The following is a 45,037-nucleotide window of genomic DNA, read 5'->3' as shown; positions in this document are numbered from 1 at the left end:
ACATAAAAGCCCGGCGCTTTCTCTGTCACTGTTTGCTCGACCTGGCTGCCACTGCCCGGTGACAGTGCTAAGGTTCCGCCCTAGCTTTTTGCATTCTCCAAGGAAGCCTTTATGCCGGACGCCTCGTCCCTCAACCCTGGTTTCATGGTGGTTCACGGTAACCGCCTGGACGAGTTGCGCAGCCTGGTGGTCAGCTGGATGCGGCGTTATCCCCTGGCGCCCCTGGAAAATGAAATTGCCCTGGTACAGAGCAACGGTATCGCCCAATGGCTGAAACTGGCCCTGGCCGAAGACCCCGAAGTGGATGACGGCGGTGGCTGCGGTATTGCCGCTGCCATTGATGTGCAATTGCCGGGCAGTTTCATGTGGCAGTTGTACCGCCTGGTCCTGGGGCGAGACGAAATCCCGCCCAAATCCCTGCTGGATAAAGCTCCCCTGACCTGGCGGCTGATGCGCCTGTTGCCGGAGTTGATCGATGAGCCGCATTTCGAACCCCTGCAACGCTTCCTGACTCACGACAGTGACCTGCGCAAGCGCTATCAATTGGCCGAGCGTCTGGCCGATCTGTTCGACCAATACCAGGTATATCGAGCCGACTGGCTGGAGGATTGGGCCGCCGGCCGCCACCAACTGCGCAATGGTCGTGGTGAAACCAAGGCCCTGACGCCTGCCAACTGCTGGCAGGCCGAGCTATGGCGCGCGCTGCTGTTGGATGTCGGCACCGAGGGGATGGCCCAGAGTCGCGCAGGCGTTCACCAGCGCTTTATCGAGCGGATCAACCAACTGGAGGTGGCGCCCAGTGGCTTGCCGTCCCGAGTGATCGTTTTCGGTATCTCTTCGCTGCCGGCCCAGGCCCTGGAGGCACTGGCCGGGTTGGCCCGTTTCAGTCAGGTGCTGCTGTGTGTGCACAACCCTTGTCGCCATCACTGGGCCGATATCGTTGCCGACAAGGACCTGCTGCGCCACCAATACAAACGCCAGGCGCGCAAGGCCGGCATGCCTCAGGCCCTGGATCCGCAAACCCTGCACCAGCACGCCCACCCGCTGCTGGCCGCCTGGGGCAAGCAAGGCCGTGACTACATCAACCTGCTGGACAGCTATGACGATCCCAACAGCTATCGCAGCGCTTTTCGCGATGGCCGGATCGATCTGTTCAGTGACAGCCAGCCGGCCAGCATGCTCCAGCAATTGCAGGACGACATTCTCGAACTGCGCCCGCTGAACGAAACACGTGAGTTGTGGCCGCAGGTCGATATCCAGCACGATCAATCGATCCGCTTTCACATTGCCCACAGCGCCCAGCGAGAAGTGGAAATCCTTCACGACCAGCTCCTGGCGCGCTTCAGTGCAGAGCCCGATCTGCGGCCCCGGGATGTGATCGTCATGGTCCCGGACATCGACAGCTACGCCCCGCATATCCGCGCCGTGTTCGGCCAGCTGGAGCGGGATGACCGGCGCTTCATTCCCTTTACCCTCACTGACCAGAGCCAGCGTGGCCGTGACCCGCTGCTGATCGCCGTCGAACATCTATTGAAGCTGCCGGACAGTCGTTTTCCGGTCAGTGAGATTCTCGACCTGCTGGACGTTCCAGCCCTGCGTGCGCGTTTTGGCGTCGACGAAGCCGACCTGCCGACCCTGCACCGCTGGATTGAAGGTGCCGGCATCCGTTGGGGAATGAATGCCGAGCAGCGCGCAGAACTGGGGCTGCCCCCGGAACTGGAGCAGAACAGCTGGCGTTTCGGCTTGCGGCGCATGCTCCTGGGTTATGCCGTCGGCCGCTCCGACGCCTGTGACGGTATCGAGCCTTATGACGAGATCGGTGGCCTGGATGCGGCGCTGATCGGTCCCCTGGTCGCTCTTCTTGACGCCCTGCAGTTCACCTACCAGCAACTCACCCAGCCGGCGGTTCCAGCGGAGTGGGGCGAGCGCCTGCACAACCTGCTGGAACAGTTCTTCCTTGCCAGCAACGAGCACGATGATTACCTGCTGGGACAGCTCGACGACCTGCGGGAAAACTGGCTGGAAACCTGCGAGTCTGTGGGCCTGCAAGATCAGTTGCCGCTGACGGTGGTCCGCGAAGCCTGGCTGGCCGGCCTGGACCAGGGGCGCCTGTCCCAGCGTTTCCTCGCCGGAGCGGTGAACTTCTGCACCCTGATGCCGATGCGCGCCATTCCCTTCAAGCTGGTGTGCCTGCTGGGCATGAACGATGGCGATTACCCCAGGGCGCAGCCGCCTCTGGACTTCGACCTGATGGGCAGCGACTACCGCCCCGGCGACCGATCACGGCGCGAAGACGACCGTTACCTGCTGCTTGAAGCCCTGCTCTCGGCTCGTGACCAACTTTATGTCAGTTGGGTTGGCCGCAGCATTCGCGACAACAGCGAGCGCCCGGCCTCGGTCCTGATCGGCCAGTTGCGCGATCATCTGGCCAGCGGCTGGCGACTGCCCGATGAGCAGGACTCCCTGCTGGAGGCCCTGACCCAGGAGCATCCCCTGCAACCCTTCAGTGCTCGCTATTTCCACGACAGCGACACGCTGTTCAGCTACGCCCGGGAGTGGCAAGTGCTGCATCAGGTCCGAGAGGAACTGGGCGCAGTCGAACGCCTGGAACCCTATGTCCAGGACGAGCCCCTGAGCCTTGCCCAGTTGCAGGATTTCCTGCGCAACCCGGTGCGGCATTTCTTCAGCCAAAGGCTCAAGGTGTTCTTTGAAGCCATGGAAGCACCGCTGGCCGATGAAGAGCCCTTCGTGCTCGATGCCCTGCAGCGCTACAGCCTCAGCGACAGCCTGCTGGAAGCGGCGCTGGGCGACGCAGCGCAGCCCGAGCAAGCCTTGCAGGCCCAGGCCCGGAGGCTGCAAGCCAGTGGCCTGTTGCCCATGGCCGGTTTTGGCGAATGCCTGCAGCGCGAACTGCTGGAGCCCCTGCCGGACCTGTTGCAGCGTTATCGGCAACTGCTCGACCTGTGGCCGACCCCGGTAACCAGTGCGCTGCCGGTGAGCCTGGAACTGCAAGGCGTGCGCCTGGAAGGTTGGCTCAGCAGCCTGCACCAGCGAGCTGATGGCGGGTTGTTGGCTGTGAGCGCCATCCCCAACGGCATCGGCTCGACCAAGACCCGTAAATGGCATCGGCTGATCAAGCCTTGGGTCAATCATCTGCTGGCCTGCGCCAGTGGTTACTCCTTGACCACCGCGCTGGTGGCCAGCGATGACAGCCTGTTGTTGCCGCCGCTGGAGCAGGAGGTGGCCCGGCAGATTCTCGGCAACCTGCTGCAGGCCTGGCAGGCCGGCATGCGCCAGCCGCTGCCGGTGGCGATCAAGACCGCCTTCGCCTGGCTGGGCCAGAGCGACCCGGACAAAGCCGCGGCCGCTGCACGCAAGACCTACGATGGCGACGGCCAGAACAGCGAGGGCGAACGCCGGCAAAGCCCGGCCCTGGCCCGCCAATTCGCCGACTACAACGCACTGATCGCCGATGAAACCTTCAGCGGTTGGGCCGAGACCCTTTATCGACCCCTGTTGAATGCTCCCTGGCGTTCGGCGCTCGGCGAGGAGGCAGGCGCATGACTGCACAAGCTCCCCTGGCCCTGGCATTTCCTCTGCGCGGCAGCCAGTTGATCGAGGCCAGTGCCGGTACCGGCAAGACTTTCACCATCTCCGCGCTCTACTTGCGCCTGGTGCTGGGCCATGGCGGCGAGGCGGCGGGTTTCGGGCGTGAATTGCTGCCGCCGCAGATACTGGTGGTGACCTTTACCGATGCCGCCACCAAGGAATTGCGCGAGCGCATTCGCACGCGCCTGGCGGAAGCCGCGCGCTTCTTTCGCGATGAAACCAGCGCCCCCGATGGCCTGATCGCCGAGTTGCGTGAGCAATACCCCGTCGAGCAGTGGGCCGCCTGTGCCAATCGCCTGGACATCGCCGCGCAATGGATGGATGAGGCCGCGGTCTCGACCATCCACAGTTGGTGCCAGCGCATGTTGCGCGAACATGCGTTCGACAGCGGCAGCCTGTTCACCCAGACCCTGGAAACCGATCACAGCGACCTGCTGGGCCAGGTTCTGCGCGATTACTGGCGGCTGTTCTGCTACCCGATGCAGGGGGATGCCCTGAACTGGGTGCGCAGCCATTGGGTCGGGCCGGCCGAACTCATGCCCCGAGTGCGGGCAATGTTCGGCAACGAGCGTCGGGACCCACCCGAGCAGACGCCGAGCGAGTTGATCGAAGCCTGCCTGCAAGAACGTCGTGAAGCCTTGGTGCAGATCAAGGCGCCCTGGCGCGAGTGGGCCGCGCAACTGCGGGAGATCTGCCTGCAAGGCGTGGCCTGCAAGAGCGTCGACGGGCGCAAGATGCAGGCCCGGTTCTTCGAGCCCTGGTTCGAAAAGATCAGTGCCTGGGCCGAGGACGAATCCGTCGAGCAACTGGACATCGGCACCGGCTTCACCCGCTTGACCCCCGAAGGCATGAGCGAGGCCTGGAAAGGCGCGGCCCCCGATCACCCCGGGCTCGACGCCATGGCCGGGCTCAAGGCCAGCCTCGATGCCTTGCCCAGCCCGGATGCGGCGGTCCTGCAACACGCCGCGCAATGGGTGGGGGCACGTTTCGAAGAGGAGAAGCGGCGGCGCGCCGAGATGGGCTTCGACGACATGCTGCTGCGCCTGGACAGCGCCCTGCAAAGCGATGGCGGCGAGCGCCTGGCGACCCTGATCCGCGAGCAGTTCCCGGTGGCCCTGATCGACGAATTCCAGGACACCGACCCGGTGCAGTACCGGATCTTCGAAAGCATCTACCGGATCGAGGCCAACGACCCCGAGACCGGCCTGTTCCTGATCGGCGATCCCAAGCAGGCGATCTACGCCTTCCGTGGCGCCGATATCTACACCTACCTGCGGGCACGCCAGGCCACCATCGGGCGCCTGCACACCCTGGGCACCAACTTCCGTTCCAGCCAGGCGATGGTCAGCGCGGTCAACCATGTGTTCCTGCAAGCCGAACAGCGGCCGCAGGGACAGGGAGCCTTCCTGTTTCGCGAAGCGGATGGCGAGAACCCGGTGCCATTCCTGGCGGTGGCCGCCCAGGGGCGCAAGGAGCAATTGCTGGTCGACGGCCAGCCGGTGCCGGCACTTAACTTCTGGCAATTGCCTTCGGAGCAGCCACTGTCCGGGGCCCAGTATCGCCAGCATCAGGCGGCGGCTTGCGCCACGGCGATTGTCGGCCTGCTCAATGGCGGCCAGCAGGGGCGCAGTGGGTTTGTCCGTGAGCAGCAAGCGCTGAAAGGCTTGCTGCCGGCGGATATCGCGATCCTGGTGCGCGATGGCAAGGAGGCCCAGGCCGTGCGCGGCGAGCTGGCGGCCCGCGGGGTGCGCAGTGTGTACCTGTCGGACAAGGACTCGGTGTTCGCCGCCCAGGAAGCCCGGGATGTTCTGGTGTGGCTCAAGGCTTGCGCCGAGCCGGACGTGGAGCGGCCGCTGCGCGCGGCCCTGGCGTCCCTGACCCTGAACCTGCCGCTGCTGGAGCTGGAGCGGCTCAACCAGGATGAACTGGCCTGGGAAGCGCGGGTCATGCAGTTCCGTGGCTACCGGGCGATCTGGCGCAGCCAGGGCGTGCTGCCGATGTTGCGGCGCCTGCTGCATGACTTCCAGCTGCCCCAGGCGCTGATGGCCCGCAGTGATGGCGAGCGGGTGCTGACCAACCTTCTGCACTTGTCCGAGTTGCTGCAACAAAGCGCCGCCGAACTCGACGGCGAGCAGGCCCTGATCCGCCATCTGGCCGAGCACCTGGCGCTGTCCGGGCAGGCGGGGGAGGAGCAGATCCTGCGCCTGGAAAGCGATGAGCAACTGGTCAAGGTGGTGACCATCCACAAGTCCAAGGGCCTGGAATACCCCTTGGTGTTCCTGCCCTTCATCTGTTCCACCAAGCCGGTGGATGGCAGCCGCTTGCCGCTGCATTACCACGATGCTGCCGGCAAGCCCCAGGTCAGCCTGCGGCCCACCCCGGAGCTGATTGCCCTGGCCGATGAAGAGCGCCTGGCGGAAGACCTGCGGCTGCTCTATGTGGCCCTGACCCGGGCCCAGCATGCCTGCTGGCTGGGGGTGGCCGATCTCAAGCGGGGCAATCACAGCAGCTCGGTATTGCACCTTTCGGCCCTGGGTTACCTGCTGGGCGGCGGCGATGTCCTGGGCGAATCCAGCGCCTTGTTGCGCTGGCTGCTGGACCTGCAGCAGGGCTGCGCTGCGATTGGCGTGTCCGAGTTGCCCGTCGTCGATGACCAGCGCTATCAGCCACCGCGCAACGAGGCCACTCTGCTGGCGCCGCTGACGCCCAGCCGCCGCGCCGCGGAAAACTGGTGGATTGCCTCCTACAGTGCCTTGCGCATCAGCGACATCCTGGGGGCGGGCAGCACCGAGGCGCCGGAAAATCCCCAGGCGCAGAAACTCTTCGACGACGAACGCCTGGACCCCGAAGCTCCTCGGGAAACCCTGGCCAGCGGCGGCGATATCCACCGCTTCCCCCGCGGCCCGAACCCCGGGACCTTCCTTCATGGCCTGCTGGAGTGGGCTGGGGAGGAGGGTTTTGCCGCTGCCCCCGAGGCGATCGAGGACGCCGTGGCCCGGCGCTGCAATCGCCGCGGCTGGCAAGGCTGGATCCCGACCCTGAGCGACTGGCTGCAGCACCTGCTGCAAGCGCCCTTGCCCCTGGGCGAGGGCCAGGCACCGGTGGTGCTCGGGCAGTTGACCCAGTACCGGGTCGAGATGGAGTTCTGGTTCGCCAGCCACAAGGTCGATGTGCTCAAGCTCGATGAGCGGGTACGCCAGCAAACCCATCAGGGCGCGCCCCGAGTCACTGCCGAGCCGGTATTGCTCAACGGCATGTTCAAGGGCTTTATCGACCTGACCTTCGAGCACCAGGGCCGCTATTACGTGGCCGACTACAAATCCAACTGGCTGGGCGCGGACGACGCGGCCTACACCGAGCAGGCCATGGAACAATCGATTCTCGACAACCGTTACGACCTGCAATACGTGCTGTACCTGCTGGCCCTGCACCGGCAATTGAAGGCCCGGCTGGCGGACTACGACTACGATCGCCATGTGGGCGGCGCCCTGTACCTGTTCCTGCGGGGCACCCGTGCCGCCAGCCAGGGGGCCTACTTCGCCCGGCCGCCTCGACAGTTGATCGAGCAACTGGACCGCATGTTCCAGGGCCAGCCCGAGCCACCCAAGGCCGAGGCCGCCTGGGAGCAGGGAGTGCTGCTATGACCCAGGACCTGTTCGATGCACTGGACCAGGCGCCGCAACCGGCCTTCGACCTGGTGCCCCTGAGCCGCGCCGACGACTTGCTGCTGTTGCTTGAGCGCTGGGTCGAACGCGGCTGGCTGCGTTCCCTGGACCGGGCCTTTGTCGGCTTCCTGCATGAGCTGGACCCGGGCTGTGATCCGCTGGTACTGATGGCCGCGGCCCTGACCAGCCATCAGCTGGGGCACGGGCATGTCTGCCTGGACCTGTTCGAAACCCTCAAGGAGCCGGACTTCGCCCTGTCGCTGCCGCCCGAAGGCGACGCACAAAACGGCGCACCGGCGCTGCCGTCCCAGGTGTTGATGGGGCTTGAAGGGGCGCACTGGTGCAAGGTCCTGGCCGGCAGCCGCCTGGTGGCCCTGGCGGCGGATCATGCCGAGTCTTCCCGGCAGCGGCCGCTGGTGCTGTCTGGCAAGCGCCTGTACCTGCGCCGCTACTGGGCCTATGAGCGGCGTATCGACAACGCCTTGCGCCAGCGCCTGGCCTTGGCCGAGGCCACGCCGGAAAACCTCGCGGCGCGCCTCGACGGGCTGTTCGGCCCGGCCAAGGCGGCGGGGCCCGTCGACTGGCAGAAACTCGCCTGTGCCCTGGCCACCCGGGGCGCCTTCAGCATCATCACCGGCGGCCCCGGCACCGGCAAGACCACCACCGTGGTGCGCCTGCTGGCCTTGCTCCAGGGCCCGGCGGTGGAAGCACGCAAGCCGCTGCGCATTCGCCTGGCGGCGCCTACCGGCAAGGCCGCGGCGCGCCTGACCGAGTCCATCAGCTTGCAGGTGCGTTCCCTGGCGGTGCCCGATGAGGTGCGGGAAATGATCCCCAGCGAGGTGACCACCGTGCACCGCTTGCTGGGCAATCGCCCGGGCACCCGGCATTTCCGCCATCACGCCGGCAACCGCTTGCCCCTGGATGTCCTGGTGGTGGACGAAGCCTCGATGATCGACCTGGAAATGATGGCCAACCTGCTGGACGCCTTGCCCATCCATGCACGCCTGGTGTTGCTGGGGGACAAGGACCAGCTGGCCTCGGTGGAAGCCGGCGCCGTGCTCGGCGACCTGTGCCGTGACGCCGAGGCCGGTTGGTACAACCCGCAGACCCGGGCCTGGCTGGAGGCGGTCAGTGGCGAGCACCTGGGAACCAGCGGCCTGCAGGAAGACAGCGCCCACCAGCATCCCCTGGCGCAGCAGGTGGTGATGCTGCGCCATTCCCGGCGTTTCGGCGAAGGCAGCGGCATCGGCCAGCTGGCGCGTTGGGTCAACCAGCAGCAGGCCGATGAAGCCCGGCGCCTGCTGGCGGCTCGCAGCCATGCCGACCTGTATGGCCTGAGCCTCAAGGGCGAGCAGGATCGGGCCCTGGAGCGGCTGCTGCTGGAGGGCCATGGCGAGGGGCCGCAAGGCTACCGCCACTACCTGAATGTACTGCGCAGCCAGCGCCCGCCGCCAGGTACGCCTCTGGAGGATCGGCGCTGGACCGACTGGGCGCGCCATGTCTTGCAGGCCTTTGATCGCTTCCAATTGCTGTGCGCGGTGCGCAAGGGCCCCTGGGGTGTCGAAGGCCTGAACCTGCGGATCACCCAGGCGCTGTTCAAGGCCCGGCTGATCGACAGCGACCAGCAATGGTACGAGGGCCGCCCGGTGCTGATGACCCGCAACGATTACGGCCTGGGCCTGATGAACGGTGATATCGGCATCACCCTGAAACTGCCTGAGCAGGAAGGCTCGGAGGCGGGGCGTCAGGTGCTGCGCGTCGCCTTTCCGCGCAACGATGGCCAGGGCGGGGTGCGGTTGGTGCTGCCAAGCCGGCTCAATGACGTGGAAACCGTTTACGCCATGACTGTGCATAAGTCCCAGGGCTCGGAGTTCGCCCACACCGCGTTGATCCTGCCCGACGCTTTGAACCCGGTGCTGACCAAGGAGCTGATCTACACCGGTATCACCCGGGCCAAGGACTGGTTCAGCCTGATCGAGCCCCGTGCCGGAGTGTTCGAAGAGGCTGTTCGGCGCAAGGTCAAGCGTCTGAGCGGGTTGATGCTGGAGTTGGACTGACGCCCATGTTTCCGGCTTTTCTCAGGCATCGTGCTCGGGCGCTGGTCTCGCTGCATTTTCCCGGGCTGTGCTATCGTTGCGGCATCATTTCCGTGAAAATCAAAGAGAATCCCTGCATGGACGTGGCTGTCTTGAGGACAGAGCGCATTTTGGGGTGGAGACAGTGTGTGCTGTCGACCATTCTCTGCCTGTTCAGCCTGTTGGCCATCGCGCAGTCGGAGCCACCGGCGTCCGCGAGCCTGGCCGAGCAACGGGCCAAGGCTGTAACCCAAGTGGTGCTGGGCATTCTCAGCTACGCTCGCTGGCCCGTGGAGCCTGCGCAACTGCGTCTGTGCGTGGTTGGCCCCACCGAATACACCGATGACCTGCTCAAGGGCGCGACCCAGGCCACCGGCCGCCCGGTGCTGGTGCGGCGTCTGCTGGCCAACAACCCGTCGTTGGCCAGTGAGTGCGATTCGGTCTATGTCGGCAAATTGTCCAATGATGAGCGTACCCGGCTGTTCAACTCGCTGATCGGGCAACCGGTGCTGAGCATCAGCGAGGGGGGCGACCAGTGCACCGTGGGCAGCCTGTTCTGCCTGCGGGTCGGCGACAGCCAGGTGTCGTTCGAGGTCAACCTGGATTCCGTGGCGCGCAGTGGGGTGAAGATTCATCCCAGCGTGCTGCAGCTTTCCCGTCGTCGTCCGGCGGCCCCATGAAACTGTTCAAGCCCAACGCCCGCCCTACACTGCGGTCGGTCATCGGTCGCGGCCACCTGATCGTCGCTCTGCTGGCGATCTCCATGGCCAGCCTGTCCCTGACCTTTCTCGGGGTGTTGGCCCTGCGCGTGTACGCCGATCACAACCTGCACCTGATCGCCCGCTCCATCAGCTACACCGTGGAAGCTGCAGTGGTGTTCAACGACAGTGTGGTGGCCACCGAGGCCCTGGCCCTGATCGCCTCCACCGAAGAGGTGGCCGACGCCAAGGTGTATGACAGCCAGGGCCAGTTGCTGGCCAGCTGGCAGCGCCCGGAAAGCGGCTTTCTGACCAATCTGGAAATGCACGTCGCCAGCGCCTTTCTGGAAAAGCCCATCAGCCTGCCGATCCTGCACCAGGGGCGGGAAATCGGCACCATCAATGTCACCGGCCATGGCGGCAGCCTGTTGCGGTTTCTCCTCAGTGGCCTGGTGGGCATCGTGCTGTGCATCGCCCTCAGCGCCTGGTTGGCGCTGTACCTGGCGCGCCGCCAGCTGCGGGGCATCACCGGACCGTTGCGCAGCCTCGCCGATGTGGCGCACGCGGCCCGGCGCGAACGGGCCTTCGATCAGCGGGTGCCGCCTGCGGAAATCGCCGAACTGGACAACCTGGGCAACGACTTCAACGCCCTGCTCGATGAGCTGGAGGCCTGGCAGACCCATCTGCAAAGCGAGAATGAAACCCTGGCCCACCAGGCCAGCCACGACAGCCTGACCGGCCTGCCCAACCGGGCGTTCTTCGAAGGCCGACTGATCCGTGCCCTGCGTAGCGCCAACAAGCTCAACGAGCGCATGGCGGTGCTGTTTCTCGACAGCGACCGGTTCAAGGAGATCAACGATAACTTCGGCCACGCCGCTGGCGATGCGGTGCTGGTGGCTGTGGCCACGCGGATTCGCGCGCAGTTGCGCGAGGACGACCTGGTGGCGCGCCTGGGCGGGGACGAATTTGCCGTGCTGCTGACCCCGCTGCACCGGGTCGAGGATGCCCAGCGCATCGCCGACAAGATCATCAGCAGCATGGAAGTACCGATTCAACTGCCCGGCAGCCTGTCGATCCTGACATCGCTGAGTATCGGTATTGCCGTGTACCCGGATCATGGTGCGACACCGGGCAGTCTGTTGAATGCCGCCGACGCGGCCATGTACCAAGCCAAGCGCGGTTCGCGAGGCGGGCAACACACAGTGGGGGCGGAGCTCCCTATCGTTCAGGTTCAAAACAGGAGCTAATTCCCTTGTTCTCGATGACGCAACGTTCGGTTCGACTGTTCAGCACTCTGGTGTTCATGGCCCTGCTGGCCCTGGCCGGCTGTCAGAGCGTGCCGCCCAAAGGTCTGACCCCGAAACAGATCGCGGTACTGAAACAGGAGGGCTTCGAACTGACGGATGAAGGCTGGGCCTTTGGCCTGTCGGGCAAGGTGCTGTTTGGCAGCGATGTGGAAACCCTGAACCAGGCCAGTACCGAGATCGTCCAGCGCATCGGCAAGGCGCTGCTCAGCGTCGATATCCAGAAGGTCCGGGTCGACGGTCACACCGACGCGTCGGGCAAGGAGGCCTACAACGTGCAACTGTCCGTGCGCCGGGCCAAGAGCGTGGTCAAGGTGTTGACCCAGGTTGGCATGCGTGAAGAAAACATCCAGCTGCGCGGCCTGGGCAGCAGCGAGCCGGTGGCCTCCAACAGCACCGTGGCCGGGCGTACCGAGAACCGTCGGGTGTCGATCGTGGTGATCGCCGACTGATCGACGACCTGCCGGGTTGCGGCTGCAGCCTTGCGGCCGCTAAGGGTCAGGGGGCGGCGAAGCGCATGCTGCGACTCTCGCCCATGAGCAGCGGCCGATTCTGCTCGGTCACCTCGCGGATGTAATCCCATAACAGGGTGATCCGCTTCAACTTCCTGAGATCCTCCCGGCAGTACATCCAGAATTGCCGGGTCAGGTTGATTTCCTTGGGCAGCACTGGCAGCAGGCGCGGGTCCTGGGCCGCCAGGAAGCACGGCAGGATCGCCAGCGAGCGGCCCTGCTGCGCTGCCACGTACTGGGCAATCACGCTGGTGCTGCGCAGGTTGGCGCTGGCACCGGGCACCACATTGGCCAGGTACAGCAGCTCGGAACTGAAGGCCAGGTCATCCACATAGCTGATGAATTGATGCTCGCTCAGGTCGCCGGGGCGGCGGATCGGCGGGTGGCGATCGAGGTATTCCTGGGTGGCGTACAGCTGCAGGCGGTAGTCGCACAGCTTGCAGCACACATAGGGGCCGTGCTCCGGGCGTTCCAGGGCGATGACGATATCCGCCTCGCGCTTGGACAGGCTGATGAAGTGCGGCAGCGGCAGGATATCCACCGAGATTGCCGGGTAGGCGTCGAGGAAGTGGCTGAGTTGCGGGGTGATGAAGAAGGTGCCGAAGCCCTCGGTGCAGCCCATGCGCACATGGCCGGACAACGCTACTCCGGAGCCCGAGACCTGCTCGCACGCCATGTGCAGGGTGCTTTCGATGGACTCCGCATAACCCAGCAGGCGCTGGCCCTCGGCGGTGAGGACAAAGCCGTTGGTGCGGGACTTTTCGAACAGCAAGGTGCCCAGGGCGGTTTCCAGGGACCCGATGCGCCGCGATACCGTGGTGTAGTCCACCGCCAGGCGCTTGGCCGCGCTGCTGGCCTTGCGAGTGCGCGCCACTTCGAGGAAAAACTTCAGGTCGTCCCAGTTCAGGGTGCTTAGCGAGGTGATGTTTTTTTGCATGATGGACCGGATTTTATGTGCGTTCTTATTAGAAGTTTGCACATCTATACTCCAAAAACCGTCCGATACCAACTCGCGACAGCCCCTCTTTCAAGGCGCTTGCCCGCCTTGGTTTCCCTGCATAAGAACTCAAGAAGTCAGGAGACCCCATGAACGCATCCCTCAAGCCCGACGGCACCACCCTGCAACAGGTCAAACTGCTGATCGACGGTGAATGGGTCCAGTCCCAGAGCCAGGAATGGCACGACATCGTCAACCCGGCGACCCAGGAAGTGCTGGCCAAGGTGCCCTTTGCCACTGCCGCTGAAGTCGACGCCGCGATCGCCGCTGCCCAGCGCGCCTTCCAGACCTGGAAACTGACCCCGATCGGCGCGCGGATGCGCATCATGCTCAAGCTCCAGGCCCTGATCCGCGAGCACTCCAAACGCATTGCCGTGGTCCTCAGCGCCGAGCAGGGCAAGACCATCGCCGACGCCGAGGGCGACATCTTCCGCGGCCTGGAAGTGGTGGAGCATGCCTGCTCCATCGGCACCCTGCAGATGGGCGAATTCGCCGAAAACGTCGCCGGCGGCGTGGACACTTACACCCTGCGCCAGCCGATTGGCGTGTGCGCCGGGATCACCCCGTTCAATTTCCCGGCAATGATTCCGCTGTGGATGTTCCCGATGGCCATCGCCTGCGGCAACACTTTCGTCCTCAAGCCTTCCGAGCAGGACCCGCTGTCCACCATGCTGCTGGTGGAGCTGGCGGTGGAGGCCGGGGTGCCGGCCGGTGTGCTCAACGTGGTGCACGGCGGCAAGGACGTGGTGGATGCGCTGTGCACCCACAAGGACATCAAGGCGGTGTCCTTCGTCGGTTCGACTGCGGTCGGCACCCACGTCTATGACCTGGCGGGCAAGCACGGCAAGCGCGTGCAATCGATGATGGGCGCGAAGAACCACGCCGTGGTGCTGCCCGACGCCAACCGCGAACAGACCCTCAATGCCCTGGTGGGCGCCGGCTTCGGCGCTGCCGGTCAGCGTTGCATGGCCACCTCGGTGGTGGTGCTGGTGGGGGCGGCGAAACAATGGTTGCCGGATCTCAAGGCCCTGGCGCAGAAACTCAAGGTCAACGCCGGCAGCGAGCCGGGCACCGATGTCGGCCCGGTGGTCTCCAAGCGTGCCAAGGCGCGGATTCTGGAGCTGATCGAAAGCGGCGTGAAAGAAGGCGCCAAGCTGGAGCTCGATGGCCGCGACATCAAGGTTCCGGGCTACGAGCAGGGCAACTTCATCGGCCCGACCCTGTTCTCCGGGGTGACCACCGACATGCAGATCTACACCCAGGAAATCTTCGGCCCGGTGCTGGTGGTGCTGGAGGTCGACACCCTGGATCAGGCCATTGCCCTGGTCAATGCCAACCCCTTCGGCAACGGCACCGGCCTGTTCACCCAGAGCGGGGCGGCGGCGCGCAAGTTCCAGAGCGAAATCGACGTCGGCCAGGTGGGCATCAACATCCCGATTCCGGTGCCGGTGCCGTTCTTCAGCTTCACCGGTTCCCGTGGTTCCAAGCTCGGCGACCTGGGCCCCTACGGCAAGCAAGTGGTGCAGTTCTACACTCAGACCAAGACCGTCACCAGCCGCTGGTTCGACGATGACAGCGTCAATGACGGTGTGAACACCACCATCAGCCTGCGTTGAGGAGCCTGACATGAACATTGCATTTATCGGCCTGGGCAACATGGGCGCGCCCATGGCCCGCAACCTGATCAAGGCCGGCCATCAGTTGAACCTGTTCGATCTCAACCAGAGCGTGCTGGCCGAGCTGGCGCAACTGGGCGGGCGTATCAGTGCTTCGCCCAAGGCCGCCGCCGAAGGCGCCGAACTGGTGATCACCATGCTCCCCGCTGCGGCCCATGTGCGCAGCGTCTGGCTGGGCGAGGATGGGGTGCTGGCGGGTATTGGCCGCGGCGTTCCGGCGGTGGATTGCAGCACCATCGACCCACAGACCGCCCGTGAAGTGGCCGCAGCCGCCGCCAAGCAGGGCGTGGCCATGGCCGATGCACCGGTATCCGGTGGCACCGGCGGTGCCCAGGCCGGGACCCTGACCTTCATGGTCGGCGCCAGCGCCGAACTGTTCGCCACCCTGCAACCGGTGCTGGCGCAGATGGGCCGCAACATCGTGCACTGCGGTGAAGTGGGCACCGGGCAGATCGCCAAGATCTGCAACAACTTGCTGCTGGGGATTTCGATGATCGGCGTCAGCGAGGCCATGGCCCTGGGGGATGCCCTGGGCATCGACACCCAAGTGCTGGCGGGGATCATCAACAGCTCCACCGGTCGGTGCTGGAGTTCCGACACCTACAACCCGTGGCCGGGCGTGATTGAAACCGCCCCGGCGTCCCGCGGCTACACCGGCGGCTTTGGTGCCGAGCTGATGCTCAAGGACCTGGGGCTGGCCACCGAAGCTGCGCGCCAGGCCCACCAGCCGGTAGTGCTCGGTGCCGTGGCCCAGCAGCTGTACCAGGCCATGAGCCAGCGTGGGGAAGGTGGCAAGGATTTCTCGGCCATCGTCAACAGCTACCGCAAGCCGCAGTAAGGCGTCGCTTGTCGGGAGGGGGCGCTGGCGGGTTTGCGCGTCATTGAATGCAGCCCCTTCAGCCGGGGCATTTGCGGGAACCTGCGTCGGGCAGGTTCCCGCTTTTTTTTGCCAGGCTCAGTTCGGCCGGCTGGCAACGGTGCTGGAGGGAGGGTTGAGGCGGGTGTCGAGGCCGAAGCGTTCCTGGATCACCACCTGGTACAGCCCCTTGGCCAGCAGCGGATTGATCAGGATATTCCAGCTGTGCCGGGAAACCGACGAGGGCACCAGCACGAAAGGGTGGTCCGCCAGCAACTGATCGGCGAACTTCTGCTGGCCGGCGCTGGGAATCCCCGGCACCAGCCAGTTGGGGTTGGGAATATGGTTTTCATCGACTCGGTAGATGGCGGTCGGGTCCTGGATCAGGGCGCCGGTGAGTACATGGGGCACGCTGTCCAGGGCGGCAAAACCCTTGTGCACCGCCACTTCCAGAATCGCCGTGGCCGGGTCGGCGCTGGCGTACACCGCCTTCACGCCCTTGGAGTTCCAGCGGCCGCCACACAGTTCGGCGCCAATGCCGCTGTCCCAGCTGTCGGCGTGCCGGGCGGCGTCCAGCCGCCAGAAGTGAAGGGTGCTGCTGCCCGGCACACTGATCACTGATAGACCCCGTATTCCAGGCGGGTGAGGAACTCGTCCACCAGTTCGAAACCGATGGGGTTGGTCAGCAGGTCCACCGGTTTGTGGCCGTCCAGGCCCATCACCGGCTTGGCCATCCACTCCTGGGCCTCTTCACTGCTGCCGAAGATGTCCTCGGCCTTGGCCAGCACCTGGGCGAAGCGCACCGCACGGGCGCTCTGTTCCGGGTTCAGCGGCTCGTCCGGGGTTTTCAGGCGCCGGTGCAGGGTGCGTTCGGAAAGGCCGATGATCTTGGCCAGGACCTGTTCGTCCTTGAGCATGGGCACCGAGGAGACGAACTTGATGATCGCCGTCAGCGGGATGCCCTCCTCGGTCAGGCGATAGATCGAGATACGATCGTCAAAGCGTGCCCGGCCACCCAGAAGGATGTCCGAGGACTGCTCTTTCAATACCAGTTTGCCTCGCCGCTTGGGAACGAGGCCGGTGCCTGTCAGCGCGACCATGAGTGCTGCTCCTGCCTTTTGCCATTTGGCAGTGATTATATAGACATTTGGCAAAAGGCGCTGGCTTGAATCGCAACACGGCCAGGGGAGCCCGGCTGGCGCGGGCTCCCGGTATCGAGGGAGGGCTCAGGCGAAGACGAAGTACTTGCGCACGGTTTCCACCACTTCCCAGGTGCCTTTCATCCCGGGCTCCACCACGAAGATATCGCCGGCGCGCAGGTGGATGGGGTCGCGGCCGTCCGGGGTGATCACGCAGTAGCCTTCCTGGAAATGGCAGTACTCCCACTTTTCATAGGCCACCCGCCATTTGCCCGGGGTGCAGATCCAGGTGCCCATGATCTTGCTGCCATCCTCGCTGGTGTAGGCGTTGAGGTTGACGGTGTGCGGATCGCCCTGGAGTTTTTCCCACTTGCAGGCGTCGAGCACCGGCAGCGGATGAGTGTCGCGAAGAACGGTGATGGGTTGGGACATGCTGTGCTCCTAGCAGGCAGAGAACTGAAGCCGCACCCTATAGCGCCTGGCGGGCAGGGGGTTGTCTGTACTCGACCTCGGGGTATCCAGAAGCGCAGCGCCGGCCCCGAGTCGAGGTGGCTGGGCGCAGGGCCGGGAAGAGGCGTGGCGGTTGCAAGATTCATTCGGCAAACAGGGCTTTGTTAGCAGTAATTGCGAAATATCCGCGGCTGCTCGAGTTATTTCGCAAGAATCTTTACCGGTTTCGCTCGTATCATTCAGCTCGGAGTGACCTAAGAGCCGCACGAATGGAAAATACACCACGCTGGTGGGATATCAGCCCGCCGTTGAGTACCGCAACCCCGACCTGGCCGGGAGATACGCCGTTCCAGGAGGAGCGCGTCTGGCAGTTCGGCCCCGAGTGCCCGGTGAATGTCGGGCGGGTGACCCTGTCGCCCCACACCGGTGCCCATGTCGATGCGCCCCTGCATTACCGGCCGGACGGCCTGCCCATCGGTGAAGTGCCGCTGGATGTCTACATGGGCCCGTGCCGGGTCCTGCACTGCCTGGACAGCGGTGCTCTGGTGCAGCCCGAGGCGTTGCTCGGGCGCCTCGAAAACTTGCCTGCGCGAGTGTTGCTGCGTACTTATCCACAGGCTCCGCTGAGTGCCTGGGACCCGGACTTTACTGCCGTTGCTCCAGCCACTGTCGAGCTGCTGGCCAGCCTCGGCGTGCGCCTGATCGGCATCGACACCCCGTCCCTCGACCCCCAGCAGTCCAAGACCATGGACGCCCACAACACCGTGGCCCGCCATGGCATGGCGATCCTCGAAGGCGTGGTTCTCGATGAGGTTGCCGAAGGCGACTACGAACTGATTGCCCTGCCACTGCGCTTCGCTCACCTGGACGCCAGTCCGGTGCGGGCGATCCTGCGCCCCCTGGCCGATTCATTCCTACAATAAATACACAGCTGGCCCTTCGCGCCGTTGTGCATCCCGATCCGGGCTGCGCAGCCAGCGATGGGCAACCGCTGCCTGAGGCGAGGAGCCCACGCGATGAGCCAATGTCCCTTTTCAAGCAATCCGCCGGCTGAGTGGCATAACGCCGAGCTGAATTTTTCCGACTCCATGAGCTACGGCGACTACCTGGACCTGGGGCGCATCCTCAGCGCCCAGCATCCCCTGTCGCCGGACCACAACGAGATGCTCTTCATCATCCAGCACCAGACCTCGGAGCTATGGATGAAGCTGATGCTGCACGAGCTCAAGGCGGCCCGCGAGCATGTGCGCCAGGGCCAGTTGCCGCCGGCGTTCAAGATGCTGGCGCGGGTTTCGCGGATTTTCGATCAACTGGTGCACGCCTGGGCGGTGCTGGCCACCATGACGCCGTCCGAGTACAAGTCGATCCGGCCTTACCTGGGCCAGTCCTCGGGCTTCCAGTCGTTCCAGTATCGGGAGATCGAATTCATCCTCGGCAACAAGAGCGCGGCCCTGCTGCGGCCCCATGCCCATCGTCCCGAACTGTTGCAATCGCTGGAAGCGTCGATTGCCACCCCGTCCATGTATGACGAGGCGATTGCCCTGATGGCCCGCAGCGGCTTGAGCATCGACCCTGCGCGCCTGGCACTGGACAGCACCACCACGACTCAGCATGACCCGTCGGTGGAAGCGGCCTGGCGCGAGGTCTACGCCAACCCTTCGGCCTATTGGGACCTGTACCAGTTGGCGGAGAAGTTCATCGACCTGGAAGATTCCTTCCGCCAGTGGCGCTTTCGCCATGTGACCACGGTGGAGCGCATCATCGGCTTCCAGCCCGGCACCGGCGGCACCGAAGGCGTGGGCTACCTGCGCAAGATGCTCGACACTGTGCTGTTTCCCGAACTGTGGCGAGTGCGCTCCTCGCTCTGACCCGAAAACGCCCCGCCTGCCGGGGCGTTTTCATGTGCCTGCCGGTGACTGACTCCCAGAGTGCGGCCGCTGCCGCAGACTGCGATCGGCAGCGCAGCAGACGCGTTCTTGAGGTCTGGAAGGTCCTCCGGACCTTATCGCAGCCTGCGGCAGCGGCTACAGAGGTCGTTAGAGAGCAGCGGGCGCTGGCGGCAGTTGCGCTCGGGGGATAAGGTGGCCGCCTTCGGTGCACCATTTTTACTCTCTAAGGCAGACCACATGTCCCGGACCTTCGAGCTTGAAACCCTCAAGATGCGGCTCAGCGATCCTGAGTTCCGCCCTCTGGACCTGCACCAGCGCATCCAGCGCGCCTTGCGCGGGCTGATCCTCGACGGCGCCCTGGGCCCCGGCGTGAAGCTGCCGGCGACCCGGGCCCTGGCCAAGTCGCTGGCGGTATCGCGCGACACCGTGGAAAACGCCTATGTGCAGTTGCAGCGCGACGGTTTTGTCCTGCGGCGCAAAGGCTCGGGGAGCTATGTCTGCGAAACCATCGGTGCCCAATTGCGTGGCCCGTCCCGCCGGCGCCAGCTCCAGCAAGGGTTGCCGGCCCACAGCCCGGAACCGGGAGCGGGCCTGAGCCGGCGCGGCGCGGCACTGTTGGCGCGGGGTGGGGTCAGCGATCAGCAGGCGGTCACGGCCTTCGCTACCGGTTTGCCGGAAACCCGCAGCTTCCCGCTGGAGGTCTGGGAGCGCCTGCAACGCCAGGCATTGAAGGATTACCGTGCCAGCGTGCTGCTGCATGGCGATCCCCAGGGCGCGCTGCCCCTGCGCAAGGCGATTGCCGCCTACCTCAACCTGGAACGCGGGGCCAAGGTGCAGCCCGAGCAGATCCTGGTGCTGAGCAGCACTCGCCAGGCGCTGTTCCTGTGTGCGCAACTGCTGGTGGACGCCGGCAAGCCGATCCTGATGGAGAACCCAGGCTACTTCGGCGCGCGCAAGGCCTTCGAGGCGGCCGAGGCGCGGATCGTGCCCATTGATGTGGATGGCCAGGGCATCCGCACCGACCTGTTGCGAGCCGACCGCAGCGGCGCCCGCTGTGTCTATGTGACGCCCTCGCACCAGTACCCTACGGGTGCCACCCTGTCCCTGGAGCGCCGCCTGGAGCTGACCTGCTGGGCCGCCGAGCACGACCGATGGATCATCGAGGACGACTACGACAGCGAGTTCCACTACGAGGGCCTGCCCACCGCCTGCGTCCAGGGCCTGGACCCGTTTCGGCGCACCCTGTACATCGGCACCTTCAGCAAGACTCTCTATCCGGGCCTGCGCATGGGCTACATGATCCTGCCTGCCGAACTGGTGGGGGCCTTCAGCAGTGCCCGCAGCATCATGGACGGGCACACGCCGCAGATCCTCCAGCTGACCCTGGCGCGGTTCATGGAGGAGGGGCACTACAACGCCCATGTACGGGCCATGCGCAAGCTCTACGCCGGGCGCCGGCAGGCCATGCTCGAGGCCATAGGCCGGCACTTGCCGGGCATTGCCAGGGCCTTGCCGCCACCCGGCGGATTGCAGGTCCCGTGTCTTCTGGAACCCGGCTGGAGCGAGGAGCTGACCCAGCAACGTGCGGCCAGGGCTGGCATCCAGTTGCCGGGGCTCAGCCGGCTTTATGCGGGCGAGCAGAAGCAGCAGGGCTGGCTATTGGGCTATGCGTCCCTGAGCGCCCATGAGATCGAGGCGGCGATGGCGCGTCTGGCCCAGGCCCTGGGAAAGCCCTAGCCAGCGGCCTTTTTCCAGCGCCGGCGGTCAGGGTTTGGCGCGTTCCAGTGCCAGGGCGCTGCGCGGGCCCAGGATCAACAGGTGCACGGTCAGCCCGGCAACCAGCCCCCAGAAGGCACCACCGATCCCCAGCAGAGTGACGTTGGCGGCAGTGGCAAGGAAGGTGATCAGCGCGGTTTCCCGGGTGGCCGTATCGGCCATGGCGTTGGCCAGGCTGCCGCCGATTGCCCCCAGCAATGCCAGGCCGGCCAGGGTGGTGATAAAGGCCTTGGGCAAGACCATGAACAGGGTCGCCAGGGTGACCCCGAAGGTCCCCACCAGGATGTAGAAAACGCCGCAGGCGATACCGGCGATATAGCGTTTGCCCGGGTCCGGGTGGGCATCCTCGCCGGTACAGATCGCCGCGGTGATCGCCGCCACGTTGAATGCGTGAGCGCCGAACGGCGCCATGATCAGCGAGCCCAACCCTGTGACCGTGAGCAGCGGGTTGGCGCTGGTCTGGAAGCCGTCATTGCGCAACACCAGCATGCCCGGCATGTACTGGCCGGTCAGGGTGATGACGAACAGTGGCAGGGCCACGCCGAGCAAGGCTGACACGGAGAACTGTGGCGCAGTGAACAGGGGAGCGGCGAAGCTCAGGTGCACGCTGGCGAAGTCGACCCGCTCCTGGACGATCAGCAACGCCAGGCCGATGAACAGGATGCCCACCACGGCAAAGCGTGAAGTGAAGCGCCGCAGCACCGCATAGGACAGTACCAGCACGATCACCAGCAGTGGATCGGCACTCGCGCCGCCAAAGGCGTTGATCCCGAACTGCAGCAGGATGCCTGCCAGCAAGCCAGCCGCGATGCCCTTGGGAATCAGGCGCACCAGCTTGTCGAAAGCCCCGGACCCGCCCAGGACGATGAACCCCAGGGCGCAAATCAGGTAGGCGCCGATCACCTCGGCATAGGGCGTGAAGGGCATCACCGTGGCCAAGAAGGCCGCCCCGGGGGTAGACCAGGCGGTAATGATCGGCGCCTTGTAGCGCAGGCTCAGCCACATGCCGGAGAGGCCCACGCCCAGGGACACGGCCCAGACCCAGGAGGTGGTCTGGGCGGGTGTCAGCCGGGCCAGTTCAGCGGCCTGGAACACCAGGATGAAAGTCCCGCCATAGTTCACCAGCACTGAGATCAGTGCCGCCACGGTGGGAGAGAAGATATCGGCCGGTCTAAGGCCTGTCGCGGTTCTGTTCATAAGCCACTCTCCGTCGAGGAACAGGCTCCCTGGCCCAAGCGCCGGGAGAGGCCCGATTCTAGGTAACGGATGGACTATCGTTTCGAGCCACATTCTTGTTTGCTGGCAGACCACTTTGGCGGCGCCGACAAAAAAGCCCGGCCTTGGATAAGGCCGGGCTCGGGTGTGTGGCGTGAACCTGTGGGCTTAGCGCAGGGCGGGTTGCGAAGCTTTCTTCGCCCGGCTCAGCAGGTAGAAGCCCCAGATCACCAGGACCCACACCGGGATCGCGTACACCGAGGCACGGATGCCGGGGATCATCCACATCACGCCGACGATCATCACCATGAAGGCCAGGCACAGGTAGTTGCTCAGCGGTGACCAGAAGGCCTTGAACGAAGGCACCACGCCCTGCTCGGCCATGGCCTTGCGAAAGCGCAGGTGGGTCAGGCTGATCAGCGCCCAGTTGATCATCAATGCGGCCACCACCAGGGCGAACAGCAACTCCAGCGCTTCATGGGGCGCCAGGTAGTTGACCAGCACGCAGAGCAGGGTGATCAGCGCGGAGATGCCCAGGGCCAGGATCGGCACGCCCTGCTTGTTGAGCTTCATCAGCGCCTTGGGTGCGTCACCCTGTTCGGCCAGGCCATAGAGCATGCGGCTGTTGCAGTACACGCCGCTGTTGTACACCGACAGCGCCGCAGTCAGGACCACGAAGTTGAGGATCTGCGCTGCGGCATCACTGCCGATCAGCGAGAAGATCTTCACGAACGGGCTGCTGCTGTAGGCGTCGCCGCCAGCGTTGAGGCTCACCAGCAGTTCGTCCCACGGGTACAGCGACAGCAGCACCGCCAGGGCGCCGACGTAGAAGATCAGCACCCGGTAGACCACCTGGTTGATGGCCTTGGGAATGACCTTGCGCGGTTCGGCGGCTTCGGCGGCAGTGATGCCTACCAGTTCCAGGCCGCCGAAGGAGAACATGATGAAGGCCATGGCCATCAGCAGGCCGGTTCCGCCGTTGGGGAAGAAACCGCCGTGGGACCACAGGTTGCTCACCGACGCCTGGCTACCGCCGCTGCCGCTGAACAGCATGTAGCAGCCGAGGACGATCATGCCGACGATGGCCACCACCTTGATGATGGCGAACCAGAACTCGGCTTCACCGAAGAACTTCACGTTCATCATGTTGATCAGGTTGACCAGCACGAAGAACACCGCGGCGCTGACCCAGGTGGGGATTTCCGGCCACCAGAACTGCACGTACTTGCCCACTGCGGTGAGCTCGGCCATGCCCACCAGGACATACAGCACCCAGTAGTTCCAGCCGGCGAGAAAGCCGAAGTAGCCGCCCCAGTACTTGTGCGCGAAGTGGCTGAAGGAACCGGCCACCGGCTCCTCGACAATCATTTCCCCCAGTTGGCGCATGATCAGGAAGGCAATGAACCCGGCAATCGCGTAGCCCAGGATCATCGAAGGTCCGGCGGATTTGAGAACCCCGGCCGAGCCGAGGAACAGTCCGGTGCCGATCGCCCCGCCCAGGGCGATCAGCTGAATATGGCGGTTCTTCAAGCCACGCTTGAGTTCACCCTGCTTCAAGGTTTGATCCACTAATGTGCGCTCTCTTCTAGTTGTTATCAGGATCGATCGGGGTCGATCACGGCGAATGCTGACGGGATCAGATATTACTCTCGGTGAACCGCTCGTAATACAGCTGAACGCGGTTAAGTTGCTGTTCTTGCAGCCAGATCCGGATCGAGTCGACCATTGGCGGCGGCCCGCACACATACATGTCGGTGTCCTGGTCGCGCAGTTCGCTGCTGTCGAAGTGTTCGCTGATGTAGCCGCGCTTGCCCGACCAATCCGGGTCGGTGTCGCTGATTACCGGGGTGAAGCGAAACGCTGGCAAGCGCTCGCCCAGTGCCTGGATACGCTCCAGTTCGCACAGATCGGCACTGTGGCGCACGCCGTAGTACAGATGCAGTGGTTGCTGGCAGCCCTGCTCGACGATCTGTTCGAGCATCGCCAATAGCGCCGACAGTCCGGTGCCGCCGGCCACCAGCACCAGCGGACGGCTGATCTGGCGCAGGTAAAAGGCCCCCAGCGGCGCCTCCAGCGCAATACTGTCGCCCACCAGGCAACGCTCGCGGATGTAGTTGCTCATCACCCCGTCGGGCAGCAGGCGGATCAGGAACTGCAACTGGTTGTCCGCCGCCGGCCGGTTGGCGAAGGAGTAGGCCCGGCTAGTGCCGGTACCGGGGATGCTCAGGCGGGCGTACTGGCCCGGGAGGAAATCCAGTGGCGCCTGATGGCCGCCCAGGTCCAGGTGGAGGATGGCGGTGCTTTCGGACACCTGGCGCACGTCGATCACCGAGCCCTGCAACTGCACCGGGTCGGCGCTGTGGCACAGGCTGGAGTCGAAATCGAAATAGAACGCTGCGTCGGACTGCACCCGGGTCTGGCAGGTGAGCATCTTGCGCTGTTCCAGGTCCTGGGCGCTGAGGGCTTCTTCGTCCACATAGTCCTGGCTGTACTGGCCCGACTCGCAACGGCCCTGGCAGGTGCCGCACACCCCTTCGCGGCAGTCCAGGGGGATCTTGATGCCGTTGCGCAGGGCGGCGTCGAGCAGGATTTCATTGGCCTTGACCGGGAAGAACAGGGTCTTGCCGTCGGCAAAGCTGAACGCGACCTTGTGCGTCATGGGAGAATTTCCGTGGGTCAGAGGTGATAGAAATCGAGCACCGAGTTGATCGTGTCGTTGAGCAGCAGCACGTGCTTGCGCTGGATCAGCCAACTGTCGCCCTGGGGCTTGAGGTCGTAGGTGGCATGGCCGTAGAACTCCTCGGCGGTGGCCAGGCGATAGAACAGCGTGTGCCAGTTCAGGCGTACCCGCAGCAGGCCGTTGTCGCCCTCGGCAATGCGCAGGTTGCTGACCATGTGCAGGGTGCGCGGCATAGGGATGGTCGAGGCCGCCTTGCCGGTGCGCAGGCGGAACACCCGGTCCTCCAGCCCCGAACGGTTGGCGTAGTAGATCAGCGACATCTCGCGTTTCGGGTCCCGGGTGTAGACGTGTTCCGAGTCCCACTGGGGCAGGTGGAACTCGCTGTCCACGGCAAACAGTTGTAGGTAGGCGTCCCAGTCCTGGGCATCGCAAAGCTCGGACTTGCGGTAGAAGAATTGCTCGATCTGGTACTGCAATTGCGCATTCATGATCACACCTCACGCAGTTTCAGGGGCCGGCGCTGCAGGCCGTCGAGGAGGAATTTCTGCCAGTTGCGGTGCTGGTTGACGTACAGCCCCTCATGGGTGATCTCGGTGCCGGTCATGGCCGGCTGGATGCCCAGGTTCTCGCTGTTGGCGGTGGGCCCGCTGACCCAATGCTGGCGCCCGCGGGAGATGTCGCTCCAGCGCTCCAGGCGCCCCTGGAAGCCGCGCTGGGCCTCGCGGAACTCCACCAGGTCGTCCGGCGTGCCCATGCCCGAGACGTTGAAGAAATCCTCGAATTGGCGGATGCGGTTTTCCCGGTCGGCGTCGCTCTCGCCCTTGACCCCGATGCACTGGCTGATGATCTCGGTCTTGTTCCAGGCAATGGGGCGGATGATCCGCAACTGGGAACTGATCTGGTCGAGGAAGAACAGGCTGGGGTAGATGTTCAGGTTGCGCAGGCGGTGCATCATCCACTCGGCCTTGGCCTGGCCGTGCTCGGCCACCAGGCGCGGCATGATGCTGGCGTAGCCGGAGCGCACCGCCGGGTTGGGCATTTCGCTGAACAGCACGCTGTGGCCGTTCTCGAAGGCGAACCAGCCATCGTCGGTGCTGGCGTCGCCGGCGCCGAGCTTGCTGTAGTCCAGGGTGGCGCTGCTGCCGGCGCCGCTGTCGGCGTTGACCTGCTGGCGGTGCTGCACCGTGGCCACGTAGTTGTAGTGCACGGTGCTGACGTGATAACCGTCCAGGCCGTTCTCGTTCTGCAGCTTCCAGTTGCCGTCGTAGGTGTAGGCGGACTTGCCCGGCAGCACCTCCAGCTCGCCGTCGGGGGACTGGGCGACCATCATGTCGAAGAAGATCCTGGCGTCGCCGAGGAAGTCTTCCAGGGAATTGTCGGCGGCCACGTCCAGGCTGATGAAGACGAAGCCCTTGTAGCTCTCGATGCGGGCCTTCTTCAGGCCGCGGGTGGCCTTGTCGAAGCCCTCGTCGTATTCCCCTGGCGCCTTGACCTTCACCAGGCGCCCGTCGCTCTTGTAGCACCAGGCATGGAAGGGGCAGGTAAAGGTGGACTGGTTGCCCTTGCCAACCCGGGTCAGGGTGGTGCCGCGGTGCTGGCAGGCGTTGACCAGGGCATTGAGCCGGCCCTCGCCGTCGCGGGTGATGATCATCGGCTGGCGCCCGGCGCGCATCGTGATGAAGTCGTGGTTGTTGGGCAACTCGCTTTCGTGACAGGCGTAGATCCAGTTCTTCTCGAAGATCAGCTCCATCTCCAGGTCGAACAGCTCGGGTTCGGTGAACATGTCCCGGGCGATACGGAACACCCCGTCCGCGGGACGGAAGTCCAGGCAGCTGTGGATGAAGTCTTGCCACTGCTCGACGTTTCTTGCACCACTCATGAGTCGGTACCTTTTTTATTCAGGCCAATCGGGTGCAGTCATTAGAGAGAGGGGAGGGGGCCTGCGGCTATCCGCTTAGTCGGCCAAGGTCATCCACAAAATTGCCCGTTCCCGGCAAGGCATGGAGCAGCGGGCCCCTGGGTAGCAACTACCCAGCATCGTGCAGGCAAGCGATGGATGGCTGCCTGTTGGTGCGCTGATCGGCTACTGTGAGCGCAGCCAATGAGAGTGATGGGGCCCGGTTATCCACTTAGTCGACGATTGCTATCCACTGGGTTGGCAGCGCCGTCGGCTGGCGCAAAACTTGCCCTGTCATACAAGACGCGCCGTCAGAGCGCGCTGAATAAAAATTGCCGTGGGTGCGCCGTGATGAATAGCAAGGCTGATGGGCAGTTTCGCGAGATTCGTATCGATCGCTTTGACCTTGAAGGGGCCAGGAACTGGATGGCGGGAATCTGTGGGCCTCACCGCCTGGAAACCGCCAACCCCGAACGCATTCGGTTCCACCACAGTGCCAACGTGCTCAGGTCCCGTTCCACGACCCTGGGCATCATCGAATACGGCACCGATGTGGTGGTGGATATCCAGGACACCGAGCGCTTCAGCAGCTACAGCCTGAGCCTGCCGTTGTGCGGCGAGCAGGAACTGAGCAAGGACGGGCGCCTCTTGCGCTCGGACCGCGGCCAGGGGGTGATCATCGCCCCCAACGAAAGCCAGGTGCTGGCCATCTCCGGAGACTGTCGCAAGCTGCAGGTGGTGATTTCCCGGCCGGCCATGAGCGAGGCCCTGGAGGGCCTGTTGCAGCGCCCGGTGCTGGAGCCGCTGCGTTTCGAGCCCGGCATGGATGCGCTGCACGGTGCCGCCGCGGCCTGGTGGCGCATGGCGCAGCATTTCATCGGCGAACTGGCCCAGGGCAACGAGCTCTATGAACAGCTGGCCTTCACCCGGGAAATCGAAAGCTCATTGATCAAGGGCCTGATCCTGGCCCAGCCCAACAACTACTCCAGCGAGTTGCGGGCGATGCTCGGGGTCAAGCTGCCCCACTATCTGGTACGGGCCCGCCAGCACTTGCATGAACATGCCCGCGAGACCGTGCACCTGGAAGACCTGGAGGCCGCCGCCGGCGTCTCGCGCTTCAAGCTGTTCGAGGCCTTTCGCAAGTACTTCGCCCTGTCGCCCATGGCCTACCTCAAGCGCCACCGGCTCAATGGCGTGCGCCAGGAAATTCTCGAGCACGGCTCGGCGCGCAACATCTCGGAGATTGCCCTGGGCTGGGGCTTCACCCACCTGGGGCGGTTCTCCGCCGAGTACCGCAAGCTGTTCGACGAAACCCCGAGCGTCACTGCCCAGCGTCACCCCGCGCGGCGACCGGCCGGGTTCTAGGACGGCTTACTTGCGCTGCACCAGGTCCAGCAGGCTGTTCTGTTCCTTGATCTTCTGCAGGACGATTTCCGAGCGGATGTCGGTCACGCCCGAGGCGCGGTTCAGATGGTTGACGATGAAATCCGAGAAGTGCTTGAGGTTGCGCGCCTGGATGCGCAGCACGTAGTTGCTGGCGCCGGTGATCACGTAGGCGGCCACCACTTCCGGCCACTGCTGGACCTTGCCGATAAAGGTCTCGTGCCAGCCTTCCACGTCCTGGCGCAGGGATACGTGGACGATCGCCTCCAGCTCGATGCCCAGGCGCTCGGCATTGAGCTGGGCGCGATAGCCGCTGATGATCCCCTCCGTTTCCAGCAGGCGCAGGCGGCGCAGGCAGGCCGAGGGCGAGAGGGCGACTTTCTCCGCCAGTTCCTGATTGCTGATACGCCCGTCCTGTTGCAGGAAGTAGAGGATGCGCAGGTCCGTGGAGTCGAGGGTCATGGTTGGCATAAATCCGCGTTTTTTATTGGAGGATTAGAATTTTATTCGAGATTAGTACGACAGCGCGCTGCACTTTGCACGAAAATTCTCCGGGCCTTCGTCCATTATTTCTCAAGTTTTCGGGTTTCCAGGACCCCGTGCCCGGCCCCTTCCGGTGGGCATGACATTGACCAAGACAGGACTGCCAATGATCGATAAAAACCACTGCCTGCGTCTCGATGAACAGGACCCCCTGGCGCCGCTGCGCCAACAGTTCAGCCTGCCCGAAGGGGTGATCTACCTCGATGGCAACTCGCTTGGTGCCCGCCCCGTGGCGGCTGCCGAGCGGGCCCGGCAGGTGATCGAGCAAGAGTGGGGCGAGGGCCTGATCCGCAGCTGGAACACGGCCGGCTGGCGTGACCTGTCCCAGCGCCTGGGGGATCGGCTGGCGCCGCTGATCGGTGCGGGTGCTGGTGAGGTGGTCATCACCGATACCACTTCCATCAACCTGTTCAAGGTCCTCAGCGCTGCCCTGCAGGTCCAGGCCGGACGTGCGCCCCAGCGGCGGGTGATCGTCTCCGAAAGCAGCAACTTTCCTACCGACCTGTACATAGTCGAAGGCCTGACGCAGCTGCTGCAGCAGGGGTACTCCCTGCGCCTGGTGGACAGCCCGGAACAACTGCCGGCGGCCATCGACCAGGACACCGCGGTGGTGCTGCTGACCCACGTCAACTACAAGACCGGCTACATGCACGACATGCAGGCGACCACCGGGCTGATCCACGAGGCGGGCGCCCTGAGCATCTGGGACCTGGCCCACTCGGCCGGCGCGGTGCCGGTGGACCTGGGCCGCAGCGGCGCCGACTACGCCATCGGCTGCACCTACAAGTACCTCAATGGCGGCCCCGGCTCCCAGGCCTTCGCCTGGGTCGCTCCGGCGCTCTGCGACCTGGTTACCCAGCCGCTGTCCGGCTGGTTCGGCCATGCCCGGCAGTTCGACATGGCCACCCGCTACGAGCCTTCCAGCGGCATTGCCCGCTACCTGTGCGGCACCCAGCCGATTACCTCTCTGGCCATGGTCGAATGCGGCCTGGAAGTCTTCGAACGGACCGACATGCAGAGCCTGCGGCGCAAGTCCCTGGCGCTGACCGACCTGTTCATCGAACTGGTGGAGCAGCGCTGCGCCGGTCACGAGCTGAAGCTGGTGACCCCGCGTGAGCATGCCAAGCGTGGCAGCCATGTGAGCTTCGAGCACCCCGAAGGCTACGCGGTGATCCAGGCCCTGATCGCCCGGGGCGTGATCGGCGATTACCGCGAGCCGCGGATCATGCGTTTCGGCTTCACTCCGCTGTACACCCGCTTCAGCGAGGTATGGGACGCGGTGCAGATCCTCGGTGAAATCCTCGACCAGAAAACCTGGGCCCAGGCGCAATTCCAGGTGCGCCACAGCGTGACCTGAGGCGTGTTTCACCCCCTGGTTGCCGCCCTGTGCGGCGACCAGGCCAGCGGCACAAGGACGGGCCGTCACAACGATTTATACGTGCACACAACAATAAAGAGGCACTCAAAGTGACCACCTCCAATAAGGGTTTCGAAGCGATATCCAATCGCGAGCACGGCCTCAGGCGGCAGTTGACCGCCGGCCAGATGAGCATGATCGCCATCGGCGGGGCCATTGGCACCGGGCTCTTCATGGGCAGCGCCTACGCCATCGGTTATGCCGGCCCCAGCGTGCTGCTGAGCTACGCCATCGGCGCGTTGATCACCCTGATCCTGATGGGCTGCCTGGCGGAAATGACCGTGGCCCATTCCACCTCCGGCTCCTTCGGTGCCTACGCCGAGTTCTACGTCAGCCCGCTGGCCGGCTTCCTGGTGCGCTATGCCTACTGGGCGGCCATCGTGCTGGCGGTGGGTGCCGAAGTCACGGCCATCGCCATGTACATGAAGTACTGGTTCGCCAACGTTCCGGAGTGGGTGTGGATCATCTCCTTCTCCAGCGTGCTGATCGTGCTCAACGGCATCAGCGTGAAGACCTTCGGCAACTTCGAATACTGGTTTTCCACCATCAAGATCGCCGCCATCGTCGGCTTCATCATCCTGGCGGTGTACGTGGTGTTCGGCTCTGGCAACCCCGACTACGGGCTGCACAACTACAGCGCTCACGGCGGCTTCTTTCCCAACGGTTTCGAAGGCATGTGGATTGCCGTGATTGTGTCGATCTTCAGCTACCTGAGCGTGGAGATGATCGCGGTGGCGGCGGGCGAGGCCAAGGACCCGCAACGCGCGGTGAAACAGGCCTTTCGCGCCACCATCGTGCGCCTGGTGGTGTTCTATCTGCTGACCCTGGCGCTGATGCTGGCCATCGTGCCCTGGGCCCAGGCCGGAAAGGCCCAGAGCCCGTTCGTCACGGTGATGCAGACCATCGGTATTCCCGGGGCCACCGGGGTGATGAATTTCGTGATCCTGATCGCCGCGCTATCGGCGATGAACAGCCAGCTCTACATCACCACGCGGATGATGTTCAGCCTGTCCCGCGCCGGCTATGCGCCCAAGTCCATGGGGGCCCTGAGCAAGAACGGGATTCCGCTCAATGCCCTGCTGCTGTCCAGCTCCGGCATCGCCCTGGCGACCCTGGTCAACGTGCTGTACCCCGAGAGTTCGTTCACCCTGATGATGGCGATCTCGATGTTCGGCGCGATCTTCACCTGGTTCATGATCTTCCTCACCCATTACTGCTTCCGCCGCTATCACCAGCGCCACGGCGAGCAGCAGTTGTCGTTCCGCATGCGCCTGTTTCCCTACAGCACCCTGCTGGGGCTGGTGCTGATGGGGGCGGTGATGATCACCACCTTCTTCACCGAGGCGTTCAAGATGACCCTGGTGTTCGGGGTGCCGTTCCTGCTGTTGCTGACCCTGGTCTATTACCTGTGCTTTCGTAAGCCGCGGGTGGTCGCCGGCTTGTCGGAGGTCTGAAGCAAGGCCGCCCGGGCGGTCCTAGCGGCTGCCCAGGGGGCATTCCTCTCGCGCCTGTTGCAGGCTGGTCTCGAACAGCTCGAGCCGGCCCTGCAACTGCTGCAAATCCTCGATCTGCTGTTGCAGCTCGCGCTTTTTCTGCGCCAGGGCCGCCTGGGCCCGGTCCCAGGGGAAGGCCTGCCCCTGGTGGGTGGCGAACACCTGCTGCAGTTCCTTGAGCTTGAAGCCCAACTGCTGGGCGCACTTGATGAATATCAGTTGCTCGACGCTCTGCGCGTCATACAGGCGGTAGCGACCCTGGCGTGGCGCTTCGGGCAAGAGGCCGATGGCCTCGTAATGACGGATGCTCTTGACCGTGGTTCCGGACAGTTGCGCGGCTTGGCCGATGTACATGAAGGCTCCTTTTCCAGTACCGGGTCGTCGGGCGGTGGACGGCGTTGCGCATTATCCGGCGCTTTCACTGCTTGGCAAGGTGCTCCACTTGCAGCAGCCAGTCGGCCCGGCGTTCCTGGCTGGCGTCCAGCACCGGGCCGAAGGTCAGGGTGCGCAAGGGCTTGATGCCGCAGAAGGCCAGGGTGGTGCGGCGCATCTGCTGCAAGCCGGGCATGCGGTAGAACCAGCGGAAGTACCAGGGCGGTGTATCCATGGTCACCAGCAGGTGGGCGCTGCGGCCCTTTAGCAGCTGCTCCGGAAAGGCTTTGCCGGGGCGGTACTTGAAGGCGAAGCCCGGCAGCAGCACGCGATCGAGAAAGCCCTTCATCAGCGCCGGAATGCCGCCCCACCAGATGGGGAAGACCCAGGTCAGGTGCTCGGCCCAGAGGATGTCGGCCTGGGCCTGCTGCAGGTCTTCTTCCAGGGGCTGGATCTGGCGATAACCTTCGCGCAGCACCGGGTCGAAATGCAGGTCGCCGAGCCTGAGCTGGCGCACTTCATGGCCGGCTTCCTGCGCCGCTTTCACGTAGCGCTCGCTCAATGCCGCGCACAGGCTGTGGCGCGAAGGGTGGCCGAGAATCACCAGGATGCGTTTGCTCATTGCCGTGGTCCTTGAGGAATAAACCCCAAGGCTAAAGTCTGCCCCTAAGGGGAGAGTCAAGGCTCCAGCAGCGCACGGCACAAGCCCTGGGCATACAGGGGCAGGGCGTCGAAGTCGCGGGCGCACAGCAGCAAGCGGCGGCGTGCCCAGGCCTCGTTCAAGGGGCGGCTTTGCAGAGCCAGGTGCAGGTTGCGTTGCAGGGCCGCCAGGGGCACCAGGGCCAGCCCGGCGCCGCGGGCCACCATGCGCAGCACGGCGTCGAAGCCTTCGGCGCGGATGCGCAACTGCATGCGCCGGCCCAGGTGCAGGGCCTGTTCCTCCAGGTACACCGCCAGGGCGCTGTGGCTGGCCAGGCCGACATAGTCGTGGGCCAGGCTGTCGCTGAAGCTGGGGGCCGCCAGGGCACCCAAGGGGTGGTCCGGGGGCATCACCAGCACCAGTGGGTCGTCGCGAAAGGCCCGGGTCATCAGGCCCTGAGTGTCCACCGCATCGGAGACGATCCCCAGGTCCGCCGCGCCCTGGCGCAGGGCGTGGGTGATGCGCTGGCTGGGCAGCTCCTGCAGCTCGATATCGACATGGGGCTGGCTGTGCAGGAAGTCTGCCAGCAGCTCTGGCAGGTACTCGCTGAGTGCGGTGGTGTTGCACAACAGGCGCACCTGGCCCTTGACCCCCCTGGCGTATTCGCCAAGGTCCTGCTGCAGGTGCTCGGCGTACAGCAGCAGCGTTCGCGCGTGCTGGGCCAGGGCCTTGCCGGCGGCTGTCGGGCGGATGCCACGACGCCCGCGTTCGAGAAACTCGATGCCCAGCGAGGCCTCCATGGCGCGGATTCGAGCGCTGGCGGCGGCCAGCGACAAGTGGCTGCGAGCGGCACCGGCGGTGATGTTGCCGGCCTCCAGAATGTTCAGGTACAGGCGCAGGTCGATCAGGTCGAAGTGCATGGGGCATCTCTCGGGGAGCGTCATTTTTGTAGGAGCCGGCTTGCCGGCGAAGAGGCCGCTGGGTTTTGCGCAAATCTCGAAATCGCTTTCGCTGGCAAACCAGCTCCTACTGCGGTACGGGCCATAGGTTTTTGTATGTGCCTATTGCCGGGCAAGAGGCTGGCTCAGTATATGGCAGATTTTCAGCAGGGCGGGCAGGGCGCAGGATAGGCCCATGAACAGCTCGCTCGCGTTTTATCAGAATCTCGGAGTGGCCCTTTCCCTGTTGGTGATCGGCACTTTTGTGCTGGCCGGCATGGTCAAGGGGGTGATCGGTCTTGGCCTGCCCACCGTGGCCATGGGCCTCTTGGGGTTGGCTATGGCGCCGGCGCAGGCTGCGGCCCTGCTGATCATTCCGGCGACCCTGACCAATCTCTGGCAACTGGCCTTTGGCGGGCATCTGCCGGCCTTGCTCAAGCGCCTGTGGCCGATGCTGCTGGCGATCTTTGCCGGCACCGCCGCCGGCTCCCTGTGGCTGGGAATCGACGCCGGGCATTGGGTGGTGCGGGGCTTGGGGGCGGCGCTACTGCTATATGCCCTGAGCGGCTTGCTGTTGCCGACCCTGCGAGTGTCGGCGGCCCAGGAGCGCTGGCTGGGGCCGCTGTGCGGGCTGGTCACCGGGGTCATCACCTCGGCCACCGGGGTGTTCGTGATTCCGGCGGTGCCCTACCTGCAAGCCCTGGGGCTGAACAAGGATCAGCTGGTGCAGGCCCTGGGCCTGTCGTTCACCGTCTCGACCCTGGCCCTGGCCGGCGGCCTGCTGTGGCGCGGCGCCCTGGGCGGCGCCGAGCTGGGGGCCTCGCTGCTGACCCTGGCCCCGGCGCTGCTGGGCATGTGGCTGGGGCAGTGGTTGCGCCAGCGCATCAGCGCCCAGTTGTTCAAGCGGGTGTTCTTTGTCGGCATGGGCCTCTTGGGCGGGCACTTGCTGATCAGCGGCTAGACCTTTTGCTCAGCGGCCAGCCGCGGCCGGGCTGAGCATGTCGATGGCGCGGATCTCGAAGTCGCGCTCCAGGTAGTCCATGCGCGTGTCGAGGAACTGCTGCATGTGCGGCAGGCTGGAGTGGCTATCCAGCGCCTCCTGGGAAGCCCAGACCTCGTAGAAAATGAACAGGCTCGGGTCCTGTCGGTCCCGCAGCATGTGGTATTCGATGCAGCCGGCTTCAGCGCGGCTGGCGGCTACATGGCCGAGAAAGAACGCCTCGAAGGCATCAGCCCGTTCCGGGCGGGTCTTGGCGTGAAGGATGAAGGCCTGGGGTGTGGGCATAAGGAGCACTCTTGCTGATGGGGAGGTCGGCAAAAATTCTAAGGCAACAATCAACCGTTGATTCGTGCGTTTGAGTCAAATGTATTTTGAACAACCCGGGCTTATTCTCCGGCCCTGGCCTGATTAACCTGCCGCCATCGTTTTCAATCTTTACAGCCCGCCGCCATCGATGCGCAACGGGTTGTTCCCGATGAGGCTGGATCATGAAAAAAGTACTGCTGCTCAATGGCGCCAAGCAATTCGCCCACTCCGATGGCCGCTATAACGCGACCCTGCACGACACCGCCCTGGCGGTGCTCGACCGGGGTGGTGTGGAGGTCAAGGTCACCCATATCGACGAGGGTTATGACATCCAGGAAGAAGTGGCGAAGTTTCTCTGGGCCGACGTGGTCGTCTACCAGATGCCCGGCTGGTGGATGGGCGCACCGTGGATCGTCAAGAAATACATCGACGAAGTCTTCACCGAAGGCCACGGCAGCCTCTACGCCAGCGACGGCCGGACCCGCTCCGATGCCTCGCAGAAGTACGGCAGCGGCGGCCTGATCCAGGGCAAGCAGTACATGCTTTCGCTGACCTGGAACGCCCCGCAGCAAGCCTTCGACGATCCCACCGACTTCTTCGAGGCCAAGGGCGTGGACGCGGTCTACTTCCCGTTCCACAAGGCCAACCAGTTCCTGGGCATGAGCGCCCTGCCGACTTTCCTCTGCGTGGACGTGATGAAACGCCCGAACATCGAAGGCGATGTGCAGCGTTACGAGGAACACCTCAAGGCAGTGTTCAATCTGCCGGGCTGAATCCGGCTACTATTGAGTGCCTTGAAACTCAGGGGCGATGTTGCCCCGCTGCCGCCAGAGGACTCATGTGAAAGCCCGATCCGACGAGTTGCAAGTCTTCGTCTGTGTCATCGAGTGCGGCTCGATTTCCGCCGCCGCCGAGCAGTTGGCCCAGACCCCTTCGGCGGTCAGCCGCAGCTTGTCGCGGCTGGAGGCCAAGCTCGACACCACGCTGATCAACCGCACCACGCGACGCATGGACCTGACCGAGGAAGGGCGCTACTTCTTCGAACAGGCCAAGCTGATCCTCGATCAGATGGACGAGCTCGAAGAGCGCCTGTCCTCGCGCCAGCGCAACCCGTCCGGGCGCCTGCGGATCAACGCTGCGTCGCCCTTCATGCTGCACGCCATCGTTCCCTATGTGGCCGAGTTCCGCAGCCTGTACCCGGATATCCAGCTGGAACTCAACAGCAACGACCTGATCATCGACCTGCTGGAGCAGAGCACCGATATCGCCATCCGCATCGGGGTGCTGGCGGATTCCACCCTGCATGCCCGCTCCCTGGGCTGCAGCCCGCTGCACATCCTCGCCAGCCCTGACTACCTGGCCCGCCACGGTACGCCGCAGAGCGTGGCCGAACTGGCCGGGCACACCCTGCTGGGCTTCACCCAGACCGAGACCCTCAACCACTGGCCGCTGCGCCATGTGCATGGCGACCGCTGGCAGATCCAGCCGGGCATCAGCGCCTCCAGCGGCGAGACCCTGCGCCACCTGGCGCTGGAAGGGCAGGGCATTGCCTGCCTGTCGCACTTCATGACCATCGACGACATCCGCGCCGGGCGCCTGCAACCGGTGCTGGCCTCGTTCAACAGCGGTTATCGCCAGCCGATCAACGCCGTGTACTACCGCAACTCGCAACTGGCCCTGCGCATCCAGTGCTTCCTGGATTTCATCCAGGGCAAGCTGGCCGATTACGCCAACCCCGAGTTCCAGGGCTGAAGGCTCCCCCCATTCCCCGCCTATCCCCCGTAGGAGCCGGCTTGCCGGCGAAGGGGCCCCCGGGTTTTGCGCAACTCTTGAAGTTGCATTCGCTGGCAAGCCAGCTCCTACGGTTATCCATGGCGGAGGCTTGGGACGTTCGTGCCACGATTGGCGATTGCTCAACCCCCCGTCTCGGGCCTAAGGTTCTTGCCGTTCAATAACAAGAAAAGGAAGGACCTATGCGCATTCTGTTGTTCAAGACCCTGGCCCTGACGGCCGCCATCGCCGCCAGCAGCTCGGCCTTCGCCGTGACCCTGGAAGGCGGCGCGGTGGCCGCGCCCAACCAGTACGGCGCCGATGTCGCGGCGCAGATCCTCAAGAAGGGCGGCAACGCGGTGGATGCCTCGGTGGCCACGGCCTTCGCCCTGGCCGTGACCTACCCCGAGGCCGGCAACATCGGTGGCGGCGGGTTCATGACGATGTACATCGACGGCAAACCCTACTTCCTCGACTACCGGGAAACCGCGCCCAAGGCCGCGACCCGGAACATGTACCTGAATGAAAAGGGCGAGGTGATCGAGAACCTGAGCCTGGTGGGCGCTCGCGCTGCCGGGGTGCCGGGTACGGTGATGGGCCTGTGGGAGGCGCACCAGAAGTTCGGCAAGCTGCCCTGGAGCGAGCTGATCACTCCGGCCGTGGGCTACGCGAAAAACGGCTTCAAGGTGGCCGACAAGCAGTACCAGTACCGCGAGGATGCGTTGAAGCTGTTCAACGGCACCACCAACTTCGGCGACTACTTCGGCAGCATGAAACCGGGCGAGACCTTCCGTCAGCCGGAACTGGCCGCGACCCTGGAGCGCATCGCCGACCAGGGCGCCAAGGAGTTCTACAGCGGCAAGACCGCCGACTTGCTGGTGGCGCAGATGCAGGCCGACAAGGGCCTGATCACCAAGCAGGACCTGCAGGACTACAAGGTCCAGTGGCGCCAGCCGCTGCAGGTGACCTTCCGTGGCAACACCCTGTACACCGCGCCGCCGCCCAGCTCTGGCGGGGTGGCCCTGGCGCAGTTGATCAGCATCAAGGAAGAGCGCGCGGCGGACTTCAAGGGTGTGGAGCTCAATTCGGCCAAGTACATTCACCTGCTGGCGGAAATCGAAAAGCGGGTGTTCGCCGACCGCGCCGACTACCTGGGCGACCCGGCGTTTTCCGATGTTCCGGTCAAGCAACTGACCGACCCGGCGTATCTGAAAAAACGCGCCGCCGAGGTCAACCCCAACGCCATCTCGGCTACCGAGAAAGTGCGCCCCGGGCTTGAGCCGCACCAGACCACCCACTTCTCCATCGTCGATGCCCAGGGCAACGCGGTGAGCAACACCTACACCCTGAACTGGGACTATGGCAGCGGCGTGGTGGTCAAGGGCGCGGGCTTTTTGCTCAACGACGAAATGGACGACTTCAGCGCCAAGCCGGGCGTGGCCAACGCCTTCGGCGTAGTGGGCGGCGACGCCAACGCCATCGCCCCGGGCAAGCGCATGCTGTCCTCCATGAGCCCGAGCCTGGTGACCCGCGATGGCAAGGTCACCCTGGTGCTGGGCACCCCCGGAGGTTCGCGGATCTTCACCTCGATCTTCCAGGTGCTGAACAACCTCTACGACTACCACCTGCCCCTGGAAAAGGCCGTGGCCGCGCAGCGCGTGCATCACCAGCTGCTGCCCAAGGACACGATCTACTACGACGCCTATGCGCCGCTCACCGGCAAGGTGGCCGACGAGCTCAAGGCCATGGGCTACACCCTGGAAGACCAGGGCTGGGAGATGGGCGATATCCAGGCCATCCGGGTCAATGGCACCGCGCTTGAAACCGCTTCCGACCCACGTGGCCGCGGTGTCGGCAAGGTCGTCAAATAACCGCTGACCCCCTGTAGGAGCTGGCCGGGCGGTGTTCCGCTTGCCGGCGAAAGGGCACGCAAGCCTGGCGCCAGGTCGAGCGGCCTCTTCGCTGGCAAGCCAGCTCCTACCTTCGTTGTGCAGGCGCCGACGGCCGGCTGGTCGGAGGCGGCTCAATTTCGTAACATTCCCCGCCTTCTTTCCGCACTTCCCAGGGCCGCGCCTGCCGGTCCGTCTATCAGGTCAATCATGAAAGCAAAACGTCTGCGTGCCGATGTCCTGGCCGGACTCACCACCTCCTTTGCCTTGCTGCCCGAGTGCATCGCCTTCGCCCTGGTGGCCCACCTCAACCCGTTGATGGGCCTGTATGGCGCGTTCTTCATCTGCACCCTGACGGCGCTGTTCGGCGGTCGGCCGGGCATGGTGTCCGGCGCTGCCGGTTCCATGGCGGTGGTGATCGTCGCCCTGGTAGTGCAGCACGGTGTGCAGTACCTGTTGGCCACGGTGCTGCTGGGCGGGCTGGTGATGGTCGCCTTCGGCCTGCTGCGCCTGGGCAAGCTGGTGCGCATGGTGCCGCACCCGGTGATGCTGGGCTTCGTCAACGGCCTGGCGATCGTCATCGCCCTGGCCCAGCTGGAACATTTCAAGAGCGGCGAACACTGGCTCAGCGGCCAGCCGCTGTACCTGATGGCCGGGCTGGTGGCATTGACCATGGCCATCGTCTACCTGCTGCCGCGCCTGACCCGGGCGGTGCCACCGGCCCTGGTGGCGATCCTCGGGGTCGGCGCGCTGGTCTACCTGCTGGGCCTGCCGACCCGCACCCTGGGGGACATGGCCCACATCGCCGGCGGCCTGCCGAGCCTGGCGCTGCCCCAGGTGCCGTGGAACCTGGAGACCCTGGGCATCATCGCGCCCTATGCGTTCCTGATGGCCATGGTCGGCCTGCTGGAAACCCTGCTGACCCTCAACCTCACCGACGAAATCACCGAAAGCCGCGGCTACCCGGACCGTGAATGCGTGGCCCTGGGCGCGGCCAATGTGGTCTCGGGAATGTTCGGCGGCATGGGTGGCTGCGCGATGATCGGCCAGACCGTGATCAACCTCAGTTCCGGTGGTCGCGGGCGTTTGTCGGGCGTGGTGGCGGGCGCTCTGATCCTGCTGTTCGTGCTGTTTCTCTCACCGCTGATCGAGCGCATCCCCCTGGCGGCGCTGGTGGGGGTGATGTTCGTGGTGTCGCAGCAGACCTTCGCCTGGGCGTCCCTGCGGGTGATTAACAAGGTGCCGCTCAACGATGTGCTGGTGATCCTCGCGGTGACCGTGATCACCGTGTTCACCGACCTGGCCATGGCGGTGTTCTGCGGCATCGTCATTGCCGCCCTCAACTTCGCCTGGCAGCAGGCCCGCGAGCTGTACGCCGACAGCCACCTGGAAGCCGACGGCAGCAAGCACTACCAACTGCATGGCACCCTGTTCTTCGCCTCCACCACGCCGTTTCTCAACCAGTTCGATCCGGCGGGCGATCCTCGGCACGTGACTGTCGACTGTCGCCACCTGAGTTTTGTCGACTACTCGGCCATCGCCGCGCTGAAAACCCTGCGCGAGCGTTATGCCAAGGCCGGCAAGCAGTTGCGGGTGCTGCACCTGTCCGAGCGCTGCAAGAAGCTGCTCAAGCGTGCCCGAGAGCATCACGACTGAGATCGGCCACCGCGGCAGTGGATGAAAATACCCACTGCCGATTTTCATAAGCCGGCCTTTCACTTAGCTGTTCGCGACAAAGCCTGCCTCTTTACGAAAATAAGTTTCACTCGGTTTGAAGTTCACCTTTCTAAGTGATTAATGAATTTCACAACCATTCGAAAGTGACGCTGTTTTCAAGGAGGACGCCATGGCTCCCGCTACGGGTTCTTGGCTGCTGGGCTACGCCGCAGTCGCCATCATTGCGCTGATCGTGTTGATCGCCCGCTACCGACTCAACCCCTTTATCGTCATCACCCTGGTGTCGGTGGGCCTGGCGCTGATGGCCGGCATGCCGCCTTCCGGAGTGGTGAGCGCCTACGAGGCCGGGGTTGGCAAGACCCTGGGGCATATCGCCCTGGTGGTGGCATTGGGCACCATGCTCGGCAAGCTGATGGCCGAATCTGGTGGTGCCGAGCAGGTGGCGCGCACCCTGATCGACCGCTTCGGCGAACGCAACGCCCACTGGGCCATGGTCTGCATCGCCTTCCTGGTAGGGCTGCCGCTGTTCTTCGAAGTGGGTTTCGTACTGCTGGTGCCAATTGCCTTTACCGTGGCGCGGCGGGTCGGGGTGTCGCTGCTGATGGTGGGCTTGCCCATGGTCGCCGGGCTCTCGGTGGTGCACGCCCTGGTGCCGCCGCACCCGGGAGCGATGCTGGCGGTGCAGGCCTATCAGGCGTCGGTGGGGCAGACCCTGGTGTATGCGCTGCTGATCGGTGTGCCCACGGCGATCATCGCCGGGCCGCTGTACGCGCGGTTCATCGTGCCGCACATCCACCTGCCGGCGCAGAACCCCCTGGAGCGCCAGTTCATCGCCCGCGAGCCGCGCCTGCGCCTGCCGAGTTTCCGCCTGACCTTGGCCACCATCCTGCTGCCGGTGGTGCTGATGCTTCTCGGCGGCTGGGCCAACCTGCTGGCCGAGCCCGGCACCGGCCTCAACCAGTTCCTGCTGTTTATCGGCAACTCGGTGATCGCCCTGCTGGTGGCCACCCTGGTGAGTTTCTGGACCCTGGGGCTGGCCCAGGGCATGAACCGCGAATCGATCCTCAAGTTCACCAACGAATGCCTGGCGCCCACCGCCAGCATCACCCTGCTGGTGGGGGCCGGCGGCGGCCTCAACCGCATTCTCATCGACTCCGGGGTGACCGAGCAGATCGTCGGCCTGGCCCATGAGTTCCAGCTCTCGCCGCTGTGGATGGGCTGGCTGTTCGCGGTGCTGATGCGGGTCGCCACCGGTTCGGCCACCGTGGCCCTGACCACCGCTTCCGGGGTGGTGGCGCCGGTGGCTGTCGGCCTGGGCTACCCGCACCCGGAGCTGCTGGTGATCGCCACCGGCGCCGGCTCGGTGATTCTTTCCCACGTCAACGACGGCGGCTTCTGGCTGGTGAAGGAATACTTCAATATGACCGTCATCCAGACCTTCAAGACCTGGACCGTGCTGGAGACCCTGATCTCGGTGATCGCCTTCGGCCTGACCCTGGTCCTCGCGGAGTTTTTGTAGATGGACATCCTTTACCAGATCCGCTCGCGCCTGGATTTTCTCAGCGCCGGGGAAGGGCGGATCGCCCGGCTGATGCTCGACGATGTGGGCTTTGCCGCCTCTGCCAGCCTTGACGAACTGGCCCGCCGCGCTGAAGTCAGCGCCGCCACCCTGTCGCGCTTTGCCCGCAGCGTCGGCTGCCGCGACTTGCGCCAGTTGCGCCTGCAGCTGGCCCAGGCCAGTGGGGTGGGCAGCCGCTTCCTGGACCCTGCCGGCACCCCGGAACAGTCCGGGTTCTACCGGCAGATCGTTGGCGATATCGAAGCTGCGCTGCACCAGCATCTGGCCGGTTTCGAGGAGGCCCAATTCGCCGATGCGGTGCGCTTGCTGGGGCGCGCGCGGATGATCCACGCCTTCGGCATGGGCGGCTGCTCGACCCTGTGCAGCAGCGAGTTGCAAGTGCGCCTGGTACGCCTGGGCTACCCCATTGCCGCCTGCCACGACCCGGTGATGATGCGCGTCACCGCCGCCGCCCTGGGGCCGCAGCACGCGGTGATCGCCTGTTCGCTGACCGGTATCACCCCCGAGCTGCTGGAGGCGGTGGCCCTGGCCCGTACCTACGGCGCCGGGATCCTGGCCATTACCTTGCCCGACTCGCCCCTGGCGCAATTGGCGGATGTGCTGCTGCCGCTGCACAGCGCCGAGACCTCGCTCATCTACAAACCCACCGCGGCCCGCTACGGCATGCTGTTGGCCATTGATGTGCTGGCCACCGAGCTGGCCCTGGCCCTGCCCGATGACAACCAGGAACGCCTGCGACGGATCAAGCTGGCCCTGGACCATTACCGTGGCGGCGACGATTGCCTGCCCCTGGGAGACTGACATGCGCTACCACACGCTGATCCGCAACGCCCTGATCATTGACGGCAGCGACCGTCCCGGTTACCCCGCCGACCTGGCCATCCTCGACGGGCGCATCGCGCGCATCGGCGATCTGTCCGCGGCCAGCGCCGAGCAAGAGATCGACGCCGCCGGGCGGGTGCTGGCCCCGGGTTTCATCGATGTGCACACCCATGACGACACGGTGGTGATCCGCCAGCCGCAGATGCTGCCCAAGCTCAGCCAGGGGGTGACCACGGTGATCGTCGGCAACTGCGGGATCAGCGCCGCGCCGGTGACCCTCAAGGGCGACCCGCCGGACCCGATGAACCTGCTGGGCGAGCGCTCGATGTTCGTCTACCCGCGTTTTCGTGACTACCGCGCGGCGGTGGATGCCGCGCGCCCGGCGATCAACGTGGCGGCGCTGGTGGGGCACACCGCGCTGCGCAGCAACCATCTGCCGGACCTGTTTCGCACGGCCACGGCCGATGAAATCAGCGCCATGCGCGTGCAACTGCGCGAAAGCCTGGAGGACGGCGCCCTCGGCCTGTCCAGCGGGCTGGCCTACGCCAGCGCGTTTTGCGCCGAGACCGATGAAGTGCTGCAACTGGCCCAGGAATTGACGGCGTTCGGCGCGGTGTACACCACCCATTTGCGCAGCGAGTTCGAGCCGGTGCTGGAGGCCATGGACGAAGCTTTTCTGATTGGTCGCGCGGCCCGGGCACCGGTGATCGTCTCGCACCTCAAGTGCGCCGGCGCCGGCAACTGGGGGCGCAGCCCGCAACTGCTGGCGGCCCTGGAAAACGCCGCCCGGGAACACCCGGTGGGCTGCGACTGCTATCCCTACGCCGCCAGTTCCTCGACCCTGGACCTCAAGCAGGTCACCGATGCCTACCGCATCACCATCACCTGGTCCACACCGCACCCCGAGCAGGGCGGTCGCGACTTGAGCGAGATCGCCGCTGACTGGGGCGTCAGCCTGCTGGCCGCCGCCGAGCGCCTGCAACCGGCGGGGGCGGTGTACTACGGCATGGATGAAAACGATGTGCGGCGCATCCTCGCCCATCCGCTGTCGATGGTCGGCTCCGATGGCCTGCCGGAAGATCCTTTCCCCCATCCAAGGTTGTGGGGCGCCTTCCCCCGGGTACTCGGGCACTTCAGCCGCGACCTGGGCCTGTTCCCGCTGCACACTGCGGTGCACAAGATGACCGGGCTGTCCGCGGCGCGCTTCGGCCTGCACCAGCGTGGCGAGATCCGCGAAGGGCACTGGGCCGACCTGGTGCTGTTCGACCCGGCGCGGGTGCGCGACGTGGCGGATTTCAAGGAGCCGCAGCGCGCCGCGCAAGGCATCGATGGGGTCTGGGTCAATGGCGTGTGCAGTTTTGCCCAGGGCCGGGCCAACGGTGAACGTCAGGGGCGCTTCCTGCCCCGGGAAGGTGACCTGCGCCCGGGATTTGCATCCGCTGGCTGATTTGTTGACCTCCATCACAATGATGGCGCTGTGCTATTAAAGAATCCCCGAGCGGCGCCGAACTGCTGATAATCGCCGTCTGTATAGTCGGCTCATTTCAGTCAGGGAGTCGCGCAATGAGCTTTGGCAAAACCACCCCCATCCTGCGGATCTTCGATGAAGCCAAGGCCCGGGAGTTTTACCTCGATTTCCTGGGTTTCTCCCTGGATTGGGAACACCGCTTCGAAGCCGATTTTCCGCTGTACATGCAGGTCTCGCGGGGCGAGTGCGTGCTGCACCTTACCGAGCACCATGGCGACTGCTCGCCGGGTGCGGCCCTGCGGATCGAGACCGATGAACTGGAAACCTTCCAGCAGCAGTTGCTGGCCAAGCAGTACCGCTTCTCCCATCCGCAGATCCAGGCCATGCCCTGGGGCAGTCAGGACATGACCATCAGCGACCCGTTCGGCAATCGCCTGGTGTTCACCAACGCCATCAGCGTGTAACGGGTTTCAGGCCTTGCCGGAGCTCTGCGCGCTCAGGCGGAACTGCCCCGGGGTCAGCCCGGTGCGGGTCTTGAAACTGCGGTGGAACGAGCGCGGTTCGGTGAAACCCAGGCAATCGGAGATGCCCTGGATCGACAGCTCGCTGTGGCGCAGATAGTGCTCGGCCAGCTCCTGGCGCAGGTCGTCGAGAATCTGCTGGTATGAAGTGCCAGCCTGTTGCAGTTGGCGCTGCAGGGTGCGTACCGACAGGTGCAGGTGCTGCGCCACCTGCTCCTTGCGCGGCAGGCCGTCCTTGAGCAACTGGCGCAGCACGTTGTGCACCTGCAAGGCCAGGGGCGCATCGCCCAGGGAAGCCATCATCGCCTGGGCATGTTCTTCCAGGGTCTTGAGCAGGCGCGCGTCGGCCTGGCGCAGGGGCATCTGCAGGTACTCCAGCGGCGCCACCAGCGCCGAGCAGGGTTGCTGGAACAGCACCGGGCAGCCGAACAACGCCTCGTACTGCGCCGCCTCGACGGGTTCCGGCAGGGCGTGTTCGAACCACACCGCGCTGGGCGACAACTGCGAATCGGCGATCCAGCGCGCATACAACAGCCAGGACGCCAGGACGTTTTCCACCAGGTGGCGGCGGATGTCCGGGCGCTGATGGCGGCAACTCCAGATCAGCCGCACCTGGTTGCCAGCGACTTCGGCGCGGCTGGTGCCCATGTCCCCCACCAGTTTTTCGAACGGCATGATGCGGCCCATGGCTTCGCCGAGGGTCGCGCAGTTCATGGTGATGTAGCCCAGCACATTCCACGAGCTGGGTTTGACGAAGCGCGCCGAATTGAGCCCGAACAGC

Annotated in this window: 38 protein-coding genes; 23 read left to right on the top strand and 15 right to left on the bottom strand. The window is 64.8% G+C overall.

Translation table 11 applies throughout. The features are described 5' to 3' along the window. Window positions 1–111 precede the first annotated feature (111 nt). From recC to F6S12_RS13470, 6 genes are all read left to right on the top strand, one after another. Complete coding sequence (gene recC / locus F6S12_RS13495) at window positions 112–3,564, top strand: exodeoxyribonuclease V subunit gamma (RefSeq protein WP_315868978.1); 3,453 nt, start codon at window positions 112–114, stop codon at window positions 3,562–3,564. Then, a complete protein-coding gene (gene recB, locus F6S12_RS13490) occupies window positions 3,561–7,253 on the top strand; it encodes an exodeoxyribonuclease V subunit beta (protein WP_315868977.1) in 3,693 nt (1,230 codons plus the stop codon). Before recC ends, recB begins: the two co-directional genes overlap by 4 nt. Then, window positions 7,250–9,331: an exodeoxyribonuclease V subunit alpha gene (gene recD / locus F6S12_RS13485; protein ID WP_315868976.1), complete on the top strand. Its 2,082-nt coding sequence runs from the start codon at window positions 7,250–7,252 to the stop codon at window positions 9,329–9,331. The genes recB and recD overlap by 4 nt, the downstream gene beginning before the upstream one ends. 116 nt (window positions 9,332–9,447) lie before the next feature. Then, a complete protein-coding gene (locus F6S12_RS13480; RefSeq protein WP_026020227.1) occupies window positions 9,448–10,029 on the top strand; it encodes a YfiR family protein in 582 nt (193 codons plus the stop codon). Further along, on the top strand, window positions 10,026–11,294 hold the full coding sequence (locus F6S12_RS13475) for a diguanylate cyclase domain-containing protein (RefSeq protein WP_041115800.1): 1,269 nt from the start codon (window positions 10,026–10,028) through the stop codon (window positions 11,292–11,294). Before F6S12_RS13480 ends, F6S12_RS13475 begins: the two co-directional genes overlap by 4 nt. Before the next feature lie 14 nt (window positions 11,295–11,308). Beyond that, window positions 11,309–11,803: an OmpA family protein gene (locus F6S12_RS13470; RefSeq protein ID WP_015634043.1), complete on the top strand. Its 495-nt coding sequence runs from the start codon at window positions 11,309–11,311 to the stop codon at window positions 11,801–11,803. 46 nt (window positions 11,804–11,849) lie between these two features. On the opposite strand, the gene F6S12_RS13465 is transcribed toward F6S12_RS13470, so the two are convergent. After that, window positions 11,850–12,800, bottom strand: a complete 951-nt coding sequence (locus tag F6S12_RS13465) for a LysR family transcriptional regulator (protein WP_053156256.1) — start codon at window positions 12,798–12,800, stop codon at window positions 11,850–11,852. A 149-nt stretch (window positions 12,801–12,949) separates the two neighbouring features. On the opposite strand from F6S12_RS13465, the gene F6S12_RS13460 reads away from it, so the two are divergent. Together F6S12_RS13460 and mmsB are read left to right on the top strand one after the other, a co-directional pair. Further along, window positions 12,950–14,476, top strand: coding sequence for a CoA-acylating methylmalonate-semialdehyde dehydrogenase (locus F6S12_RS13460; RefSeq protein WP_019096001.1), 1,527 nt, complete (start codon window positions 12,950–12,952; stop codon window positions 14,474–14,476). Between the two features lie 10 nt (window positions 14,477–14,486). Next, entirely contained in the window at window positions 14,487–15,374 is an 888-nt protein-coding gene (gene mmsB / locus F6S12_RS13455) for a 3-hydroxyisobutyrate dehydrogenase (RefSeq protein WP_053156260.1), read from the top strand. A 117-nt stretch (window positions 15,375–15,491) separates the two neighbouring features. On the opposite strand, the gene F6S12_RS13450 is transcribed toward mmsB, so the two are convergent. The 3 genes from F6S12_RS13450 to F6S12_RS13440 form a co-directional block, all read right to left on the bottom strand. Continuing rightward, window positions 15,492–16,010 (bottom strand): RES family NAD+ phosphorylase, encoded by a 519-nt coding sequence (locus F6S12_RS13450; protein ID WP_315868975.1) that lies wholly within the window; start codon window positions 16,008–16,010, stop codon window positions 15,492–15,494. Then, window positions 16,007–16,492: an antitoxin Xre/MbcA/ParS toxin-binding domain-containing protein gene (locus F6S12_RS13445; protein WP_015634047.1), complete on the bottom strand. Its 486-nt coding sequence runs from the start codon at window positions 16,490–16,492 to the stop codon at window positions 16,007–16,009. Before F6S12_RS13445 ends, F6S12_RS13450 begins: the two co-directional genes overlap by 4 nt. Window positions 16,493–16,618: 126 nt before the next feature. Then, on the bottom strand, window positions 16,619–16,963 hold the full coding sequence (locus F6S12_RS13440; protein ID WP_011059115.1) for a cupin domain-containing protein: 345 nt from the start codon (window positions 16,961–16,963) through the stop codon (window positions 16,619–16,621). Between the two features lie 287 nt (window positions 16,964–17,250). On the opposite strand from F6S12_RS13440, the gene kynB reads away from it, so the two are divergent. The 3 genes from kynB (at window position 17,251) to F6S12_RS13425 (ending at window position 20,607) form a co-directional block, all read left to right on the top strand. Continuing rightward, the gene (gene kynB, locus F6S12_RS13435) at window positions 17,251–17,904 is read left to right on the top strand and encodes an arylformamidase (protein WP_015634049.1); all 654 of its coding nucleotides are present in this window, start codon (window positions 17,251–17,253) and stop codon (window positions 17,902–17,904) included. Window positions 17,905–17,997: 93 nt separating this feature from the next. Continuing rightward, window positions 17,998–18,849 (top strand): tryptophan 2,3-dioxygenase, encoded by an 852-nt coding sequence (kynA, locus tag F6S12_RS13430; protein ID WP_011059117.1) that lies wholly within the window; start codon window positions 17,998–18,000, stop codon window positions 18,847–18,849. Between the two features lie 258 nt (window positions 18,850–19,107). Further along, entirely contained in the window at window positions 19,108–20,607 is a 1,500-nt protein-coding gene (locus F6S12_RS13425) for a PLP-dependent aminotransferase family protein (protein ID WP_315868974.1), read from the top strand. A gap of 27 nt (window positions 20,608–20,634) precedes the next feature. Here the strand turns inward: F6S12_RS13425 and F6S12_RS13420 are convergent, their stop codons facing one another. The 5 genes from F6S12_RS13420 to antA form a co-directional block, all read right to left on the bottom strand. Continuing rightward, window positions 20,635–21,843, bottom strand: a complete 1,209-nt coding sequence (locus F6S12_RS13420) for a benzoate/H(+) symporter BenE family transporter (RefSeq protein ID WP_248765157.1) — start codon at window positions 21,841–21,843, stop codon at window positions 20,635–20,637. A gap of 186 nt (window positions 21,844–22,029) precedes the next feature. After that, window positions 22,030–23,430, bottom strand: coding sequence for an amino acid permease (locus F6S12_RS13415; RefSeq protein ID WP_011059120.1), 1,401 nt, complete (start codon window positions 23,428–23,430; stop codon window positions 22,030–22,032). A 67-nt stretch (window positions 23,431–23,497) separates the two neighbouring features. Beyond that, window positions 23,498–24,520 carry an anthranilate 1,2-dioxygenase electron transfer component AntC gene (antC, locus tag F6S12_RS13410; RefSeq protein WP_315868973.1) on the bottom strand — a complete coding sequence of 341 codons (1,023 nt, stop codon included), beginning with the start codon at window positions 24,518–24,520 and terminating at the stop codon, window positions 23,498–23,500. 17 nt (window positions 24,521–24,537) lie between these two features. Then, a complete protein-coding gene (antB, locus tag F6S12_RS13405; RefSeq protein ID WP_053156267.1) occupies window positions 24,538–25,029 on the bottom strand; it encodes an anthranilate 1,2-dioxygenase small subunit in 492 nt (163 codons plus the stop codon). 2 nt (window positions 25,030–25,031) lie between these two features. After that, the gene (antA, locus tag F6S12_RS13400; RefSeq protein WP_041115819.1) at window positions 25,032–26,420 is read right to left on the bottom strand and encodes an anthranilate 1,2-dioxygenase large subunit; all 1,389 of its coding nucleotides are present in this window, start codon (window positions 26,418–26,420) and stop codon (window positions 25,032–25,034) included. Between the two features lie 369 nt (window positions 26,421–26,789). On the opposite strand from antA, the gene F6S12_RS13395 reads away from it, so the two are divergent. Then, the gene (locus tag F6S12_RS13395; protein ID WP_011059124.1) at window positions 26,790–27,803 is read left to right on the top strand and encodes an AraC family transcriptional regulator; all 1,014 of its coding nucleotides are present in this window, start codon (window positions 26,790–26,792) and stop codon (window positions 27,801–27,803) included. Window positions 27,804–27,809: 6 nt separating this feature from the next. Here the strand turns inward: F6S12_RS13395 and F6S12_RS13390 are convergent, their stop codons facing one another. Then, window positions 27,810–28,283 carry an Lrp/AsnC family transcriptional regulator gene (locus F6S12_RS13390; RefSeq protein ID WP_011059125.1) on the bottom strand — a complete coding sequence of 158 codons (474 nt, stop codon included), beginning with the start codon at window positions 28,281–28,283 and terminating at the stop codon, window positions 27,810–27,812. 187 nt (window positions 28,284–28,470) lie between these two features. Between F6S12_RS13390 and kynU the strand changes: the two genes are divergently transcribed. Beyond that, window positions 28,471–29,721, top strand: a complete 1,251-nt coding sequence (gene kynU / locus F6S12_RS13385; protein WP_011059126.1) for a kynureninase — start codon at window positions 28,471–28,473, stop codon at window positions 29,719–29,721. Between the two features lie 110 nt (window positions 29,722–29,831). Continuing rightward, window positions 29,832–31,235, top strand: a complete 1,404-nt coding sequence (locus F6S12_RS13380) for an amino acid permease (protein ID WP_011059127.1) — start codon at window positions 29,832–29,834, stop codon at window positions 31,233–31,235. Between the two features lie 21 nt (window positions 31,236–31,256). On the opposite strand, the gene F6S12_RS13375 is transcribed toward F6S12_RS13380, so the two are convergent. The 3 genes from F6S12_RS13375 to F6S12_RS13365 all read right to left on the bottom strand — a co-directional run bounded on the left by F6S12_RS13375 (window position 31,257) and on the right by F6S12_RS13365 (window position 33,206). Further along, window positions 31,257–31,628: a MerR family transcriptional regulator gene (locus tag F6S12_RS13375; RefSeq protein WP_019095167.1), complete on the bottom strand. Its 372-nt coding sequence runs from the start codon at window positions 31,626–31,628 to the stop codon at window positions 31,257–31,259. Between the two features lie 64 nt (window positions 31,629–31,692). Continuing rightward, window positions 31,693–32,268, bottom strand: coding sequence for an NAD(P)H-dependent oxidoreductase (locus tag F6S12_RS13370; protein WP_265577812.1), 576 nt, complete (start codon window positions 32,266–32,268; stop codon window positions 31,693–31,695). Window positions 32,269–32,324: 56 nt separating this feature from the next. Continuing rightward, window positions 32,325–33,206 carry a LysR substrate-binding domain-containing protein gene (locus tag F6S12_RS13365; protein WP_152685927.1) on the bottom strand — a complete coding sequence of 294 codons (882 nt, stop codon included), beginning with the start codon at window positions 33,204–33,206 and terminating at the stop codon, window positions 32,325–32,327. 214 nt (window positions 33,207–33,420) lie between these two features. On the opposite strand from F6S12_RS13365, the gene F6S12_RS13360 reads away from it, so the two are divergent. Next, window positions 33,421–34,185, top strand: a complete 765-nt coding sequence (locus F6S12_RS13360) for a sulfite exporter TauE/SafE family protein (RefSeq protein ID WP_123430042.1) — start codon at window positions 33,421–33,423, stop codon at window positions 34,183–34,185. A 9-nt stretch (window positions 34,186–34,194) separates the two neighbouring features. Here the strand turns inward: F6S12_RS13360 and F6S12_RS13355 are convergent, their stop codons facing one another. Then, entirely contained in the window at window positions 34,195–34,509 is a 315-nt protein-coding gene (locus F6S12_RS13355) for a putative quinol monooxygenase (RefSeq protein WP_015634064.1), read from the bottom strand. A 203-nt stretch (window positions 34,510–34,712) separates the two neighbouring features. On the opposite strand from F6S12_RS13355, the gene F6S12_RS13350 reads away from it, so the two are divergent. The 8 genes from F6S12_RS13350 (at window position 34,713) to F6S12_RS13315 (ending at window position 44,199) form a co-directional block, all read left to right on the top strand. Next, window positions 34,713–35,303, top strand: a complete 591-nt coding sequence (locus F6S12_RS13350) for an NAD(P)H-dependent oxidoreductase (protein WP_011059133.1) — start codon at window positions 34,713–34,715, stop codon at window positions 35,301–35,303. Window positions 35,304–35,370: 67 nt separating this feature from the next. Next, window positions 35,371–36,282, top strand: coding sequence for a LysR family transcriptional regulator (locus tag F6S12_RS13345; protein WP_011059134.1), 912 nt, complete (start codon window positions 35,371–35,373; stop codon window positions 36,280–36,282). Window positions 36,283–36,503: 221 nt separating this feature from the next. After that, window positions 36,504–38,171 (top strand): gamma-glutamyltransferase, encoded by a 1,668-nt coding sequence (gene ggt / locus F6S12_RS13340; RefSeq protein WP_315868972.1) that lies wholly within the window; start codon window positions 36,504–36,506, stop codon window positions 38,169–38,171. A 228-nt stretch (window positions 38,172–38,399) separates the two neighbouring features. Further along, window positions 38,400–39,845 carry a SulP family inorganic anion transporter gene (locus F6S12_RS13335; protein WP_011059136.1) on the top strand — a complete coding sequence of 482 codons (1,446 nt, stop codon included), beginning with the start codon at window positions 38,400–38,402 and terminating at the stop codon, window positions 39,843–39,845. Window positions 39,846–40,035: 190 nt separating this feature from the next. Next, window positions 40,036–41,385 (top strand): gluconate:H+ symporter, encoded by a 1,350-nt coding sequence (locus F6S12_RS13330; protein WP_011059137.1) that lies wholly within the window; start codon window positions 40,036–40,038, stop codon window positions 41,383–41,385. Then, window positions 41,386–42,246, top strand: a complete 861-nt coding sequence (locus F6S12_RS13325; protein WP_053156278.1) for a MurR/RpiR family transcriptional regulator — start codon at window positions 41,386–41,388, stop codon at window positions 42,244–42,246. It begins immediately after the preceding gene. Window position 42,247: 1 nt separating this feature from the next. After that, window positions 42,248–43,714 carry an N-acyl-D-amino-acid deacylase family protein gene (locus F6S12_RS13320; RefSeq protein ID WP_210693468.1) on the top strand — a complete coding sequence of 489 codons (1,467 nt, stop codon included), beginning with the start codon at window positions 42,248–42,250 and terminating at the stop codon, window positions 43,712–43,714. A 116-nt stretch (window positions 43,715–43,830) separates the two neighbouring features. Continuing rightward, complete coding sequence (locus F6S12_RS13315) at window positions 43,831–44,199, top strand: glyoxalase superfamily protein (RefSeq protein ID WP_011059140.1); 369 nt, start codon at window positions 43,831–43,833, stop codon at window positions 44,197–44,199. Between the two features lie 6 nt (window positions 44,200–44,205). Here F6S12_RS13315 and F6S12_RS13310 read toward each other — a convergent pair. Continuing rightward, on the bottom strand, window positions 44,206–45,037 hold an 832-nt coding region (locus F6S12_RS13310; protein ID WP_315868971.1), incomplete at its 5' end, for an AraC family transcriptional regulator.

It is taken from the genome of Pseudomonas sp. JV245A (assembly GCF_032424515.1).
Classification (GTDB): Bacteria; Pseudomonadota; Gammaproteobacteria; order Pseudomonadales; family Pseudomonadaceae; genus Aquipseudomonas; species Aquipseudomonas protegens.
The sequence above is the reverse complement of the archived record's forward strand: the minus strand, read 5'-3'. Positions and strand labels throughout refer to the sequence as shown.

Bases quoted from the DNA above. Each gene is read 5' to 3' on its own strand.
- recC (WP_315868978.1), top strand. From the start codon at position 112: ATGCCGGACGCCTCGTCCCTCAACCCTGGTTTCATGGTGGTTCACGGT.
- recB (WP_315868977.1), top strand. From the start codon at position 3,561: ATGACTGCACAAGCTCCCCTGGCCCTGGCATTTCCTCTGCGCGGCAGC.
- recD (WP_315868976.1), top strand. From the start codon at position 7,250: ATGACCCAGGACCTGTTCGATGCACTGGACCAGGCGCCGCAACCGGCC.
- F6S12_RS13480 (WP_026020227.1), top strand. From the start codon at position 9,448: ATGGACGTGGCTGTCTTGAGGACAGAGCGCATTTTGGGGTGGAGACAG.
- F6S12_RS13475 (WP_041115800.1), top strand. From the start codon at position 10,026: ATGAAACTGTTCAAGCCCAACGCCCGCCCTACACTGCGGTCGGTCATC.
- F6S12_RS13470 (WP_015634043.1), top strand. From the start codon at position 11,309: ATGACGCAACGTTCGGTTCGACTGTTCAGCACTCTGGTGTTCATGGCC.
- F6S12_RS13465 (WP_053156256.1), bottom strand. From the start codon at position 12,800: ATGCAAAAAAACATCACCTCGCTAAGCACCCTGAACTGGGACGACCTG.
- F6S12_RS13460 (WP_019096001.1), top strand. From the start codon at position 12,950: ATGAACGCATCCCTCAAGCCCGACGGCACCACCCTGCAACAGGTCAAA.
- mmsB (WP_053156260.1), top strand. From the start codon at position 14,487: ATGAACATTGCATTTATCGGCCTGGGCAACATGGGCGCGCCCATGGCC.
- F6S12_RS13445 (WP_015634047.1), bottom strand. From the start codon at position 16,492: ATGGTCGCGCTGACAGGCACCGGCCTCGTTCCCAAGCGGCGAGGCAAA.
- F6S12_RS13440 (WP_011059115.1), bottom strand. From the start codon at position 16,963: ATGTCCCAACCCATCACCGTTCTTCGCGACACTCATCCGCTGCCGGTG.
- kynB (WP_015634049.1), top strand. From the start codon at position 17,251: ATGGAAAATACACCACGCTGGTGGGATATCAGCCCGCCGTTGAGTACC.
- kynA (WP_011059117.1), top strand. From the start codon at position 17,998: ATGAGCCAATGTCCCTTTTCAAGCAATCCGCCGGCTGAGTGGCATAAC.
- F6S12_RS13425 (WP_315868974.1), top strand. From the start codon at position 19,108: ATGTCCCGGACCTTCGAGCTTGAAACCCTCAAGATGCGGCTCAGCGAT.
- F6S12_RS13420 (WP_248765157.1), bottom strand. From the start codon at position 21,843: ATGAACAGAACCGCGACAGGCCTTAGACCGGCCGATATCTTCTCTCCC.
- antC (WP_315868973.1), bottom strand. From the start codon at position 24,520: ATGACGCACAAGGTCGCGTTCAGCTTTGCCGACGGCAAGACCCTGTTC.
- antB (WP_053156267.1), bottom strand. From the start codon at position 25,029: ATGAATGCGCAATTGCAGTACCAGATCGAGCAATTCTTCTACCGCAAG.
- antA (WP_041115819.1), bottom strand. From the start codon at position 26,420: ATGAGTGGTGCAAGAAACGTCGAGCAGTGGCAAGACTTCATCCACAGC.
- F6S12_RS13395 (WP_011059124.1), top strand. From the start codon at position 26,790: ATGAATAGCAAGGCTGATGGGCAGTTTCGCGAGATTCGTATCGATCGC.
- F6S12_RS13390 (WP_011059125.1), bottom strand. From the start codon at position 28,283: ATGACCCTCGACTCCACGGACCTGCGCATCCTCTACTTCCTGCAACAG.
- kynU (WP_011059126.1), top strand. From the start codon at position 28,471: ATGATCGATAAAAACCACTGCCTGCGTCTCGATGAACAGGACCCCCTG.
- F6S12_RS13375 (WP_019095167.1), bottom strand. From the start codon at position 31,628: ATGTACATCGGCCAAGCCGCGCAACTGTCCGGAACCACGGTCAAGAGC.
- F6S12_RS13370 (WP_265577812.1), bottom strand. From the start codon at position 32,268: ATGAGCAAACGCATCCTGGTGATTCTCGGCCACCCTTCGCGCCACAGC.
- F6S12_RS13365 (WP_152685927.1), bottom strand. From the start codon at position 33,206: ATGCACTTCGACCTGATCGACCTGCGCCTGTACCTGAACATTCTGGAG.
- F6S12_RS13360 (WP_123430042.1), top strand. From the start codon at position 33,421: ATGAACAGCTCGCTCGCGTTTTATCAGAATCTCGGAGTGGCCCTTTCC.
- F6S12_RS13355 (WP_015634064.1), bottom strand. From the start codon at position 34,509: ATGCCCACACCCCAGGCCTTCATCCTTCACGCCAAGACCCGCCCGGAA.
- F6S12_RS13350 (WP_011059133.1), top strand. From the start codon at position 34,713: ATGAAAAAAGTACTGCTGCTCAATGGCGCCAAGCAATTCGCCCACTCC.
- ggt (WP_315868972.1), top strand. From the start codon at position 36,504: ATGCGCATTCTGTTGTTCAAGACCCTGGCCCTGACGGCCGCCATCGCC.
- F6S12_RS13335 (WP_011059136.1), top strand. From the start codon at position 38,400: ATGAAAGCAAAACGTCTGCGTGCCGATGTCCTGGCCGGACTCACCACC.
- F6S12_RS13330 (WP_011059137.1), top strand. From the start codon at position 40,036: ATGGCTCCCGCTACGGGTTCTTGGCTGCTGGGCTACGCCGCAGTCGCC.
- F6S12_RS13325 (WP_053156278.1), top strand. From the start codon at position 41,386: ATGGACATCCTTTACCAGATCCGCTCGCGCCTGGATTTTCTCAGCGCC.
- F6S12_RS13320 (WP_210693468.1), top strand. From the start codon at position 42,248: ATGCGCTACCACACGCTGATCCGCAACGCCCTGATCATTGACGGCAGC.
- F6S12_RS13315 (WP_011059140.1), top strand. From the start codon at position 43,831: ATGAGCTTTGGCAAAACCACCCCCATCCTGCGGATCTTCGATGAAGCC.